Source organism: Hymenobacter polaris (assembly GCF_012927305.1).
Taxonomy (GTDB): Bacteria; Bacteroidota; Bacteroidia; order Cytophagales; family Hymenobacteraceae; genus Hymenobacter; species Hymenobacter polaris.
Genome location: NZ_JABBGH010000002.1, coordinates 1381803 through 1438098, shown reverse-complemented (window position 1 = coordinate 1438098; position 56296 = coordinate 1381803). Strand labels below are relative to the sequence as shown.

General features: G+C 61.4%; 52 protein-coding genes and 1 tRNA gene (1 of these 53 running past the window's edge). 16 read left to right on the top strand and 37 right to left on the bottom strand.

Features of this window, described 5'->3' with window-relative positions; genetic code table 11:
* Positions 1-240: 240 nt before the first annotated feature.
* From HHL22_RS16230 to HHL22_RS16195, 8 genes are all read right to left on the bottom strand, one after another.
* Positions 241-2793: an FdhF/YdeP family oxidoreductase gene (locus HHL22_RS16230; protein ID WP_169532379.1), complete on the bottom strand. Its 2553-nt coding sequence runs from the start codon at positions 2791-2793 to the stop codon at positions 241-243.
* Between the two features lie 319 nt (positions 2794-3112).
* The gene (locus HHL22_RS16225; protein WP_169532378.1) at positions 3113-5515 is read right to left on the bottom strand and encodes an FdhF/YdeP family oxidoreductase; all 2403 of its coding nucleotides are present in this window, start codon (positions 5513-5515) and stop codon (positions 3113-3115) included.
* Positions 5516-5644: 129 nt separating this feature from the next.
* On the bottom strand, positions 5645-5977 hold the full coding sequence (locus HHL22_RS16220; protein ID WP_169532377.1) for a DUF7009 family protein: 333 nt from the start codon (positions 5975-5977) through the stop codon (positions 5645-5647).
* Positions 5978-5985: 8 nt separating this feature from the next.
* Positions 5986-6858: a formate dehydrogenase accessory sulfurtransferase FdhD gene (gene fdhD / locus HHL22_RS16215; RefSeq protein ID WP_169532376.1), complete on the bottom strand. Its 873-nt coding sequence runs from the start codon at positions 6856-6858 to the stop codon at positions 5986-5988.
* Positions 6859-7060: 202 nt separating this feature from the next.
* Positions 7061-8188: a lipid-A-disaccharide synthase gene (gene lpxB / locus HHL22_RS16210; protein ID WP_169532375.1), complete on the bottom strand. Its 1128-nt coding sequence runs from the start codon at positions 8186-8188 to the stop codon at positions 7061-7063.
* 92 nt (positions 8189-8280) lie between these two features.
* Positions 8281-8697, bottom strand: coding sequence for a 6-pyruvoyl trahydropterin synthase family protein (locus tag HHL22_RS16205; protein WP_169532374.1), 417 nt, complete (start codon positions 8695-8697; stop codon positions 8281-8283).
* Between the two features lie 104 nt (positions 8698-8801).
* A complete protein-coding gene (locus tag HHL22_RS16200) occupies positions 8802-9803 on the bottom strand; it encodes a FecCD family ABC transporter permease (RefSeq protein WP_169532373.1) in 1002 nt (333 codons plus the stop codon).
* 12 nt (positions 9804-9815) lie between these two features.
* Complete coding sequence (locus HHL22_RS16195; RefSeq protein WP_169532372.1) at positions 9816-10703, bottom strand: ABC transporter substrate-binding protein; 888 nt, start codon at positions 10701-10703, stop codon at positions 9816-9818.
* Between the two features lie 146 nt (positions 10704-10849).
* Between HHL22_RS16195 and rfaD the strand changes: the two genes are divergently transcribed.
* Positions 10850-11818 (top strand): ADP-glyceromanno-heptose 6-epimerase, encoded by a 969-nt coding sequence (gene rfaD / locus HHL22_RS16190; RefSeq protein WP_169532371.1) that lies wholly within the window; start codon positions 10850-10852, stop codon positions 11816-11818.
* Positions 11819-11823: 5 nt separating this feature from the next.
* Here rfaD and HHL22_RS16185 read toward each other — a convergent pair whose 3' ends face one another.
* From HHL22_RS16185 to rpmH, 4 genes are all read right to left on the bottom strand, one after another.
* The gene (locus tag HHL22_RS16185) at positions 11824-12330 is read right to left on the bottom strand and encodes a hypothetical protein (protein WP_169532370.1); all 507 of its coding nucleotides are present in this window, start codon (positions 12328-12330) and stop codon (positions 11824-11826) included.
* Positions 12331-12393: 63 nt separating this feature from the next.
* Positions 12394-14091, bottom strand: coding sequence for a S41 family peptidase (locus HHL22_RS16180; RefSeq protein WP_169532369.1), 1698 nt, complete (start codon positions 14089-14091; stop codon positions 12394-12396).
* A gap of 117 nt (positions 14092-14208) precedes the next feature.
* Positions 14209-14646, bottom strand: coding sequence for a ribonuclease P protein component (gene rnpA / locus HHL22_RS16175; RefSeq protein WP_169532368.1), 438 nt, complete (start codon positions 14644-14646; stop codon positions 14209-14211).
* Between the two features lie 128 nt (positions 14647-14774).
* Positions 14775-14933, bottom strand: coding sequence for a 50S ribosomal protein L34 (gene rpmH, locus HHL22_RS16170; RefSeq protein WP_144852495.1), 159 nt, complete (start codon positions 14931-14933; stop codon positions 14775-14777).
* A 213-nt stretch (positions 14934-15146) separates the two neighbouring features.
* Here rpmH and HHL22_RS16165 point away from each other — a divergent pair, with 213 nt between their 5' ends.
* The gene (locus HHL22_RS16165; protein ID WP_169532367.1) at positions 15147-16883 is read left to right on the top strand and encodes a M61 family metallopeptidase; all 1737 of its coding nucleotides are present in this window, start codon (positions 15147-15149) and stop codon (positions 16881-16883) included.
* A gap of 64 nt (positions 16884-16947) precedes the next feature.
* On the opposite strand, the gene HHL22_RS16160 is transcribed toward HHL22_RS16165, so the two are convergent.
* Together HHL22_RS16160 and HHL22_RS16155 are read right to left on the bottom strand one after the other, a co-directional pair.
* Positions 16948-17202, bottom strand: a complete 255-nt coding sequence (locus HHL22_RS16160) for a hypothetical protein (RefSeq protein WP_169532366.1) — start codon at positions 17200-17202, stop codon at positions 16948-16950.
* A 129-nt stretch (positions 17203-17331) separates the two neighbouring features.
* Positions 17332-17937: a TlpA family protein disulfide reductase gene (locus tag HHL22_RS16155; RefSeq protein WP_169532365.1), complete on the bottom strand. Its 606-nt coding sequence runs from the start codon at positions 17935-17937 to the stop codon at positions 17332-17334.
* Between the two features lie 170 nt (positions 17938-18107).
* On the opposite strand from HHL22_RS16155, the gene HHL22_RS16150 reads away from it, so the two are divergent.
* A complete protein-coding gene (locus tag HHL22_RS16150) occupies positions 18108-18578 on the top strand; it encodes a hypothetical protein (protein ID WP_169532364.1) in 471 nt (156 codons plus the stop codon).
* A gap of 14 nt (positions 18579-18592) precedes the next feature.
* On the opposite strand, the gene HHL22_RS16145 is transcribed toward HHL22_RS16150, so the two are convergent.
* Both HHL22_RS16145 and HHL22_RS16140 read right to left on the bottom strand, forming a co-directional pair.
* A complete protein-coding gene (locus HHL22_RS16145; RefSeq protein ID WP_169532363.1) occupies positions 18593-19528 on the bottom strand; it encodes a PfkB family carbohydrate kinase in 936 nt (311 codons plus the stop codon).
* A 98-nt stretch (positions 19529-19626) separates the two neighbouring features.
* Positions 19627-19700, bottom strand: a tRNA-His gene (locus tag HHL22_RS16140).
* Between the two features lie 181 nt (positions 19701-19881).
* Between HHL22_RS16140 and HHL22_RS16135 the strand changes: the two genes are divergently transcribed.
* Entirely contained in the window at positions 19882-21294 is a 1413-nt protein-coding gene (locus HHL22_RS16135) for a DEAD/DEAH box helicase (RefSeq protein ID WP_169532362.1), read from the top strand.
* 140 nt (positions 21295-21434) lie between these two features.
* Here the strand turns inward: HHL22_RS16135 and HHL22_RS16130 are convergent, their stop codons facing one another.
* The 10 genes from HHL22_RS16130 to HHL22_RS16085 all read right to left on the bottom strand — a co-directional run bounded on the left by HHL22_RS16130 (position 21435) and on the right by HHL22_RS16085 (position 29861).
* Positions 21435-22214 carry a hypothetical protein gene (locus tag HHL22_RS16130; RefSeq protein ID WP_169532361.1) on the bottom strand — a complete coding sequence of 260 codons (780 nt, stop codon included), beginning with the start codon at positions 22212-22214 and terminating at the stop codon, positions 21435-21437.
* Between the two features lie 47 nt (positions 22215-22261).
* The gene (locus HHL22_RS16125; protein WP_169532360.1) at positions 22262-23386 is read right to left on the bottom strand and encodes an FAD-dependent monooxygenase; all 1125 of its coding nucleotides are present in this window, start codon (positions 23384-23386) and stop codon (positions 22262-22264) included.
* A 46-nt stretch (positions 23387-23432) separates the two neighbouring features.
* Positions 23433-24254: an AraC family transcriptional regulator gene (locus tag HHL22_RS16120; RefSeq protein WP_169532359.1), complete on the bottom strand. Its 822-nt coding sequence runs from the start codon at positions 24252-24254 to the stop codon at positions 23433-23435.
* A 6-nt stretch (positions 24255-24260) separates the two neighbouring features.
* Complete coding sequence (locus tag HHL22_RS16115) at positions 24261-24581, bottom strand: type II toxin-antitoxin system PemK/MazF family toxin (protein ID WP_169532358.1); 321 nt, start codon at positions 24579-24581, stop codon at positions 24261-24263.
* Positions 24574-24804 (bottom strand): hypothetical protein, encoded by a 231-nt coding sequence (locus tag HHL22_RS16110; RefSeq protein WP_169532357.1) that lies wholly within the window; start codon positions 24802-24804, stop codon positions 24574-24576. The genes HHL22_RS16115 and HHL22_RS16110 overlap by 8 nt, the downstream gene beginning before the upstream one ends.
* Positions 24805-24892: 88 nt before the next feature.
* Positions 24893-25456 (bottom strand): hypothetical protein, encoded by a 564-nt coding sequence (locus HHL22_RS16105; RefSeq protein ID WP_169532356.1) that lies wholly within the window; start codon positions 25454-25456, stop codon positions 24893-24895.
* A gap of 65 nt (positions 25457-25521) precedes the next feature.
* The gene (locus tag HHL22_RS16100; protein ID WP_169532355.1) at positions 25522-27399 is read right to left on the bottom strand and encodes a mechanosensitive ion channel family protein; all 1878 of its coding nucleotides are present in this window, start codon (positions 27397-27399) and stop codon (positions 25522-25524) included.
* A 123-nt stretch (positions 27400-27522) separates the two neighbouring features.
* Positions 27523-27954 carry a small multi-drug export protein gene (locus tag HHL22_RS16095; RefSeq protein WP_241738114.1) on the bottom strand — a complete coding sequence of 144 codons (432 nt, stop codon included), beginning with the start codon at positions 27952-27954 and terminating at the stop codon, positions 27523-27525.
* Positions 27955-28239: 285 nt separating this feature from the next.
* The gene (gene upp / locus HHL22_RS16090; protein WP_169532354.1) at positions 28240-28929 is read right to left on the bottom strand and encodes a uracil phosphoribosyltransferase; all 690 of its coding nucleotides are present in this window, start codon (positions 28927-28929) and stop codon (positions 28240-28242) included.
* Complete coding sequence (locus HHL22_RS16085; protein ID WP_169532353.1) at positions 28914-29861, bottom strand: GNAT family N-acetyltransferase; 948 nt, start codon at positions 29859-29861, stop codon at positions 28914-28916. The genes upp and HHL22_RS16085 overlap by 16 nt, the downstream gene beginning before the upstream one ends.
* Before the next feature lie 140 nt (positions 29862-30001).
* On the opposite strand from HHL22_RS16085, the gene HHL22_RS16080 reads away from it, so the two are divergent.
* From HHL22_RS16080 to HHL22_RS16040, 9 genes are all read left to right on the top strand, one after another.
* On the top strand, positions 30002-32023 hold the full coding sequence (locus tag HHL22_RS16080; RefSeq protein WP_206680729.1) for a capsule assembly Wzi family protein: 2022 nt from the start codon (positions 30002-30004) through the stop codon (positions 32021-32023).
* Between the two features lie 124 nt (positions 32024-32147).
* Positions 32148-32501 (top strand): hypothetical protein, encoded by a 354-nt coding sequence (locus tag HHL22_RS16075; protein ID WP_195809297.1) that lies wholly within the window; start codon positions 32148-32150, stop codon positions 32499-32501.
* Positions 32502-32596: 95 nt separating this feature from the next.
* Positions 32597-34441, top strand: a complete 1845-nt coding sequence (locus HHL22_RS16070; RefSeq protein WP_169532352.1) for an ABC transporter ATP-binding protein — start codon at positions 32597-32599, stop codon at positions 34439-34441.
* A 189-nt stretch (positions 34442-34630) separates the two neighbouring features.
* Positions 34631-35038, top strand: coding sequence for a hypothetical protein (locus HHL22_RS16065; protein WP_169532351.1), 408 nt, complete (start codon positions 34631-34633; stop codon positions 35036-35038).
* A 6-nt stretch (positions 35039-35044) separates the two neighbouring features.
* Positions 35045-35641 carry a D-sedoheptulose 7-phosphate isomerase gene (gene lpcA / locus HHL22_RS16060; protein WP_169532350.1) on the top strand — a complete coding sequence of 199 codons (597 nt, stop codon included), beginning with the start codon at positions 35045-35047 and terminating at the stop codon, positions 35639-35641.
* A 144-nt stretch (positions 35642-35785) separates the two neighbouring features.
* Positions 35786-37324 carry a YifB family Mg chelatase-like AAA ATPase gene (locus HHL22_RS16055; RefSeq protein ID WP_169532349.1) on the top strand — a complete coding sequence of 513 codons (1539 nt, stop codon included), beginning with the start codon at positions 35786-35788 and terminating at the stop codon, positions 37322-37324.
* 19 nt (positions 37325-37343) lie between these two features.
* Positions 37344-37667 (top strand): nucleotidyltransferase family protein, encoded by a 324-nt coding sequence (locus tag HHL22_RS16050; RefSeq protein ID WP_169532348.1) that lies wholly within the window; start codon positions 37344-37346, stop codon positions 37665-37667.
* Positions 37627-38022 carry a HepT-like ribonuclease domain-containing protein gene (locus tag HHL22_RS16045; RefSeq protein WP_169532347.1) on the top strand — a complete coding sequence of 132 codons (396 nt, stop codon included), beginning with the start codon at positions 37627-37629 and terminating at the stop codon, positions 38020-38022. The genes HHL22_RS16050 and HHL22_RS16045 overlap by 41 nt, the downstream gene beginning before the upstream one ends.
* Positions 38015-39061: a quinone-dependent dihydroorotate dehydrogenase gene (locus tag HHL22_RS16040; protein ID WP_169532487.1), complete on the top strand. Its 1047-nt coding sequence runs from the start codon at positions 38015-38017 to the stop codon at positions 39059-39061. Before HHL22_RS16045 ends, HHL22_RS16040 begins: the two co-directional genes overlap by 8 nt.
* A 29-nt stretch (positions 39062-39090) precedes the next feature.
* Here the strand turns inward: HHL22_RS16040 and HHL22_RS16035 are convergent, their stop codons facing one another.
* Together HHL22_RS16035 and HHL22_RS16030 are read right to left on the bottom strand one after the other, a co-directional pair.
* A complete protein-coding gene (locus HHL22_RS16035) occupies positions 39091-39801 on the bottom strand; it encodes a DUF2306 domain-containing protein (RefSeq protein WP_169532346.1) in 711 nt (236 codons plus the stop codon).
* A gap of 117 nt (positions 39802-39918) precedes the next feature.
* The gene (locus tag HHL22_RS16030) at positions 39919-40881 is read right to left on the bottom strand and encodes an acyloxyacyl hydrolase (RefSeq protein ID WP_169532345.1); all 963 of its coding nucleotides are present in this window, start codon (positions 40879-40881) and stop codon (positions 39919-39921) included.
* A gap of 391 nt (positions 40882-41272) precedes the next feature.
* Between HHL22_RS16030 and HHL22_RS16025 the strand changes: the two genes are divergently transcribed.
* The gene (locus HHL22_RS16025; RefSeq protein WP_169532344.1) at positions 41273-41968 is read left to right on the top strand and encodes a porin family protein; all 696 of its coding nucleotides are present in this window, start codon (positions 41273-41275) and stop codon (positions 41966-41968) included.
* A gap of 111 nt (positions 41969-42079) precedes the next feature.
* Positions 42080-42709: a porin family protein gene (locus HHL22_RS16020; RefSeq protein ID WP_169532343.1), complete on the top strand. Its 630-nt coding sequence runs from the start codon at positions 42080-42082 to the stop codon at positions 42707-42709.
* Between the two features lie 78 nt (positions 42710-42787).
* On the opposite strand, the gene HHL22_RS16015 is transcribed toward HHL22_RS16020, so the two are convergent.
* On the bottom strand, positions 42788-44149 hold the full coding sequence (locus HHL22_RS16015; RefSeq protein WP_169532342.1) for a dipeptidase: 1362 nt from the start codon (positions 44147-44149) through the stop codon (positions 42788-42790).
* Between the two features lie 250 nt (positions 44150-44399).
* On the opposite strand from HHL22_RS16015, the gene HHL22_RS16010 reads away from it, so the two are divergent.
* Complete coding sequence (locus HHL22_RS16010; RefSeq protein WP_169532341.1) at positions 44400-45095, top strand: carboxypeptidase regulatory-like domain-containing protein; 696 nt, start codon at positions 44400-44402, stop codon at positions 45093-45095.
* A 4-nt stretch (positions 45096-45099) separates the two neighbouring features.
* Here the strand turns inward: HHL22_RS16010 and plsY are convergent, their stop codons facing one another.
* The 8 genes from plsY to HHL22_RS24105 all read right to left on the bottom strand — a co-directional run.
* On the bottom strand, positions 45100-45738 hold the full coding sequence (plsY, locus tag HHL22_RS16005; RefSeq protein ID WP_169532340.1) for a glycerol-3-phosphate 1-O-acyltransferase PlsY: 639 nt from the start codon (positions 45736-45738) through the stop codon (positions 45100-45102).
* A gap of 47 nt (positions 45739-45785) precedes the next feature.
* A complete protein-coding gene (locus tag HHL22_RS16000) occupies positions 45786-51458 on the bottom strand; it encodes a hypothetical protein (RefSeq protein ID WP_169532339.1) in 5673 nt (1890 codons plus the stop codon).
* A 93-nt stretch (positions 51459-51551) separates the two neighbouring features.
* Entirely contained in the window at positions 51552-52382 is an 831-nt protein-coding gene (gene prmA, locus HHL22_RS15995; protein WP_169532338.1) for a 50S ribosomal protein L11 methyltransferase, read from the bottom strand.
* Between the two features lie 138 nt (positions 52383-52520).
* Complete coding sequence (locus HHL22_RS15990; protein ID WP_169532337.1) at positions 52521-52877, bottom strand: DUF6150 family protein; 357 nt, start codon at positions 52875-52877, stop codon at positions 52521-52523.
* A gap of 60 nt (positions 52878-52937) precedes the next feature.
* Positions 52938-53705, bottom strand: a complete 768-nt coding sequence (gene tpiA / locus HHL22_RS15985) for a triose-phosphate isomerase (protein WP_169532336.1) — start codon at positions 53703-53705, stop codon at positions 52938-52940.
* A gap of 50 nt (positions 53706-53755) precedes the next feature.
* The gene (locus HHL22_RS15980; protein WP_169532335.1) at positions 53756-54535 is read right to left on the bottom strand and encodes a tryptophan-rich sensory protein; all 780 of its coding nucleotides are present in this window, start codon (positions 54533-54535) and stop codon (positions 53756-53758) included.
* A 143-nt stretch (positions 54536-54678) separates the two neighbouring features.
* A complete protein-coding gene (cysK, locus tag HHL22_RS15975) occupies positions 54679-55605 on the bottom strand; it encodes a cysteine synthase A (RefSeq protein ID WP_169532334.1) in 927 nt (308 codons plus the stop codon).
* A 97-nt stretch (positions 55606-55702) separates the two neighbouring features.
* Positions 55703-56296, bottom strand: the 3' portion of a protein-coding gene (locus HHL22_RS24105) for a serine O-acetyltransferase (protein ID WP_317172675.1). It continues 249 nt past the right edge of the window; only the last 594 of its 843 coding nucleotides appear in the window; its start codon lies off the right edge, out of view; its stop codon occupies positions 55703-55705.

Genomic DNA, 56296 nt, shown 5'->3' with positions numbered 1-56296 from the left:
AAACTGCTATAGCCTTGCAAATTTACTGCTAACTTACTTCAGTATATCCCTTACTAATCAATGCGTTGCAAGCGTACTAGCTATAGTCGACAGCTATAGCTAGCGGCGCGGAGAGTTGCCGGACTTGGTGGCGCACCGGGCCGGCTGGTAAAGAAAGCACCCAATTGCGCGCAAAAAAAGCCCCCGGCCAGTAAAGGCCGGGGGCTTTTTGCTTGGGCAGCGCGGTACTAACCTAGGGGCCTAGGCGGGCACGGCCTCGGCCACCGGCCGCTGCGGGGCTTTAGCGGCGGATACTTTCGACTTGGCCACCGTCACTACCACGTACTTGGAAGTGGGTGTATTGCTCACCTTGGCCACGCTCGACAGCGGCACTAGCGGGTTGGCCTCGGGGAAGTAGGCGCAGACGTTACCCCTCGGAATGTCGTAGGGTACCACCAGGAACTGCTCGACCGTGCGCTGCTGCCCCTCGAAGTGGCTCGTGATGTCGATGCGGTCTTTGGCTTGCAGGCCGCGGGCTTTCACGTCCTCGGGATTCATAAACAGCACGCGGCGCTCGCCGTGGATGCCACGGTAGCGGTCGTTGTAGTCATACACTGTAGTGTTGAACTGGTCGTGGCTGCGCACGGTCATCAGCACCAGTTGGTCGGGCTCCAGGGGATACTTCTCCAGCTCGGTGGTGGTGAAGTTGGCCTTGCCGTTCTCGGTCGTGAACTTGCGCTCCCTAGGCCCGTTGGGCAGGTAGAAGCCGCCGGGGTGGCGCAGCTTCTCGTTAAAGTCCTCAAACCCCGGAATCACGCGGCTGATGTGATCGCGGATGACGTCGTAGTTCTGGGTCATGGCTACCCAGTCGCCCTTCAGCCGGTCGCCAAGCGTGGCAATGGCGACACCGCTCAAGATGGCCACTTCACTCAGCATCTGGCCGGGCAGGGGCTGCAAGATGCCTTTGTTCTGGCTTACCACGCCCATCGAGTTTTCGCAGGAGGTCATCTGGTGGCCACTCTTCTGCATGTCCACGTCCACGTGGGCGAAGGTGGGCAGTAGCAGGCTGGTGTCGCCGGTGGTCAGGTGCCCGCGGTTGAGCTTGGTAGCCACAAACACGGTCAGCTTCTGCTTGCGCATGCCGTCGGCAATGGCTTCGGTATCGGGGCCGGCGGCCAGCAGGTTGCCGCCCAGGCTAAAGAACACCTTGGTTTTACCCTGTATCATGGCCTTGATGCTGTCCACCACGTCGCGGCCGTGCTCGCGGGGCGGGTCAAAGCCAAATTCCTTCTGCAAGCCGTTGATAAATGACTCGGGCATCTTCTCCCAAATGCCCATCGTGCGGTCGCCCTGCACGTTGGAGTGGCCCCGCACCGGGCAGGTGCCCGCGCCCGGCTTGCCGATGGCGCCCTTCAGCAACTGCAGGTTCACAATCTCCTTGATGGTTTGCACGCCCTGGCGCTGCTGCGTCACGCCCATGGCCCAGCAGGTGATAATCTTCTGCTTGTGGGCAATAACGTTGGCGGCTTCCAGCAGCTGCGCCCGGCTGAGGCCGCTCAGCTGCTCAATATCATCCCAGCTGGTAGCGCGGATGTTCTGCTCAAACTCCGCAAAGCCAGTGGTAAACTCCTGCACGAAGGCGTGGTCCACCACTTGGCCGGGGTTCAGGTCCTCCGCCTCAAACAAATGCTTCATAATACCGCGCAGGGCGGCCATGTCGCCATCCACGCGCACTTGCAGAAATACGTCGGTTATCTGGGTGCCGTCGCCCAGCAGCGCCCCTAGGGCCCGCAGCGGGTTCATAAAGTCCTGCGGGTTGCGGAAGTGGTCGAGGCCGGCCTCGCGCAGCGGGTTGATACTGATGATTTTGGCCCCGTTGCGCTTGGCAATTTGCAGCGCCGACAGCATCCGGGGGTGGTTGGTGCCGGGGTTCTGGCCAATGATGAGGATGACTTCGGCCTCGTGAATGTCGTTGAGCGTAACTGAGCCTTTGCCCAGACCCAGGGTGGGGCTCAGGGCCGAGCCGCTGCTCTCGTGGCACATGTTGGAGCAGTCGGGCAGGTTGTTGGTGCCGAACTGCCGCGCAAAGAGCTGAAACAAAAACGCTGGCTCGTTCGGGATTTTTCCCGATGTGTAGAACGTCGCCTCATCGGGCGAGCCTAGGGCATTCAGCTCATCGGCAATGAGATAAAAGGCATCGCGCCACTCGATGGGCTCGTAGTGGGTGCCGCCGGGGCGCTTCACCATCGGGTGAGTCAGGCGGCCCAGATTGTTCTGGTCGCGGTCGGTGAGGCGCGACAAGTCGGCCAGGCTGTTTTTCGCGAATACCTCGGGGCCGCAAGCGCGCTCGTCGGCGTCGGAAGCGGTGGCTTTGGCGCCGTTTTCGCAAAACTCGGCTACCGAGCGGTGGTCGTCGGGGTCGGGCCAGGCGCACGACGAGCAGTCGTAGCCATCTTTCTGGTTCAGGCCCAGCAGCGCGCGGGTGCCGCGCCCCACGCCCGCCTCGCCCCAGTTAAACTCCATCGACTTGAGCACGGCCGTGACGCCGGCCGCAATGTGCTGCTGCGCGCTCAGCTTAAGGCCCGTAAACTCCTCGGTGGGCTGGGCCAGCACTGGGAAGCGGTGCTTGTTGCCCAGCGTATCGGGCGGGGGCAGCAGCTCAGCTTCGTGCTTATTGGTGTTTTCGGCCGAGTAGTGGTCGGGGGCCGGCGCGGCGCCCTGGTCGGTGCGCTCACCGCTCTTGGGCTTGTTGCTGGCGTCTTGCTGGCCAGACTTACCGGCCTGGCTGGGCTGGCTTTGCGGAGATTCTTCCATGAGGATATCGTAAAGAGGGTGGGAAACTAAAAGCAAAGTACTCAGCAACTCCTGCCTGCTGGCGGGTGCCTGCCTAGGGCCTTCACCGCCCGGCGGCCTTCCGCTGGTACAACTTCGCTTTTCTGCCTAATGTTTCTGTTTCTCGCTCCTGATTAACTCTCAACGGCAACAGCTATTACCCCAGAGTAAGTGACCCTAGGCCAGCTCCTACAGCCCCTAGGCCCCGCTCGCGCCTAACGACGGCGACCACCCCCCATTCAGCAAAAAAGCCCCTGGCACAAGGCCGGGGGCTTTTCGGTGGTATTGGTAAACTGGTGGGCTACACTAGCTCAGCGTGTTGCACCACCGCGGGCGCTTTGGCTACCGTCACCACAATGTGCTTGGAGGTGGGCGTATTGCTCACCGGCACCACGCTTGAGAGCGGCACCAGCACGTTCATCTCGGGGAAGTAGGCGCCCACGTTGCCCCTAGGGATGTCGTAGGGCACCACCAGAAACTGCTCGGCCGTGCGCTGCTGCCCCTCGTAGTGGCTGGTGATATTCACCCGGTCGCGGGCTTGCAGGCCGCGCTCGCGGGCGTCTTCGTGGTGCATAAACAGCACCCGGCGCTCGCCAAACACGCCGCGATAGCGGTCGTTGTTCTCGTAGATAGTGGTGTTGAATTGGTCGTGGGCGCGCAGACTGGTCAGTATCAATTGGCCAGGCTCCAGCTTGGTTGGCTCCAGCTTGGTTGCCGAGAAGTGCGCCTTTTCATCGGTCGTCTTGAACTTGCGGACGCGGGGACCATTGGGCAGGTAGTAGCCGCCCGGCTGCCGCAGCTTCTCATTAAAGTCCTCAAAGCCCGGCACCACCCGGCTGATGTGGTCGCGAATAAGGTCGTAGTTCTCGGTCATGGCCACCCAGTCGCCCTTCAGCCGGTCGCCGAGCGTGGCAATGGCCGTGGCGCTAATAATGGCCACCTCGCTCAGCATTTGGTCGGAGAGCGGGGCCAGCACGCCTTTGTTCTGGCCGATTACGCCTGTCGTGCTTTCGCAGGAAGTCATTTGGTGGCCGCTCTTCTGCATGTCAATGTCCACGTGCGCCAGGGTGGGCAGCAGCAGGCTAGTGTCGCCGGTGGTCAGGTGGCCGCGGTTGAGCTTGGTGGCCACGAAGATGCTGGTTTGCAGCTGACGCATGCCGTCGGCAATCAGCTCGGTATCGGGAGCGGCGGACAGCAGGTTGCCCCCTAGGCTGAAGAACAGCTTGACTTTGCCTTCCACCATGGCCCGCAGGCTCTTCACCACGTCGTAGCCGTGAGCGCGGGGCGGCTCAAAGCCAAACTCTTTCTTCAGCGCATCCAGAAACTCGTCCTTCATCTTCTCCCAGATGCCCATCGTGCGGTCGCCCTGCACATTGGAGTGGCCCCGCACCGGGCAGGTGCCCGCCCCCGGCTTGCCAATGGCCCCTTTCAGGAGCTGCAAATTCACGATTTCTTTGATAACCTCCGTGCCCTGCTTCTGCTGCGTCACGCCCATGGCCCAGCAGGTAATAATTTTCTGCTTGGGAGCAATGATATTGGCAGCTTCCAGCAGCTGAAAGCGGTTGAGGCCGCTGCTTTCCTCAATTTCCTCCCAGCTGGTGCTGCGGATGTTCTCCTCAAACTCCGCAAAGCCACTGGTAAACTCCTCGATGAACGGGCGGTCCACGACTGCGCCGGGGTTGTAGCTCTCGGCCTCAAAGAGGTGCTTCATGATGCCGCGCAGCACGGCAATGTCGCCGCCCAGCTTCACCTGCAGAAACACGTCGCTAATGGGCGTGCCGGCGCTCAGCAGCGTCGGAATGGCCTTGAGCGGATTTTTAAAGTCCTGCGGCTGGCGGAAATGGTCGAGGCCGGCTTCCGGCAGCGGGTTGATGCTGATAATCTTGGCGCCGTTCTGCTTAGCTTTTTGCAGCGCCGACAGCATTCGAGGCGCGTTGGTGCCGGGGTTCTGGCCGATGATAATAATGACTTCCGAGAGGTAGAAGTCGTTGAGCGTTATTGAGGCCTTGCCTAGGCCTAGGGTTTCGGCCAAAACCGAGCTGGTGCTCTCGTGGCACATGTTGGAGCAGTCGGGCAGGTTGTTGGTGCCGAACTGCCGCGCAAACAGCTGGAACAAAAACGCCGGCTCATTAGGCACCTTGCCTGAGGTGTAGAACACCGCCTCGTCGGGCGAGGCCAGGCCGTTGAGCTTATTGGCAATGAGCGTAAACGCTTCGCGCCACGCAATGGGCTCGTAGTGGGTGCCGCCGGGGCGCTTCACCATCGGGTGCGTCAGGCGGCCCAGGTTATTGAGGTCGCGGTCGGGCATCTGCGACAGCTCGGCTAGGCTGTACTTCGCAAACACCTCAGGGCCGCAGGCGCGTACGTCGGCGTCGGAGGCAGTGGCTTTGGCGCCGCTCTCGCAAAACTCGGCGATGGAGCGGTGCCCATCGGGGTCGGGCCAGGCGCACGACGAGCAGTCGTAGCCATCAAACTGGTTGAGCTTCAGCAGGCCGCGGGTGCCGCGGGCCACGCCCGCCTCGCCCCAGTTGAACTCAACGGATTGCAGCACGGCCGTGACGCCGGCGGCAATGTGCTCGCGCGCCGCTAGCTGGAGGTCGAGCAGGCGGTCGGGCGGCTGGGCCAGAATGGGGTGGCGGTGTTTGCTGGCCAGCGTGTCGGGCGCGGGCATGAGGGGCGCGTTTTCGGGGTGCTCTTCGGGCATACGTAAGCGTAAAAAAGCAGCTGCTGACGCAAAGCACTAGCCAGGTGGCACAGCGCTTTGCCACCGCCAGCGGCCGGCAACGTGACGAAATTCAGTGGGCACTAAAGCAGGAAACTTCCAACTGGCCTTTTAATGGCTTGGGCCCAAGTCTTGCTCTACTAAAATACGGAGTAGCTGCCCGTTCGTTCCCGCAGTTTCGCTTTTTAGGCTCACGGTGGTGCCCGCTACCAGCTGCCGGGCCAGGGCAGCCGGCACTTCTACGGTGAGCATCCCGGCCGCGAAGTGCGCGCGCGGGCCTAGGGCCGCCGGTGCATCGTCGGGTAGCTGGCGCAGGGCGTAGGTTAGGGCCGCGCCGGGGCCTAGGTGCAGCACCTGGGTTAGCTGGCCGGTGCGGCCAAACTCCGCTACTTCTTCGGCGGCTAGGCGCAGGCGCAGAGACTGGGGGGTGAGTTGCAGCTTCATAAGGCGGTTTAGGTGGTGGCAATGCGGGCAGCGTGGGTGTAGATATTGAAGCGCCCGTCGCGCACGAAGCCCAGCAGCGTCAGGCCAAACTCCTCGGCGGCCTCAACGGCCAGGCTGCTCGGCGCCCCCACGGCCGCCAAGATGGCCACGCCCGCTACGGCCGCTTTCTGCACCAGCTCGAAGCTGGCCCGCCCGCTCACCAGCACAATGTGCTGGCCTAGGGGCACCTGGCCGGCCAGCAGCGCCGCGCCCACCACTTTATCAAAGGCATTGTGGCGGCCCACGTCCTCGCGCACCAGCAGCAGCTCGCCGGCGGCGTCGAACAGCGCCGTGGCGTGCAAGCCGCCCGTTTGCGCAAATACGCGCTGGGCGGCGCGCTGCCGGTCGGGCAGCGCCTGGATGACGGCCGCGGGCACCAGGGGCAGGCCGGGCGCGGGCGGCACCGGGCAGCTAGCTGCCTGCACTGCCTCAATGCTAGTTTTGCCGCACACCCCGCAACTGGAGGAGGTGTAGAAGTGCCGCTCCAGCCGGCCCAGCGCCACCGCCACGCCGGGCGCCAGTTCGGCCTGCAGCACGTTGCCGCGCTCCTTAGGCCGACGCGGGTCGGCCTGGTGCGCCAGGCTGGTAATATCGGTTGCTTGGTGCACCAGGCCTTCGCTTAGCAAAAAGCCCGCGGCCAGCTCGGCGTCGTGGCCGGGCGTGCGCATGGTTACGGCCAGGGTGTGAGCCAGGCGCTGGTCGGCCGGGCCATAGCCTAGGCTGATTTCAAGCGGCGCCTCCACGGCCAGCAGGTCGGTGGCCGGGGTGGCGCCCTCCCCCACTACCCGCAGCACGGTCGTGCGCTCGGCGCTAGGGGGGGCGGGGGGCTGCAGGGTGGGCATATTATCAGTTAGCAATTAGCAATGAACAGGTAGCAATTAGTACGGGAACGTCATGCTGAGCCCCGCGAAGCATCTCTACTGCGTAAGTAATCTCAAACGTCAGGAGTTAGTTACGCGGTAGAGATGCTTCGCGGGGCTCAGCATGACGTTCCCGTACTAATTGCTACCTGTTCCTGTGCTAACTGATAACCAATAACTAGCCCTAGGCAGCCGCCGGCTGCGCTTCGCGCAGGTACTTCACCATAAGGGCGGCCGTGTGGCGGGCAGTACCGGGCTGGCCCATCTTTTGGCGCAGCTCGGCGTAGCCCGCTCGCTGGCGGGCCACGTAGGCTTTGTTGGTAAGCAGGCGCTTCAGCTCGTCGAGCAGGTTGCGGGCCGTAAACTTGCCCTGAATGAACTCAGGCACTACTTCGCGGCCCACTATCAGGTTCACCAGTGAGATGTAGGGCACCTTAATCAAGGCTTTGCCCACGGCGTAGGTGAGGCCGCTGGTGCGGTAGCACACCACCTGCGGCACGTCAAACAAGGCTGTTTCGAGAGTAGCCGTACCGCTGGTGACGAGCGCCGCGCTGGCCCGGCTCAGCAGATTGAAGGCTTGGTCTATCACCAGCTTGATGCCGTTGCGCTCGAAGTGCTGGTAGTAGGCCCGGTCGAGGTTGCTGACGCCGGCCACCACGAACTGGTACTCCTGAAACGCTGGCAGCACGGCCAGCATCTCGTGCAGCATCTCCTCAATCTCCTGCTTGCGCGAGCCCGGCAGCACCGCGATTATCTGGCGTTCAGGGTCGAGCCCGTTTTGGGTCAGGAAGTTGGGGTCGGGTACGAAGTCGGCCACCTCGTCGGCCGTGGGGTTGCCCACGTAGTCTACCCGGTAGTCGAAGCGCTGGTAAAACTCTTCCTCGAAGGGTAGAATCACGAACATCTTGTCCACCAAGGCTTTGATTTTCTCACCGCGGCTCTGGTTCCAGGCCCAGATTTTGGGCGAGATGTAGTAGAACACCCGAATGCCGTGCTCCTTGGCCCAGGCGGCCATGCGCAGGTTAAACCCGCCGTAGTCGACCAGCACCAGCACGTCGGGCTGGTAGGCCAGCACATCGCGCTGGCATTCTTTCAGGTAGCCCCGAAACTTGAGAATACTGGTAGCCGTTTCCCAAAACCCCATCACGGCCAGCTCGCGGTAGTGGCGCACCAGCTCGCCGCCCTCGGCCTGCATCTGGTCGCCGCCCCAGTAGCGGAAATCGGCGGCGGGGTCCTGCTGCTTCAGCTCGCGCAGCAAGCGGGCCGCGTGGGTGTCGCCCGAGCGCTCGCCGGCAATGAAGTAGTATTTCATGAGGAGTTATGAGTTAAAAGCTAGGAGTTATGAGTTGCACGATACGAGCTACAAGCAAACTCATAACTCCTAACTTTTAACTCATAACTTCCTCACCCGTAGTATTCTACCGCATTGCGCGGAGTTTCGTAAATCTTGATGCAGTGCAGCCGGGCGCTCTTGGTAATGGTGGGCAGCTCGCGCTCCAAGATTCGCCAAAATTCCAGCGCCAGCGTTTCGGTGCTCACCCGCTTACCCACCAGCCAGGGCACGTCGAGGTTCAGGTTTTTGTGGTCTACCTGGTTGGTGATGTGGTCGCGGATAAGGTCAGACAAAGCCTTAAGGTCCACTACGAAGCCGGTGTCGGGGTCCTGCTCGCCCTTCACCGTCACAATCATCTCGTAGTTGTGGCCGTGCCAATTCTCATTGGCGCAGGGCCCAAACACCTCCTGGTTGCGCTCCTTCGTCCAGGCCGGATTGTAGAGCTTGTGGGCAGCATTGAAATGCTCGAGGCGGCTGACGTATAGCATAATTAGGGGCTGTTGGCTACTAGCTGTTAGGGGCTGGCCGCTTGCTGAACGCGCTGCCCAACAAGCCCAAAAGACGCTAACAGCCAATGGCTAGCGGCTAACAGCTAAAATTTTTTCCGCAGCAAAGATACAAAGAAGGGTACCCCCAGCAGGGCCGTTACCAGCCCAATGGGCAGGCCGGCGGGCGGGTACAGCAGGCGGGCCAGCAGGTCGGCGGCCAGCAGAAAAGCGCCCCCTAGGGCAGCGCACGCCACTAAATTAAGGCGCCCGGCCGCGCCCAGCAGCCCGCGCGTGAGGTGCGGCACCACCAGCCCCACAAACCCGATGGGCCCGCACAGCGCCACCACCCCGCTGGTGAGGGCTACGGCTACCGCCAGCAGCACCCAGCGCAGCCGCACCACGGCCAGCCCTAGAGCCTGCGCCCGCTCCTCGCCTAGCAGCAGCAGGTTCAGGTCCTTCTGCAAGCAGAATAGTAGCCCTAGGCTGCCAACCAGCACGGCGGCCGGCCAGCCCAGCCCCGCCCAGCTAGCCCGCTCAAACGAGCCGAATGCCCAAAATACCACCGTGCGCAGGCTGTCCTGGTCGGCCTTGAGGAAAGTAATGAGCGAGCCCGCCGCCGCCGCCAGCGCCCCCACGGCCACGCCGCCCAGCAGCAGCACCGCCGGCCGCACCCGCCCCTGCCGCGTGCCAATGGCCACCACCAGCACCGTGGCCCCTAGGCCCCCCGCCAGCGCCGCCAGCGGCGGCAAGTACAGCCCCGCCACCACCAGGCCTGGCACCAGCAAGTAGGCCACAATGGCCCCCAGCGACGCCCCCGACGCCGTACCCAGCAGGTAGGGGTCGGCCAGCGGGTTGTTGACCAGCGTTTGCAGCAGGTAGCCGCTCAACGCCAGGCTGGCGCCGGCCAGCCACGCCAGCAGCAGGCGCGGCAGGCGCAGTTCTACCAAAGCCAGCTGGGCGGGGTCGGCGGGGTGGTAGTGGGCGAGGGTGTCGAAGATGAAAGCGTAGCTGACCTCGTAGGAGCCTACCCGCAGCCCCAGGCCCAGCAGCCCGAGCGTGAGCAGCCCAAAAGCCAGCAGCCAGCGCAACGGGTGGGGCGAAGACATGGGCCTAGGGGGTTAGCGCGCCAGCAAGGCCCGTAGCTCCTGCACGGCCTCTACCACGCGCGGGCTGGGGCGCTGCAGCAGGTTGGGCGTGGTGGCGTACACGCGCCGCTTTTGGTAGGCGCGCAGGCGCCGCAGCTCGGGGTTTTGCCTAAACAAGGTGCTGTCCAGCTTCCCGAACCGGCCCCCAATTATCACTTCCGGGTTCAGCTTCAGCACGTACTCGCGCGTCAGGGCCGGGTAGGGCTGCGGCAGGCTGTCGCGCAGGGCATTTTGGCCGCCCGCCAGCCATATCTCATCCGTAAACAGCGTGTTTTGCCCATAGGCGTACATGGGGTCGGCCGCGGCCAGGGCCAGCACCGTGGGCCGGGCGCCGGGCGCCGGGCAGGTGGCCAGCGCGTGCAGCTGCCGCTGCAGCGAATCGGTGAGGCGGCGGGCCTGCGCGTCGCGGCCCAGCAGGCGGCCTAGGGTGATTAGGCCGCGCAGCACGTCGCCTACCCGGCGGTATTTCTGGTAGTACACCGGAATGCCCAGCTGGCGCAGGCGCTCGGCCGCGTCGGGCGGCGTCAGGCCTTCCACCGTGAATACGGCGTCGGGATGCAGCGTCACCAGGCGCTCTATATCAAGCGGATACGAGTTTACTACCGGCTTGCGCAGCACGGCGGCGGGGTAGTCGTCGGCCTGGGTGCGGGCGATGATGGTGCTGGTATCGGCCACGGCATAAAGCATTTCGGTCATGCTAGGGGCTAGGGACACCAGGCGGCGCGGATAGGCGGGCAGCGTCACGGAGCGGCCCAGGTCGTCGCGCACCTGCACGGTGGCTGGGGCGGCGGCCGGCTGGTCGTGGGCCTGGCAGGCCCCTAGGAGCACGCAGCCAATCAGTAAAAAGGGCGAAAGACGCATGGCCGCAAAGGTAGCCCAACCTACCAGGCCGGCTGGCAGTACCTTTGAGGGACTGCACCGCGGGCGCTGCGCGTCCGCGCGTGCCATCCCCCGGACTGTTACTCCCGCGCGGACTCGCAGCGTCCACGCTACTTGCTTACTACCCTATGATAGTCGTCACCGGCGCCGCCGGCTTCATCGCCAGCTGCCTTGTCACCCGCCTCAACGCCGCCAATTTCAACGATATCGTGGTGGTTGATAATTTTGCCGTCGAGAAAAAGCTACCCAACATCCGGGGCAAAAAGCTGCGCGAGTACGTGGACCGCGAGGAGTTCTTTACCTGGCTCGACCAGCACCACGAGCAGGTTGAGTTCATCTTCCACCTAGGGGCCCGCACCGACACCACCGAGCAGGACCCGGCCGTGTTCGACCTGCTTAACCTCAACTACAGCAAGCAGATGTGGCAGGCCTGCGTGCGCTACCAGCTGCCGCTGGTGTACGCCAGCAGCGGCGCCACTTACGGCGACGGCCGCCTAGGCTACTCCGACCAGGACGATACCCTGGTGCCCCTACTGCACCCGCTCAACCCCTACGGCGACTCGAAAAACGACTTCGATAAGTGGGCTTTGGCGCAGGAAGAACAGCCTTACTTCTGGGCGGGCCTCAAGTTTTTCAACGTGTACGGCCCCAACGAGTACCACAAGGGTCGCATGGCTTCCGTTATCCTGCACGCCTTCCGCCAGATTCAGGAGAATGGCAGCATGCAGCTCTTCCGCTCGCACAACCCCGACTACGTGGACGGCGGCCAGATGCGCGACTTCGTGTACGTGAAGGATGTGGTGGAAGTGTGCTACTTCTTCCTGCACCACCGCACCCACAGCGGCCTCTACAACCTGGGCACCGGCCAGGCCCGCACCTTCATGGACCTGGCCTTGAACACCTTCGAGGCCCTAGGCCGCCCCGTCGACATCCGGTTCCGCGACACGCCCGAGGATATCCGCGACAACTACCAGTACTTCACCGAGGCCGACATACGCAAGCTCCGCGCCGCTGGCTACGACCTGCACTTCGCCACGCTCGAAGAAGGCATTCGGGATTACGTGCAGGGGTATTTAGTGGAGGGGAAGTATTACTAAAAATACTATTCGCTGGGCTCCTGCGCTTGCTGGCTAAGCTTATTAAGCCGTGGCTGCACAAACCATATGCCGATAGGCCAAAAGAATAATTGTATAGCAGTACCTGCATACTGGCTAAACGTTGCTTCTTTCTGGTTTTCGATTGATACAAGTGCTGCTGCCGGAAACCAGAATAAATGAGCGATTGCGAAGAATATATAAAATGCAGGCAATGCTACTAAACCATTGCTTTCAAAATCCCCATCAAATATGAATACAAAAGCCGCGTAGGATACGACGACAATAAAAGCGTCTACTGTAAACCAAGTCATGCTGTACGTAGCGTTCCTAGGCAAGTAGCGGTATAAAGTATTACCTACTAATACGTACCAGCCTACATAGCTAATCAATAATACTGCAAATACCCACTCTGCAAACTCAGGCTGTTTTAATAGCAGTTTGCCTACGTTAGAGCCGATAATATAAATTAGAAATATTTGCCAATTCTTGATTCTCAATAACCAGCTATTCATAGCTAAAAAAAATAGTAGACTTGTTGCCAAATCTACTGTTCCCGAGGCAAATCTGCCTTTGTTTTACTTCGGCACTCCTGCGCCTTTTTTAGCACTCGCTGCCTGGCCGCCGGGCTTAAGCAGCGCGGCGTAGCGGTTAGGGTCGTTGAGAACGGCGATAGCCGCTTGCACGTTGAGGTCGTCGTCGAAGCTGGCTTCGGTGCGGCCCTTCTCATAGTAGTAGCGTGAGGCTATTTCGGTTTCTAGCAGGTCGCGAATTTCGGGCTTGAAGCGCTGGAGGTCGTTGGTTTTATTGACGGCCACTTTGCGCTGAATGGTGGCCAGCTCCAGCTTCACGTCGTCGTAGTGCTTGTCCTCCTTCACCTTTTTGGTGAGGTCGGTGAGGGCGCGCTCGGCATCAGTGTTATAACTGATGTTTTTTCCTTGCAGGAAAGCCACAAACTTCTGGTAATCAGCTTCCGTGAGGTGAAACTCACGGGCCGGCGCAATAGTAGCGTGCTCGGAGCGGTAGCGCGTAGCGAAGTCGAAGAGGTAGCTTTTCTGAATGAGCACCCGCGTGATGTCGGCAATGCCGCGGTCCTGAATGTCGATATCGGGGGCCACGCCGCCGCCGTCGTACACAATGCGGCCGGCCTGGGTTTTGAAGGCCGTGCGTAGCGAGTCGGGAAACTTCGTGAGGCTACCATCTTCGCCGCGGTGCGAGTAGTCGATTTCCTGAATGCAGCGGCCACTGGGGATGTAGTACTTGGCCGTGGTTACTTTCAGCTGCGAGTTGTAACTGAGCGGGCGCGTGGCTTGCACCAAGCCCTTGCCGAAGGTGCGCTCGCCTACCAGCACGGCCCGGTCGTAGTCCTGCAGCACGCCCGACACAATTTCCGAGGCCGACGCCGAGCGGTTGCTGGTGATGATGGCAATCGGAATCTGCGTATCCAACGGCACGTCCAGCGCCTTGTACGTCTTGTTCCACTCCGTCACTTTGCCTTTGGTGCTCACCACATCCAGACCCTTGTCCACAAAGAGGTTAGCTATATTCACCGCCTCGTTGAGCAAGCCGCCGGGGTTGTCGCGAATGTCAAACACCAGCTTTTTAGCGCCTTTTTCCTTGAGCCGCACCACGGCGTTGCGCACTTCGCGGCCGGCATCCATGGTAAAGCCCGATAGCTGGAAGTAGCCAATGTCGTTGGTCAGCATGCCGTAGTAAGGCACGTTCTCCACCTGGATGCGGTCGCGGGTGATGTTCACCTCCACCGGCTTGTCCTGGCCGTAGCGCGTCACGATGAGCTTGGCTACCGAGTTAGCCTGGCCCTTGAGCAGCTTGCTGATATCGGCGTTGGTCTTTTTATCAACGTTTACGTTGTTGATAGTCAAGATTTCATCGCCGGGCAGCAGGCCCGCCTTTTGGGCCGGGTAGCCCTCGTAGGCGCTCTGCACCACGGTTTTACCGTTGCGCTTGATGACTACCGCCCCAATGCCGCCGTACTGCCCGGTGGTGAGGGTGCGAAAATCCTCAATATCATCTTCGGGGATGTAGTTGGTGTAGGGGTCGAGCGACTTGAGCATCCCATCGATGCCGGTTTTCACCAGCTTGCCGGGCGTAATCTCATCCACGTAGTACGTGTTCACCTCCTTGAAAAGCGTAGCGAAAATATCGAGGTTTTTGGCAATCTCGAAGTAGCGCTCGCTGTCAGACGCTACGCGGAAGCTGGCTAGGCCCAGGGTGCTCAGGGCCAAAACGGCGAGTACTTTCTTACGGCTAATCATCGGGCGAAAAGATACTGACTAAAGAACAAGGAGGTAACAGCTTGCCTTGCTTACCCGGCCGCCTCGCAGTGCGGGCCGGCCTAGGCCGCTGCCTATTGCTACTTGAAGATAAGCACGCTACGGCACTGGTTGCACCGCCGGCTCGGCCAGCAAACGAGTAAACCCGGAAATTAATTTTTTTTCGATGAGCGGCAGCCCGCTTTTTTCTTTGCCCGTGTACAAGATACCGAGCGCGGCTACGGGGTGGCCGCCCGCCGCTTCCAGCAGGCGGTACTTATGAAGGCGGTAGGCCTCGCGAATGAGGCGCTTGAGGCGGTTGCGGTCGACGGCCCGCTTAAAGGTGCGCTTACTGACGCTGATGAGCACCTGGGGCGGCGCGCTGCTGCGCTCTGGGGCCGGCAGCCAGGTAAGGCGCAGGGGGTAAACGCCAAAAGAGGAACCCTGCTTGCTGAAAAGCTGCTCAATCAGCTTTTTGCGGCACAGGTGTTCCTCTTTCGGAAAGGTATACTTGCGGGGCGCTTTTGGCGGCTGGCTAGCGGTGGGTAGCTCGTCCATTGTTAGTTAACATAGCGAAGCCGCATTGCAATGGCCAGCATTTTCGACAAAAGTCGGAAATACGCTGCCTTCGCAATGCGGCATCTGCTAGCTGGTAGCTACTAGCGCTAAGCTAACAGCCTAATAGACTAGCGCTTGTGGCGGCCTTCGTCGGATACGGTAAGGCGCTTGCGGCCTTTGGCGCGGCGGCGGGCCAGCACGTTGCGGCCGTTGGCCGAAGCCATGCGCTCGCGGAAGCCGTGCTTGTTGCGACGCTTACGCTGCGAGGGTTGGTAGGTACGTTTCATGTCCGGTCAAATTGCGGGTTTGGGCCGGCAAAGGTACGCGCTTTCCGGGAAAATAGCAAGCTAGCCATTGTGATTTGTAAGACCATGACTGCCTGCCGGGTACCAAAGCGCATCTTTGCCCTGCGCTGCCACCTTGGCGCCCCTAGGCCCCCTGGGTCACAACAACGGGGCCCGGTGCTGCGTCTGTACCGCTGCCCGCCTTTACCGCCGCTCATGACCTACTACCACGTTTCGTTCGAGAATCCGCTGACTTCCTACCTCCAAATTCAGCTGCTGGTGGACGTGCCGGCCGAGGCTACCGGCCCGCTAGCGCTGCAGCTGCCCGCCTGGCGGCCCGGCCGCTACGAGTTGCAAAACTTCGCGCAAAAGATTCAGCGCATGGAGTTTAGCGATGCCGAAACCGACGAGCCCCTCCCCTACCGCAAAATTACCAAGGACTGCTGGGAGGTGCCAGGCGCGGCGGGCCGCAGCGTGCGGGCGCGCTACAACTTCTACGCCCACCAGATGGACGCCGGCGGCTCGTGGCTCGACGAAAGCCAGCTGTACCTGAACCCGGTGCAGGCGCTGCTGTATGCCGTGGGCCAGGAGAGCCAGCCGTGCCAGCTGACGCTGGCGCTGCCGCCCGACTGGCGCCTAGCCTGCGGCCTGCTCCAAACGGCTCCCAACGTGCTGCAAGCCAGCAATTTTGACCAGCTGGCCGATGCGCCGCTCATTGCCAGCCCCAGCATTCAGCACGAGCAGTATACGGCGGGCGGCGTGCCCTTCCACGTGTGGGTGCAGGGCGAGGAAGCGGCCGTGGACTGGCCGCGCCTGCTGGCTGACTTCCAGGCCTTTTCGGCAGAGCAGCTGCAGCTATTCGGGGGCTTTCCGGTGGCCGAGTACCACTTCTTGAATCAGTTTTTGCCCTACAAGCACTACCACGGCGTGGAGCACCACAACTCGACGGTGATTGTGCTGGGCCCCGCCGAGGCACTGATGCAGGAAGCCTACTACAAGGAGCTGCTGGGCGTGAGCTGCCACGAGCTGTTTCACACCTGGAACATCAAGGCCATCCGGCCGGCCGAGATGCAGCCCTACGACTACGCCCGCGAAAACTACTTCCGCACCTGCTACGTGGCCGAGGGCGTCACGACCTACTACGGCGAGTATCTGCTGGCCCGCAGCCGCGTGCGCACGCCCGCGCAGTATTTTGAGGAGCTGAATCTGGTGCTGCGCAAGCACTACGACGACGCGGGTGGCCGCAATCTGAGCCTGGCCGACGCCAGCATGGACCTCTGGCTGGATGGCTACCGCCCCGGCGTACCCGACCGCAAGGTGAGCGTGTACCACAAAGGCGCCTTGGCGGCGCTGCTGCTCGACCTCACCCTGCGGCAGCTGCACGGCCACCAGCGCAGCCTCGATGATGTGATGCGCCGCCTCTACGAAGAGTTTGGCAAGACCGGCCTAGGGTACACCGACGAGGACTACGCCCGCGTGGTAACTGAGGTGGCCGGCCGCCGGATGCAGGTGTATTTCGACAAGTTTATCAACGGCACGGCGCCGCTGCAGGAGCCTCTCGACCGTGCCTTGCACACGGTGGGCTGCCAGCTAGTGGCCTACGAAAACCCGGTTATCTCCGAAGGTACGTTCGGCTTTCGCACGGCCCTCAAAAACGACCGCGTGGAAGTGACCTACCTCTGGCCCGACTCGCCGGCCGCCGCCGTGCTGGCGGTAGAGGATGAGTTGGTGGCCATCAACGGCCGCCGCGCCGGGGCCAACTTGCAAACTTTGCTAGCCCCCGGCGAGCCGGTGTACCAACTGGCCGTGTTCCGCCAAAACCGCTTGCTGCTAGTAGAGCTGGCACCGCAGCCGGGCCCCAGCTACGGCACCCGCTACACCGTAGAAAAGCTGACCGAAGCCGATGAAAATCAGCGGGCCGGCTTTGAGAAGTGGCTGGGCTGGGAGTTTTAAAACAACTAAAACAGCAACGCCCGCTGACGCGAGCGTTGCTGTTTTAGTTGTTTAAGTCTAAGGTTTAGTGTTTGGCGTCGCCGCCCGCACCTACTTTGCCTTTGTTAACCGACATCGGATTGTTGCCCTGCGGATTGCTGCGGATGTTGTTTACACCCTCGCCCGCATCGGCCCCATCCGTCGTGTTGCCTTTGTGCGACACTTGGTTATCGCTGGGGTTTTGCACCTGCGTGCTTTTTTTGTTGGTGTTCTCGAAGGGGTTGACGGAGTTTTGAACGTCTTCGTTCTCGTTCTCGGGATTTAAATGCGCTAGTGACATGGCGGGAAAAGGTTAAGTGAGCGTACTTCTCTTTCTACCTCTTCGCGGCCGGCGGGGTTGCCTCTCACCCCAAATAAGTAAGTCTGCCCGGTGTTTGCCGGCACTAGCCGCGTAGGAAGGCCCTAGGGCTTACTTCGCCAGCTGCTCCAGGGCCTGCCGAAACGCGGGCGTATCGTAGTCGGCCATGCCGGCGTGGCTGGCCGCTACTCGGCCGTCGGGCGCGAGAATGACGGTATAGGGGATGGATGACGAGGCAAACGGCGCAGGCAACGGCGCGGCCGGGAAAAACACCGGCAGCGTGTAGCCCTTGTGCTTGAGCAGAGCCCGCGCCCGGTTAGGATTGGCGTCGAGCGAGATGCACACAAAGGCAATTTTAGCGGTATCTACCTGCTGGTAAAGCGCCTGCAGGCCGGGCATCTCGGCCAGGCAGGGCGGGCACCAGCTGGCCCACATATTTACCAGCACCACCTTGCCCGCAAACTGCCGCAGGTTGGCCGGCTGGCCCCCTAGGGTATAGAGCGCCACGCTGGGCAGCCCAGCCGTACGCTCACTTACCAGTTGCGCAGCTGGGCCTAGGGCTGGCCGCGTGGGCAGAGCCGGCTGCCAAAAGCCCGTAGCCAACAGCCCGCGCTGCAAGGTGCTGACCACGGGCAGGCGCAAATCAGTGCCAAACACCACGGCCAACCCCGCCAGAAAAGTAACGTCGCGCCAGTTGCTGCGCAGCCAATTAAGCATGAATACCGTTACCTAAGCAGTTAGTCAAGTGCTTCTTAAATACCTTTGCCTTCGCCAGTAGGCTAGCTCGCCCGACCGCTTGCTTGCGCAAACACCCAGCAGCTAGCGGCTATACGCGCGAACAACTGGGCTAGTAGGGCTTACCGTGCATACCGTCCTATCCTCACGCTATGATTCTAAATTTTTACGCTATTCAGGCGCAGTATGCCCCAGAAGTTTCGCTGCTGCGCTTTCAATACTATCGGTCATCGGCCGAACTGACTACCAACCGAAAAAGTCTCAATGCCATTGCGCAGCTCATTGAGCAAAATACCATTACTGAGGGCCTGATTGACTTGCGCGGCCGGCCCCGCATCACCCCCGAGCAGCAGTTGTGGGTGGCTACTAATTGGCTGCCGCGCGTATCGGTGCCGGCTATTCAGCACGTGGCCTTTGTTATGTCCAGTACTAGCCTCTACAACCAGATGGCTATCGAGGCCATGCACTTTGCGGCGCGCCACTTCATTCACTACGAGGTGCAGTTTTTCAGCGAACCGGCTAGCGCGCTCGATTGGCTGCTGAGCTTTCAAGACCCCACTGCCCAGGCGCACCTAGAGCAAGAATGGGCTGAGCACCCCCTAGCCGCCAATAGCGAGGGCTAGGGGGCTTTAGTTTTTTACAGAGAAGCCACCACGGTGGCGGGCTGCACGCGCACCAACTCTTCAAATTGCGCCTCGCGGGCCTCAATATCCTCCTGGGTCAGGTTGAGCAAACGCTCGGTGCCAAACTTCTCGACGCAGAACGAGGCCATGGCCGAGCCGTGGATAACGGCCCGCTTCACGTTCTCGAACGAGCAGTCGTCGGTGGCGGCGATGTGGCCGATGAAGCCGCCCGCGAAGGTGTCGCCGGCGCCGGTGGGGTCAAATACTTCCTCCAGCGGCAGGGCCGGGGCGTAGAATACCTTGTTTTTGTGGAAGAGTAGCGCGCCGTGCTCGCCCTTCTTGATAATCAAGAACTTGGGGCCGAACATCAGGATTTTGCGGGCCGCCTTCACCAGCGAATACTCGCCCGAGAGCTGGCGGGCTTCCTCGTCATTGATGCTGAGCACGTCCACCATCTCGATGGTAGCCAGCAGCTCGTCGGGGGCCGAGTCCATCCAGAAGTTCATGGTATCGAGCACAATAAGCTTGGGCCGGTTGACGAGGCGCTGAATGACCAGGCGCTGCACCTGCGGGGCTAGGTTGCCCAGCATCAGGTACTTGCAGTCCTGGTACGCGTCGGGGATAATAGGGTCAAACGAGCCGAGCACGTTCAGCTCGGTGGTAATGGTTTCGCGCGAGTTGAGGTCCTTGTTATACTTGCCCGACCAGAAAAACGACTTTTCGTCGGCTTTGATTTGCAGGCCTTCGGTGTTTACGCCGTGCTCTTCCAGGGTCAGGATGTCGCTCTGCGGAAAGTCGCCGCCCACTACGGCCACTAGGTTCACGGGCTTCACCGAATAGGAGGCTGCGAGGCTGATGTACGTGGCCGCGCCGCCAATAATTTTATCGGTCTTGCCGAAAGGGGTTTCCAGGGCATCGAACGCCACGGAGCCGATAACGAGAAGGCTCATGCTAGGGGAATTGGGGGAGAAAGAAGGTGAATGGTTGCGCTAGCAACTACACAAATAACAAAAAAGTCCCCGGATTTGCATCCGGGGACTTGCAGGCGGGTAAATAATGGGGCTCGAACCCACGACCTTCGGAATCACAATCCGACGCTCTAACCAGCTGAGCTATATCTACCGTGTGGTGGTTTGGGAGTGCAAAGATACTAGGCGGAGGCTTTTCTGCAAGAAAGCAGTGGAAAAAATGTGCCGCAAGGCGTAGGGGCGGGGCTTGCCCCCGCCCGTCGTTGAACGATGACGTAACGACGACGGACGAGGACAAGCCCCGCCCCTACACCTTTATGCCCGACCTTTGCCGGATGGATACCCTCCCAATCACCTTCGCCGACTTCAAGCTCAACAAGCAGCTGCTCACGGCCGTGGCCGAAGCCGGCTTCACGGAGCCCACCCCGGTGCAGGAGCAAACGATACCGCTGCTGCTAGCCGGCCACGACGTGCTGGGCATCGCCCAGACTGGCACCGGCAAAACTGCCGCCTTCGGCCTGCCGCTGCTGATGAAGGTGAAGTACGCCCAGGGCCAGCACCCTAGGGCCCTGGTGCTGGCCCCCACTCGCGAGCTGGCCATCCAGCTCGAAAAGCACCTCAAGGCGCTGGCGACGCATACAGATTTGCGCATCTACGCCATCTACGGGGGCCTAGGGCCGAAAACGCAGATTGATACGATTCAGCAGGGGCTGGACATCCTAGTGGCCACGCCCGGCCGGCTGATGGAGATTTACGGCAAGGGCGAGCTGGTGCTGAAGGAGTTGAAGACGCTGGTGCTCGACGAGGCCGACAAGATGATGGACATGGGCTTCATGCCCCAGATTCGGCGCATCCTAGAAATCATTCCGCGCAAGCGCCAGAACGTGCTGTTCTCAGCCACCATGCCCCCCAGGGTGGAGGAGCTGAGCGCCGAGTTTCTGGAGTTTCCGACGCGGGTGGAGGTGACGCCCCCCGCCCAGCCGGCCCAGACCGTGACCCAGCGCCTCTACGAGGTGCCCAACCTGAGCACCAAGCTCAACCTGCTGAATTACCTGCTGCAAACCGAGGCCGCGGCCATGACGCGGGTGCTGTTCTTCGCCCGCACCAAGGAGAATGCCGACCAGGTGGCCCGCTTCCTGGAGCGCCACGCCCCCCTAGGGGAGGTGCGCGTGATACACGGCAACAAAGGCCAGAACGCCCGCCTCAACAGCATGGATGCCTTCAAGGCCGGCGGGGTGCGCTACCTGGTGGCCACCGACGTGGCCGCCCGCGGCATCGACGTGCCCCAGGTCAGCCACGTTATTAATGTGGACGTACCGCTCATCTACGACGACTACGTGCACCGCATCGGGCGCACGGGCCGCGCCCGCCACACCGGCGAGGCCATCACCTTCGCCAACCCCGCCGAGCGCCAGCACATCGAGCGCATCCAGGAGCTGATTAAGCAAGAGATTCCGCTGCTGCCCCTCCCCCCCGAGGTGCAGGTAACGGAAACGCCCTTTGAAGAAAGCCAGGAGCACGCCCGCACCCTGGACGAGCAAAAAAAGAAGGCCAACCCCGATTACCAGGGCGCCTTCCACGAGCGCAAGGAATGGATAAAGCCCGGCGAAACCATCGACAAGCGCACCGGCAAGGTCTTCGAGAAAGGCGCCAAGAAAAGCCAGAAAGGCGCCAAGAAGAACCCCGGTAAGAAGGGAGCCTCCGCGCCGGGCGCCAAGGCGCTGCGGCGGCGCGGGCAGGGGCGGTAGGCTAGAAGTAGCTATCAGCAGCAAAAAGAACGTCATGCTGAGCTTGCCGAAGCATCTCTACCGAACAATGATGCGTGGTAGAGATGCTTCGGCAGGCTCAGCATGACTGCTTTTTTTCTTTTTGCGACTGTATACACCTCCTACTCGCCACCCTTGCGCCCGCCCTCCCACGCCGCCATGCGCCGCGCTACCGTCGCCTCCCCTAGCGTGTCGGCCAGCAGCTGCCGGTAGGTTTGGTGTTGCACGTCAAGGCAATAAGTGACCAGGGCAGCGTAGTGGGCGTAGTCTTTGGGCTGCATGGTGCCATCGGGCAGCAGTACCTCCCAGGCGGTGGGTTGCTCAAATTCAGCTTGATGCAGGCGGGCTAGGCTGGCAGCCAGCTGGGCGGGCGTGCCGTGGGGGCGGGCCAGGTACTCGGCGTAGCCTTCGCGCTTCCAGGTGGGGTATCCGGTGAGGGAGTTGCTGCGGTACCAGCCCAGGGCCTGCGCTTGCAGGCAGTGAGTCAGCTCGTGCGTGAGCAGGGCGGTGCTGTTCCAGCGGTAGCCATGCAGCTCCACGTAGTCGGCCGCGAAATTGGCCTGGCCTTGCAGCACCACTTTATCGGCAAAGCCCCAAGCGAAGGCGGGCGGCAGCAGCTGGCCCAGCAGCTTTGGATAGCTGCTGCCCTGGTCGTTCAGGCAGATGTCAGCGTGGAAATCGGGAGTGTATAGCTCGCTGCCACGCAATTGCGCAGCTGCCGCGGCCAAGTGGGCCGGCAGCGCAACGGCCAGTGGCTGCTGGTGATACACTGTGAAGCGGCCGAAGCTGCTTTGCTGAGCGTAGCTGAGCGCCGGCGCGAACACGATAAGCACCAGCAGCGCTAGCAGAAACGCGCCGGTAACTGAGAACCGGAGCAGCCATTTATTCAAGCGAGCGGGCATCGGCAGGCGGTATTGAGTGGGCACGCAAGGTATGCTGCGAGGAGATACTAAAACGGGATGCCCCCCGCGTTTCGCTTCTGAATCCCGGCTTCGGTGCGCGGTACCAGGTACTCGCTTAGCATGACGAGTGCCATGTCTTGCACCTCCTCCACGTAGGGGCGCAGGGCATGGTCGTAGGCGGGCAGGGCGGCCTCGATGTTGCCGTTGTGCTGGCGTAGCGCGTCGGCCAGGGCAGTGGCCCCGGCCAGGGCCAGCGCGCCGCCCTGGCCGGCGGCGGCGGTGGCGCAGTAGGCGGCATCGCCCACCAGGGCCACCCGGCCCTTGGTCCAGGCCGGCATCCGTATCTGGGCGAACTTGTCGAAGTAGGCGGTTTGCTGCTGCGCTACCTCGGCCAGCAGCTCGGTGGTGCGCCAGCCTTCGCCCGCAAACTGCGCGGCCACGATGGCGGCCTGCTGCGCCGTATCGCGGTAGTCGTAGGCGATTTCGTGCTCGGAGTAGAAGCAGAAGGCCACGTCGGTTTTGCCGCCCTGGTCCATCACCATTACCACCTTGCCCGGCACGTTGTAGAGCTGGGCAGTGGCGGGTGGCATCAGCGGCTTGTCGAGGCTGGTGAGGGAGAAGTAGTAGTGCAGAAAATGCGCGTATTCGGTCTCGTGGCCGAACCAGAGCTTGCGCACCCCCGAGTGCACGCCGTCGCAGCCCACCACCAGGTCGAAGGTTCGCTGCGTGCCATCGGCCAGGGTCGCCTGTACGCCGGCCGCCGCTTCGCGCAGCGCCGTGATGCGGTTGTCGAACAGGTACTCTACCTCGCCCCGAATGGCCCCTAGCAGATTGGGAATCAAGATGTAGCGCTCAATTTCGAGGTCTTCGGCGGGCGGGCCGTCCGGGCCGTCGCCCAGCGTCATGGTGCCCGCCGTGGTGTCGTCGGCGTTCTTGAACTCCCATTTATCGAGATGCAGGGCGTGGGGCTTGAGCTGCTCGTAGAGACCCATGCGCCGGATGCTGTCGAGCGCCGGGCCGCCCACGTTGACGGCCCCGCCGCCGGTGCGCGGCGCGGCGGCCAGCTCCACCACCGTGACGCGGTAGCCCAGTTCGCTGAGCCAGTAAGCCGTAGCCAGCCCGGCGATGCTAGCCCCCGATACGAGGGCGGTTTTGGCGTGTTGCGAGTCCATTTGCTACGAGAATTGGTACGCCGCAAAGTTCCCGCCCGCCCTAGGCTCAGGTTAGGACAAACGCGACAAAATCACGACCGGCCCTCTGTCTCGCCTGCTTTACCTGGCGGGCGAAGGCGGCGGGCGTGGTGCCGCTGTAGCGCCGAAACTCGCGGCCCAGGTGCGACTGGTCAGCGTAGCCGAGCGCGTGCGCCAGGATGGCTAGGCTGGCGTTGGGGTTGTCCCACAGCTGGTCGCGCACCTGCTCGAAGCGTATCAGCGCCGACACGTCCTTCACCGTGTGGCCAGCCGCCTGCTTGAAGCGGCGCTCCAGGGTGCGCACCGTGGCGTGGGTGGCGGCGGCTACCTCGCGCACCGGCAGCGTGCCGTTGGCCTCGCGCATGGCCGCGCCCGCCTGGTAGGGCAGCGGGTCGGCAGTGGCCGCGCCCGGCCGGATGGCCAGAAAGTACCGCGCCGCCTCGGCCAGGGCCTCGTCTATGCGGCCGGCCTGCACCAACGCTTGCAAAGGAGCTTGCAGCTGCGCCAGCGAGTGTAGCACCACCTGCACCCCACCCCGCCCGGCCGGCAGCCCCAGCAGCTCCGTCACCGCCCACGGAAAGCATTTGATACCCAACACCTCAAACCGCCCGCTGCCCACAAACTGCACCGGCCCATCGAGCAGCCCCACCACAAACGGCGACGGCAGCAGCTGGCGGCCGACCTTGGTAGCCAAGCCACTAGCGCCGCCGAAGTAGAAAATAATTTCCGCGTAGCCATCGGGCAGCACCTCAAAGTCGGCCGGCCCCGCGCCCAGGTCCAGGCCGAAGTGCCAGAAGCACTTGATGGTGTTTCGCAGCTCGGCGGGCGGCGCTAACTCGTAGGGGGGCATGGGGGGCTAGGGCAGTTGCAGCAGCGTTTTCAACCCGTGGTCGAGGCCGGCCATTTCCGCCTGGCTTAGCCGGCCCAGCAGCCCTTTGGCTAGCTTGCGGTCGAGCGTGGCAAGCTTGCTGACGCGGATGAGCGATGGCTTACGGATGCCGTTGGTGGAGCTAGGCATCAGTACTACGTCAGTCGCTTCCTGCCACTGTAGCTGCGTAGTGACGAAGCAAGCCGTCAGGTCGAGGCTGGTTTCGGCCAACACCACGGCCGGGCGCAACTTACTGCCGCTCAAATTGGTGAACAGGAACGTAATCAGCACAATGTCACCCTTAGCCATCGTACACTTCTTTTAGGTCGGCTTCAGTGTACAATTCCGCCTCGTCGTGTAAGAAAGCAAACGCCTGGCTTTCAGCGGTTAGCTTTTGAATACCCTGCGTGAGCTTATGCTCCTCATACCGCTTCAGAATGAACTCCACGAAATCCGAAATCTCAGCGGCCTGAGCATCGGGCAGTTGGTTGATTACTTCGGCCGTGCGAGTGATGATGGCTTGCTTGGTCATTTGTGCTCTCGATAAATATAAATTTATTTCTTCTTTACTTTTAAAGTAACACTTTTAATCTTCTTTTTAACCAAGGAATTAATTGAATTTAAATCCCGGCTATTTTGACGTATATATCATCCAATAAATCTACAAGCTTTTCCTTATTCTTCTTATCAAGATTAGACAACTCAATTTCTTCATTTATTGCTTCCCTAATGTGCTTACGCATCTGTCTTCTTTCACGCTTTTCTAAATAATCCTCCCTTTTAGTTCCAATTTCATAGAATTTAGTTAAACCATCAACTAGCATACCACCAGTCCTGTATATAGTTTTAATAGCAAAATAAATTATTATTAAATTCTCAGTACCTACTTTATGGATTTCATTTTCAATTTCAATAATTATTGAACCTGTTGTTATTCTATTTATATGAATCTGATTTTCTTTTGTTTTAGAATAACTATTAAAACCTTTTTGACTAAAGAGGCCATCTATTTTGTAGATAAAATAAAGAAAGGAGCTTAAGTCTTTGATATTAATATTAAAATCTTCTATTACTATACTTAACAACGACACTTCATCACCAGAAACATTATCAAACATCTGACCTAGTATCATACTAGATACTCTTGACAGTTGTAAACCCCTGTATCTTTCAATATTACTCATCAGAAAATACTAAGCATAAGTTCATCAAGCAGCTTTTCAAAAGTATCACTTTCTCAAGTATTATCCTACTCCCCCGCCCCCTTTTCCGGCATGGCCGGCGCGTTCCCGTCCCGCACGGCGCGGTAGTGGGGCGACATGATTTCTACGCCAGCCTGGTTGAACTGGTCCTGGATATGCTGGTGGAGCAGTGAATACAGGACGGCCTGGCGGCTGGCCTCGCGGGTGTAGGCGTTGAGCTGGTAGCTCACGTAGTAGTCATCGAGGCTGGTTTGGAGCACGAAGGGAGTGGGGTCGGGCAGCAGGTCGGGCACCTGGGCGGCGGCGGCTAGCAGCATCTTATGCACTTGCTGCCAAGCTACATCGTAGCCGATGGTGACAGTGGTATGCAGGATGAGGCCGCGGGTGGGCGCGGCGGCGCTGTAGTTGGTGGTGTAGCTGCTCATGATGGTGGAATTGGGAATGGTGATTTCCTCGTTCTTGATGGTGCGAACGCGGGTCACGAGCAGATTTTTTTCGATGATGTCGCCGGTCACGTCCCCGATTTTCACCCGGTCGCCGAGCTTGTAGGCGCGCATGTAGGTGAGCACCAGCCCGGCCACGATGTTAGAGAGCGAGCCGGCCGAGCCGAATGTGAACAGAAACCCCAGAAACACCGACACCCCCTTGAAGATGGGCGAGTCGGAGCCGGGCAGGTAGGGGAAGATGACGACCAGCAGAAAGGCGAACACCAGCACCCGAATAATCTGGTAGGTGGGGTTGGCCCAGTCGGGGTAGAAGCCCTCGATGGTGAGCCGCCCGGCCTGAATTTCATTTTTCAGGAAGTTGATACCGCGCAGGAAGTAGCGGAATACCGTGACAATGACCAGGATAGTTACCAAATCGGGCAGGTAGTGCCACACGGCCAGTCCCATGCGGCGCAGCGGCGTGAGCACGTAGCCCAGTAGCGTATCGGCCATGTGCTGCGTGCCTGGAAAGAGGCTGAAGAGCAGCGGCAGCACCAGGTAGATGATGAGCAGAATCACCGTCCAGCGCAGCAGGTTAATGAGCAGCAGCGCGGCGTCCAGCTCGCGGCGGGGCGTAAACAATTCGTAGTTGCCCAGCTTCACGCCGTGAAACCAGGTTTCCTCGCGCTCGGTAAGGCGTAGCTCGACCCAGCGGAAGCCCCCATTAACCAAGCGCACCACGAAGTAGAACACCACCAGTACCAACGCCGCTAGGCCGACATCTTTCAGTAAGTTACTGACGCTGTGCGTATCGCGGTAGTGCTGCACAGCCCCTAGAATGCGGGCGCGGTAAAAGCGGGCCAGCGAGTCGCGGGGCACGTTCATCCACAGCGCATCGTTGTCGGAGATACTTTGGATAACCTGCTCGCCATAAGTTAAATCCGTGGTTTGCTCGGCCGGGGTCAGGCGCAGCGAGTCGGGGTGAAACTCGCCGATGTCGGTTTGTAGGCGCTGCACCTTCTGGGCAATGAGGGCGGCGCGCTCGCGGGGGCGGAAGGGCCCGAGCTTGGTGTACACGTCGAACAGCGTATCCTGGCGCACCACCACGGGGTAGCCCCGCGCGTGCAGCTTCAGCGAGTCGATGTAGCGACGGGCGTGGGCGTGGCGCAGCGAGTCGGCGGCGCGCAAGCCGGCTACTTCCTGGCGCAGCTGGCGCAGGCGGGCCACATCCTGGCTGGTGGCCTGGGTAGCTTGCACCCGCGCCAGCTCCTGCTGCAGCTGGCCGAGGTGGGCGCTGGTAGTGCGGCGTAGCGAGTCGAGCTGGCGCAGGGTGCGCGTATCAGCGGTGAGGGCTTGGGTGCGGGTGGTGTCGTGCGGCGGCGCGGCGGGCACCTGCGCGGCAGACGGGGCAGCAGGCACGCTAGCCACCTGGGCGGCCGTGCGCAAGCTGGCCGCCAGCAGTGCGCACCCTAGCAGGCATTGAAAAAAGAAGCTTTTCATCAAAAAAAGCCTGCCAGCAATTAGCCAGCAGGCGCTAGCGGCGAAAATACTGCCGCCTCGATGACTCCTCCACAACTGCGGGGCCGACCGGGCTGTGCGCTACATACCGGCCCACGGATGCTACTAGTGATGCAGCAGGTGCCCTAGGCGGGCGCTGGCCAGCGTGAGGATGCCGCCCCAGAGCACCGCGCTCCACAGCATGTGCAGCATGATGCGGCGGCGCGGCACCCCGAGCAGCGTGGCAATAACGGTGCCCCCGATGGGCGAAAGCAGCACCGGCGTAAGGAAGGCGATGCCGCCCATCCCAAATTTTTTAAAGACCTTAATAATGTTGCGCGAGCGCTTCGAGAACATGGGCACCCGGCGCAGGCGGCGTTGCTGCTGGCGGTGGCGCACCCAGCGACGGCCCACGCCCGAAATAAGAAACACGCTCGTCATCATGCCCGCTACCGTAAGCAGCAGGGTGGGCCAGAAGCCAATACCCATGCTGCTGCCCGCCAGCGGCCCACCCAAGAACTTGACCGTACTTAATAAGAATACCGAAGCGAGCTTCATAGCAAATTGCAACACGAATACAGGAAAAACAACAAAAGAATAAGTGCTACTGTATAGCCTAGTGGGTGCAGCAGCAAAAATAGACAATTTCCTGTAGTGGTTTACTCGCTAGGCTGTGAATCTTAGATTATTACTTTCTATTACTACTTCCGTGCCGAACTGGTGGCGCCGGCACTCCAGGCTCGTCTTTTGCTGCGCTTGCCTAGCGGTAGTCCCGCGCCGGCAACCGGCGAAATGGCCCGATGAAGATACAACGAGCCACGGCTAGGAACGCACACCTGCGTCCTAAATTTTACTGCCAAAAGCCAAATCGCCGGCGTCACCCAGGCCGGGGATGATGTAGGCCTGCTCGTTGAGGTGGCTATCAACGGCCGCTACCCAAAGCGTGGCCTCGGGAATCTCGCTCATCACGTGGGCCACGCCCTCGGGCGAGGCGATAACGGCCGCGATGTGTACCTGCCTAGGGGTGCCGAAGCGCAGCATAGCCCGGTAGGTTTGCACCAGGCTGCGGCCGCTAGCTAGCATGGGGTCGGCCAGGATAAGCACGCGCTCGTCGAGGCGCGGGGCTGTGAGGTAGTCGAGTTGCACGCGCACCTGGGCCGTACCCTCGATGCGGTAGGCGGCGGCAAAGGCGCTGGGCGACTGGTCGAAATAATTGAGGAAGCCCTGGTGGAAGGGCAGGCCGGCCCGCAGCACGGTGGCCAGCACCGGAAAATCGCGCAGCAGCTGGCTGGGGGCTTCGCCTAGGGGTGTTTGCACGGTCTGGGGCGTATAGCTCAAAAATTCGCTGATGCGCACGGCCATTATTTCGCCCAGGCGCTGCAGGTTGCGGCGGAAGCGTAGGCTATCGGTTTGCACCTGCACATCGCGCAGCTCGGCCAGGAAATGATTGGCAATGCTGGGCTCGGCGCACACAACATGCAAGCGCTCAGGCTGGGGCGAGGCGGGGGCGGGAGTAGCTAGGGGCGCTTCCATGCGAAAAACCAGGGGGAACGGGAATACGATACGGCCGGATATAGTACGGGCCGCGCCCCGAAATTGGCGAAAAACCGGCCAATCTCAGGCTGGCTGCCCCCTTCAAAATCGAATACCTGCCCCGACTGACCGGCGTGGCGGCGCAGGGCCTCGTCGAGCAGCAGCAGCGGGGCGCCCGCCGCCCGCCCCGCTGCCGAGGCTGCCGCAAACAGGTATACCACCCCGCCCGCGTGCTTTATAAACAGAGCGCCGGCCAGTAGCTCATCGGTGGCCGGGTGGCGCACCTGGCGCAGCTCGGCCAGCCCGCGCGCGCGCGCCGCTGCCCACAGCCGCCGCAGCGGCGCGTAGTGGCGCGGGCGCAGGCCGGTAGCAGCAGCGTTTTTATACGTTAGAAACAGTTGAATAACTTCTTCTACGTTAACGCTTTCTGTTACTTGCAGCGGCGCAGCGGCTTCGGCCTGGCGGCGCAGGCGGCGGCGGTAGTCGGGAGCGTAGCCGGCCTGCAGCTGGGCGGGCCCTAGGCCCAGGTCGAGGCAGTAGGTGCGGCGCTCGGTGGCGCGGAAGCCGGGTGGCAGGGGCGGCAATGGCTGGGCACCGGGCGCGAGCTGCTGGTAAAACTCGCCGCAGAACTTGGCGGCCAGCGCCAGGTACTCAGCTAGGTTAAGGTGCTGGCTGGCGGGCGTGAGCACCAATCCCAGCTGCTGGGTAAACAAGGGCTGGTAGCCCACGCGGCCCCTAGGGCGCCACTTGTAGGGCAAGGGCAGCAGCGAGCGGTACTCGCCCGCGGGGCCAACCTCAACCACGGCGGCCCAGCGGCCGGCCGTGGCGGCCAGCCACCACGCCTGGGCGTAGGGCGGGGCGGCCGGGCTGGCGGCCAGGCAGGCCGCCCAGCGGGCTAGGTCGAGGGCAGAAAAAGGCAGGAGGCGCAGCACGGCGAGCGGGAGCAGCAGGCAAGGTGGCCTCAGGCGCGGCAAAGCGGCGGGCCAGCCAGCAAAGGTGGCATTAAAACCGGGGCGGCGGCCTAGGGCGTAATTTTGCGCACCCTACCGCGTTCGGGTACTTTATATACTTAATGAAACAGTACTTATTCTTCGTATCGCTATTTGCCTTGGCTGGCCGGCTAGCGGCGCAAACTACCCCCGCGCCCACCCCGCCCGCCTCCAATACCACTAACTGGTACATCTTCGACCAGCCCCTACCCGAAGACCCTAAAACGAAAACCGACCGCGGCAATCGCCCCGTGAAGGTTGACGCGCCGGCCCCAGCTCCCGCGCCTACCGCGCCGGCTTCTACCCCGGCTCCCGCGCCAGCCCCGGCCGCCGTGGCACCCACTGCTACTCCTGCCCCCGCTGTGCCCACCGCGCCGGCCCCTAGGAGCGTGCGCCGCGTGCGCGAGTATCAGGGCGCGCTCTACGTGCCGCTCGACGTGAACACCTACCGGCTGCTCGACCGCTACGCCATCAAGTATGGGCCCGATAGCCTGCAGGACCCCCATACCAGCGTGCGGCCCTACACCCGCGCCGCCGCTGCGGGCCTGGGCGAGCGCGTGCTGGAAGGCAGCGAAATGCTTTCGGCCGCTGACCGCTTCAACGCCGAGTATTTGCTGAAGGACAACTGGATGTACTCGCCGCTGGGCGACAGCTTGAATGCAAGCAAGCAGCCCTTCCTCAAGTACTTCTACCGCGACCAGACCGACCTCTACCACGTGCAGACGCGCGACTTCACGTTCCGGCTGAACCCGGTGCTGCTGCTGCAAGGTGGCGCCGACAGCGGCGAAGGCAGCCTCGGCGGCCTGCGCTACGTGAACACGCGCGGCGCGGCCTTCGAAGGGCTTATTGACCGGCGCCTCGGGTTCTACGGCTTCTTCACAGACAACCAGGAGGCCGTGCCGGGCTGGGTGCAGCAGCGCATTCAGCGCGACATTATTCCGGGGGCGCCGGTGGCCCCGCACGAGGGCTACACCAAGTATTTTAAGAACGAGGGCGGCAGCGCCTACGACTTCTTCACGGCGCGGGGCGGCATCACCTACGCCGCCACCCGGCACATCAACGTGCAGCTGGCCCACGACCGCAACTTCATCGGCAACGGCTACCGCTCGCTGATACTCAGCGACTACAGCGCGCCGTACTTTTTCCTGAAGCTCAACACCCGCGTGTGGCGCTTCAACTACCAGAACCTGTTTGCCGAGCTAACGGCCCAGCGCCTCAACCAGGACCAGGTGTATCCCAAGAAGTACCTGGCGCTGCACCACCTCAGCTTCGACGTCACGAATAACTTTAACATCGGCGTGTTTGAGTCGGAAGTGGCGGGCGGTCCGGGACGCGGGCTAGAGCTGCAATACCTGAATCCGGTCATCTTTTACCGCGCCATCGAACAGCAGGTGGGCTCGGCCGACAACGCGCTCCTAGGGCTCGATTTTAAGTGGAACATTGCCCACCGCGGGCAGCTGTACGGGCAGTTGGTGCTCGACGAGTTTAAGTTGAAAGAGGTGCTGGCTGGCAACGGCTGGTGGGCCAACAAGCAAGCTATCCAGTTGGGCGGCAAGCTCATCGACGTGGCCGGCCTGCGCAACCTCGACTTGCAGGTTGAGTTCAACTACATCCGCCCCTACACCTACCAGCACGAAACCTCCTACACCAACTACCAGCACTACCAGCAGCCCCTGGCCCACCCCATGGGCGCCAACCTTACCGAGGTACTAGCCGTGCTCAGCTACCAGCCCATCGCACGCCTGAGCCTGGTGGGCAAGGCTTTTTACACGGTACAAGGGCTCGATGCACTGGCTACCTCCTCGGCTACCTTCAACAACTACGGGGGCAACGTGCTACTCTCATACAATACCCGCGCAACTGTGCCGGGAGGAATTGATTCTGACCACGGCTATCGTACTGGCGAGGGGGATAAAAACCGCCTGCTGCACCTCGATTTCACGGCCAGCTACCAGCCCAAGCTCAATTTGTTCGTGGATGCGACCCTCATCGTGCGCAACCAAAGCCTGCCCCAATCCACCTACTACGGCACCGTGGCTGGCACCGAGGTATACCCGTCGCTAGCCCTGCGCTGGAACATCGCCCAGCGCCTGCACGAATTTTAGACCGCAGATTTAACGGATTTAACGGATTTCGCAGATACGGCCGCTACGCGGCCTGACTATGCTTGCGCTGGCAACGGGGCCTAGGGCCGGTAGCTACCCGAAGTCTACTTTATTGTTTATTGTGATGTTGGAAACCACCTCTCTATACCGGCCGGTTAGTCAGGCAGAGCTGGATTTAATTGCGGCCAGCGGGTGGCGGGCCTTTCCGCCGCGGCTGTCCGAGCAGCCCATTTTTTACCCGGTACTGAACGAAGAGTACGCCAACCAGATAAGCCGCGATTGGAACGTGCCGTACTACGGCGTGGGCTACGTAGTGCGCTTCGCCGTAGAAACGGCGTACCTAGGGCAGTTTGCGACGCAAAACGTGGGCGACCCGCACCACAACGAGCTGTGGGTACCCGCCGAGCAGCTAGCCGAATTTAACGCGCATATTATCGGCCCCATTGAAGTAACGGCCACGTTCAGGCGTCAAGCCTAGGCTCGCACCCAGCGGGTTCCAAGATTCCGTCCCGCGTAGTCAGCCGCTTTAGCGGCGTATCCGCGAAATCCGTTAAATCCGTTAAATCTGCGGTCTTGAAAACCTACCTACGCCTGCTAAGCTTTGCCAAGCCGTACAACTTCGTGCCGTTGTACGCCCTGTACGCTACGCTGGGCATCTTTTTCGGCATTGCCAACTTCACGCTGCTCATCCCGCTGCTTAACGTGCTGTTTGGCACCACGGCCAACCAAACGGCCAGCGCGCCGGCCAGCTTGCCGCACTTCACGTTCTCAATTGAGTACATTAAGCTGGTTTTCAACTACTACTTCACGCAGATACTAGCCACCTACGGCAAGCAGGGCACGCTCGCCTTCGTGTGCGGCATCATCATCGTGTCCGTGTTTTTGAGCAACCTGTTTCGCTACCTGGGCGGGCGGCTGCTGGCGGGCGTGCGGGCGCGGGTGGTGCGCAACGTGCGCGGCACGCTGTTCGAGCGCATCACCGAGCTGGAGCTGGGCTACTTCTCGGGCGAGCGCAAGGGCGACTTGATTTCGCGCCTCACCAACGACGTGCAGGAGGTGGAAATATCGGTGGTGAACACGCTCACGGCCGTATTTAAGGAGCCGCTCAACATCGTGGGCATTTTCGTGCTGCTGTTTTCCATGTCGGCGCGGCTCACCATTTTCACCCTGGTGCTGCTGCCCATTTCGGGCGGCGTCATCGCCAGCGTATCCAAGCGGCTACGGCGCCAGGCCGAGGTCAGCCAGCAAACCTTGGGCACTATGCTGTCGGTGTTCGATGAGGTCCTAGGGGGCATCCGGGTCATAAAAGGCTTCAATGCGCGCGCCTACATCCTGGGCAAGTTTCGGGCGCAGAACGAGTTGTACTCGCGCACTACGCAGGCCATCGACAATACCCGCGACCTGGCCTCGCCGTTTTCCGAGTTTGCGGGCGTAGCGGTGGTGGCGGGCCTGCTCTACTACGGCGGCACGCTGGTGCTAAGTGGGCAGGCGGGCGGGCTATCGGCCTCAGCCTTTATCACTTATATCATCCTGTTCTCGCAGATTCTGACGCCCGCCAAGTCCTTGTCGGGCGCGTTCAGCAACATCCAGCGCGGGCTGGTGGCCGGCGAGCGCGTGCTACGCGTTATTGACACCGAGCCCACCATCCGCGACCGGCCGGGCGCCGCGGTGCTGCCCGCCTTCGAGCACCAGATTGAGCTGCGCCACGTGAGCTTCCACTACGGCGACGTGCCGGTGCTCTTCGACCTGAACCTGACCGTAAAAAAGGGCCACACCGTGGCGCTGGTGGGCCCCAGCGGCGGCGGCAAAAGCACCCTGGCCGACCTGCTGCCTCGCTTCTACGACCCTAGCAGCGGGCAAGTGCTCATCGACGGCCACGATGTGCGCGCCTGCACCCTGCACTCGGTGCGCGCCCAGATGGGCATCGTCACGCAGGAGAGCATCCTGTTCAACGACACGATTTTCAACAATATCAAATTCAATACCGAAGCCACCGAGGCAGAGGTAATTGAAGCGGCTAAAACGGCTAACGCCCACGAGTTTATCATGGCCAGCCCCGAGGGCTACCAAACCCTGATTGGCGACCGAGGTGGGCGCCTCTCGGGCGGGCAGCGTCAGCGCCTGAGCATTGCCCGCGCGGTGCTGCGCAACCCACCCATCCTCATTCTGGATGAAGCTACCTCGGCCCTCGATACCGAGAGCGAGAAGCTGGTGCAGGAAGCCCTCACGCGCCTCATGTCGGCGCGCACGTCGCTCGTTATTGCCCACCGGCTCAGCACCATACGGCATGCCGACGAGATAATCGTGCTCCAGCACGGCCGTATTGTGGAGCGCGGCACCCACGACAACCTGGTAGCCCGCGAGGGAGGCCTCTACCAGCGCCTGAGCCAGATGCAAACCAGCGCAGTATTGCTGTAATCTTTAACCGTGAGCCACTGGCTACCAACAGTTAACAACCTCCAAAAACGGCAGCCAACAGCTAACCGCCGGTAGCCAACAGCTGAGATAAGCTACTTTCGCCCACCAAACCACCCTAGGCCCACCCGCGTAGCCAGCTGCAAAGCAGCGTATCCGCGTAATCCGTTAAATCCGTTAAATCTGCGATTTATGCTTGCTCTTAAACGCTTCGTCACCATCGTGGTCATGGTGTATTTGCTGTTGGCCGTGCTGTTTTTTCTGTTTCCGGCAGTGCGTACGTCGGTGGCCGAACTGGGCTCGGGCTACTCGCCCACCGAAAACGAACGCAATTTTTACCAGCTGCTGGCGCTTATTGGCGCGGTCATTATGGCCGTGCAGTTGGTCGTGGAAAACATCGACAGCAGCGTGCTGCGCCGCACCTTGAGCAAGCAAGACAGCAAAGTGAACGAACTGAAAGCCAAGCTCTACGACCACCAAACCACTGCCAAGACCCCGCCCCCGGCCGTGGGCTACCCCACCGCCGCCGAGGCCGCAGCCCAGCGCCCGCGCACCAGCCCCGATGCGCCCGCGCCCGGCTCCCTTCCGCCTGTTAACTAAGTGTTTGTGTCTGCTTCTCCCCTTGCTACCCGCGTGCGCGCCGAGCTTACCGAAGCCCGCGCCTTACTGGATACCTTCCTGGCCGATGAGGCCAACCTCACCCGCATCAGCCAGGCCGCCGAGCTGGTAGCCGCCAGCCTGCGCGCCGGCGGCAAGGTGCTCACCTGCGGCAACGGCGGCAGCCTCTGCGATGCCCAGCACTTTGCCGAGGAGTTGAGCGGCCGCTACCGCGCCGACCGCCCCGCCCTGGCCGCCATAGCCCTTACCGAAGCCTCACACATGACCTGCGTAGCCAACGACTACGGCTTCGAGTTCGTGTTTTCGCGCTTCGTGCAGGCCCTAGGGCGCCCCGGCGACGTGCTGCTGGCCATCAGCACCAGCGGCAACTCGCCTAATGTGCTCAACGCCGCCGAGGCTGCCAAGGCCCTAGGGATGAAGGTGGTAAGCCTGACCGGCAAGGACGGCGGCCGGCTGGCCGCCCTCAGCGATGTGGAAATCCGGGTGCCGCATTTCGGCTTCGCCGACCGCATCCAGGAGGTGCACATCAAGGCCATTCACATCATGATTTTGCTGATTGAGGAACTGATGTTTGCGCCGGTTTAGTAAAAGGATAGTAAGTCGAACGCCAGGCTGAGCCTGCCGAAGCATCTCGACAGCTTCGTTGAATGTCACCCTAGACGGCGTAGTAGAGATGCTGCGCGGGGCTCAGCATGACGTTCTTTGTAGAAAGAACTATACCTATCCAAAATGCTAACTAAGGTCTACGGCTCGGCCGTGCAGGGTGTTAACGCGTATACTATTACTATTGAAGTAGTTGTCACGGCCGGGACGAATTTCTACGTGGTGGGTTTGCCCGACTCGGCCATCAAGGAGAGCCAGCAGCGGGTAGAGTCGGCGCTGAAGCTGCGCGGCTACCGCATGCCGCGCACCAAGGTGGTGGTGAACATGGCGCCGGCCGACATCCGCAAGGAAGGCGCGGCCTATGACCTGCCCATTGCCCTAGGCATCCTGCACGCCTCGAAGCAGCTAACTACCGAGCAACTAAGCGACTACGTAGTGATGGGCGAGTTGGCCCTCGATGGGGCGGTGCGGCCCATTAAGGGCGTGCTGCCCATCGCCATTCAGGCCCGCAAGGAGAAGTTTAAGGGCATTATTCTGCCGGTGGAAAACGCGCAGGAAGCCGCCATCGTGAATAACCTGGACGTGATTCCGGTGGCGACCATGCAGCAGGCCATCGACTTTTTGGAAGGCCGCGAAGTGATTGAGCCCGTGCGCATTGATACGCGCGACATCTTCCAGTATGAGGCCAACCAGTACGCCGCCGACTTTGCCGACGTGCAGGGCCAGGAAAACATCAAGCGGGCCCTAGAAATAGCGGCCGCCGGCGGCCATAACGTCATCATGATTGGGCCACCCGGCGCCGGCAAAACGATGCTGGCCAAGCGCCTGCCCACCATTTTGCCGCCCCTCACCATGCAGGAAGCACTGGAAACCACCAAGATATACTCGGTAGCCGGCAAGCTGGGCGCCAACGCGGGACTGCTGAGCCAGCGGCCGTTTCGGGCGCCGCACCACACTATTTCCGACGTGGCGCTGGTGGGCGGGGGCAGCAACCCGCAGCCGGGTGAAATCTCGCTGGCCCACCACGGCGTGCTGTTTCTGGATGAGCTGCCCGAGTTTAAGCGCACGGTGCTGGAGGTGATGCGCCAGCCGCTGGAGGAGCGCCGCGTCACCATCTCGCGGGCCAAGCTCAGCATCGATTTTCCAGCCAGCTTCATGCTGATTGCCAGCATGAACCCCTGCCCCTGCGGCTACTACAACCACCCCGACAAGGACTGCGTGTGCGGCCCCGGCGTGGTGCAAAAGTACCTTAACAAGGTATCGGGCCCGCTGCTCGACCGCATCGACCTGCACGTGGAAGTGACACCCGTGACCTTCGACCAAATGGCGGAAACGCGCAAGGCCGAGAGCAGCCAGGCCATTCAGCAGCGCGTCGAAACGGCCCGCCAGCGCCAGGCCGCGCGGTTTACCGATTTTCCCGAAATTCACTCCAACGCACTCATGCCCAGCCAGATGGTGAAAGACATCTGCCAGATAAGCCAGGCGGGCCGCACGCTGCTCAAAACCGCGATGGAGCGCCTAGGCCTCTCAGCCCGCGCCTACGACCGCATCCTGAAAGTGGCCCGCACCATTGCCGATTTGGCGGGCAAGGACGAGATTGAGATTCAGCACCTGGCCGAAGCCATTCAGTACCGCAGCCTCGACCGGGAAGGCTGGGCGGGCTAAACCTGCGTATTTTAGTGGTATGCCGCAGCCTCCCCATTCTTTAGACTATATCCGCCAAGTGTTAGCCGATTACTTTGCCGACAAGCCCGTGCGGCGCGTGCAGGTATTTGGCTCGTATGCGCGGGGCGAAGCTACGGCCGAGTCGGATTTAGATTTACTGATTGAATTAACTCAATTAGTCGGCTGGGAATATTTTAGGTATGCCGACGACCTAGGCGACCGTTTGGGAATAAAAGTTGACATTGGTACTGGCGTGTCAGATTATATCATGCGTTATATCAAAAAAGACTTACGGACATTGTATGAGCCTGAATATGAGCCCGAGAAAAAACAGACCGCGTGACCCGGACCGGGCTCGACATATGGTAGAAGCAGCTAAACTGATAATTGCTTTTACTAATGGCCGCACATTCCAAGATTTTTTAAACGATAACTTACTCCGTTCGGCTGTTGAGCGGCAGTTTGAAATTTTGGGGGAAGCCGGCTCACATATATCGGCTTCTACTCAAGTCTTATGGCCATCAATAGATTGGATTAGCATCAAGAATTTTCGCAACTTATTGGCACACGAATACTTCCGTACCGATTACCCGCAAGTCTGGCACATTGCCACCGCCTTACTACCAGGACTATTACCTACGCTAGAAGCCTTATTTGCTGACCTCGACCAACAGTTCGGCCCCGATGCTAGTGTATAAATCCGTCGTTAAGCCGCTGTTATTCAAGCTCGATGCTGAGCGGGCGCACCACTTGGTATTTGATAATCTGAAGCGGGCCGGGCGGGTGCCGGGTGGACTGGCGGCTTTGCGTGGCCTCTACGATTACCAGCACCCTAGCCTGGCGCGCACGGTATTTGGGCTGCGCTTTGCCAATCCGGTGGGCTTGGCGGCGGGGCTGGATAAGAACGCGGTGCTCACCGACGAGCTGGCGGCCCTAGGGTTCGGGTTCGTGGAAATTGGCACTGTGACGCCCCAGCCTCAGCCCGGCAACCCGGCGCCGCGCCTGTTTCGGCTGCCACAGGATGGCGCGCTGGTCAACCGCATGGGCTTTAACAACGACGGGGCGGCGGCGGTGGCGGCGCGGCTGGCGCGGCGGCGCAACCGGCAGGTTCTCATTGGCGGCAACCTGGGCAAGAACAAGGATACGCCCAACGAACAGGCGGCGGCCGACTACGTGGCGGGCTTCGAGGCGCTGGCCGAAGTAGTTGACTACTTCGTGGTGAACGTCAGCTCGCCCAATACGCCGGGCCTGCGCGAGCTGCAGGATAAAAAGCCGCTCATCAACATTTTGCAGCAGGTGCAGGCCCGCAACCTGGCCCGCCCCGCCCCTAGGCCCCTGCTGCTCAAGATAGCTCCCGACCTGAGCGATGCGCAGCTCGATGACATTCTGGAAATAGCGCGCGAAACTCAGCTGAGCGGGCTGGTGGCGACCAATACCACCATTGCCCGGCCCGCCAGCTTGCGCACGCCCGCAGCCGCCGTGCAGGCCCTGGGGGCGGGCGGCCTGAGCGGGCAGCCACTGCGGGCACGCGCCACCGAAGTAATCCGCTACCTACATCAGCGCAGCGCGGGCGCGCTGCCCATCATCGGGGCGGGCGGCATCCACTCGGCCCACGACGCGCTGGAAAAGCTGGCGGCCGGCGCTAGCCTGGTGCAGCTCTACACCGGGTTTGTATACGAGGGGCCGACACTGGTGCGGCAGATTAACGAGGCGCTGGTGCGGCAGGTGCCGGGCTAGCGCCGACCGGCTGCAAGATGCCAGCTGCCCTAGGCCATGCCCACCTCGGGCAGCACCACGCGCGCCGGCTGCGGACCCTGCGTGCCCACGTAGCGGCGCTGTGCCCATAGCATGTAAGGTACCCCTAGGAGCGTGGGCCACAAGAAGTTCCAGGGCCAGGGGATGAAGTGCAGGCTGGTGGCTGAGAATGCCGAAACGGCTGCGACATAGGCCCCTACAAACCCCGAAATGTGGTTGCGCAGCCATTGCCCCGGCCGGGGTGGGGCGCTGCGCAGGTAGCTCCATAGCTGCGTGCCGGTGCGCACTACCCCAGCCCCGCCAAACACCACGGCCGGCACAATGCCCTGGCGCAGCCCATAGTAGATGAAGAAGCCGAATACCGGCAGTCCCACACCCGCCATCAGCCAGTCAACCAAGGCGGGGCGCTGGCCGTAGCCCAGCTTTTTGAGCGCTAGCGCCCGGTAGCCGAAGGCCGCCAGATACAAGCTGAACAGCCCGGTGATAAGTAAGAACATCAGCGCCACTGCGCGGCCGGCCGGCAGCGCCACCCATAGCAGCTGCCCGCCCGCCAGTAGCAGCGAGGTAGTGCCGGCCACCAGCATGGCCCAGAAAAACACCAGCCCCCAGCGCCGATGGGCCACGCCACCCTTGCGCACGGCCAGCGCCACCGGCGCCACAAAAAACCCCAAAAAGCCCGCCGCTATGTGCAGGTAGCGCGTGTAAACCAACCAAGTAGCCATATAGCAACGCGCGGCCGCAAGTTCCCGGCTCACGCGCAACCCAAAGGTGCAAGCCTGGCGCACGGTGGGCAAACCCTAGGCTCCCAACCGTCGAAAAGGCCGCCCCAAGCCGCGCAGCTAGCGCCCCAGGCGGGCGCCTACCTTCAGCTCCAGCGCGTCGGCCGCGAAGCGGTGCACCTTCAGGTCGAGGGCTCCGAACAGCCAGGGCGTCAGGTGGTACTTCAGCCCCACCCGCTCGTAGTAAAAGGGGTTTGACTTGTAAGGATTGTAGAAATACACGCCCAAGTGCGTAACCAGCGCCAGCCGGCCCAGCAGCAGCTCGTGGCCCAAGAAAGCGCCGGCCTTGCGGGTGTCGGGCAGGTGGCGGGTGTCGCGGGCGGTGTCGAGCTGCGCAGCCCGCAGCGAGCGGTCGTAAAAGCCCTCCAGGCCCACCAGCAGGTTGCTTTTGCGGTTGAGGCGGCGGCCGGCGGCCAGGGTGATTGAATTTACTACGTATGTAGTGGGGTCAAATGCGCTGCGCTTCTTAAAGGCAACGCTAGTGCTGACGTTTAAAAAGTTATGGCCTACGTCGGGCGGTGCGGGGGCGTAGCCAGGGCGCACCGGGGCCGGGCGCTGCTGGTGGTAGTTGACACCCACGGCCACGGTGGGCAGGTTGATGCCGAAGTTAGGCTTATCGGTAGCGCCGTTGGAGTAGTGGTGCAGGCCTAGGGCCAGCAGTAGCCCTAGGTGCTCGCTCAGGGCCACGTCATACTCGAAGCGCAGCTGAATGGTAGCGTTGAGCGGCGAGCTGATGAAGGTATTCTTGCGGTTGCTGTACAGGTCGTAGTGCAGCGGGAAGTACCCTAGGCCCGTGCCCAGCCGAAAGCTGAAATCGTGGCGGGCCGTGCGCGAAATCGATTTGCTGAGGTACACCGTGGCGGCGTAGCTCTGTCCCAGCAGCGGGTTGCGGTAGTCGAAGTACACCAAAGCCAGGCCCACTTTGGGATATTTATACCAGGCGTGCCAGGGCGCGGCCCCGGTGGTTTGGCGCTGCACGTTCAGCTCGGCGCCCAGGGGGTGCGAGCTAACCAGGTGGGCCACGGGCTGGGTATGGCTAATAATGATGCTGCCCTGCGCGTACGCGCCCCAAATAAAAGGAGCCCGCAGCGCGGCGCCCGAATCGGCCGCTGGCGGGTACTGCTGAGCTCGCCCTCCCACGATACAGGCCAAAACCAGCACGCCAGCAACTAGTTGAATGTTAAGAAGCTGGAGGAAACTGGTCGAAAAACGCATAGTACTTAGCTGGGCAACCTAGTTCAAAACTACGGGCCGCTCAGGCGGACCTGACCGGAGCAGCTAAAATATTTTTTTCAAAAAAAACGCAACCCCCCTCTGTTTTTAGTCGGTATAAGCCCCGTTTTCGGCCAGGTAAGCCTTCCGACTATCATTTTTTTTGAGGCACTGGCCATTTTATCTTATTCATTTTTCAATCATGAAGAAAATCATTCTCTCCCTAGCTCTTCTCGCTGGTGCGGCCAGCGCTGCTCATGCTCAAACTGGTGTTAAGTATGGCATCAAAGGCGGTTTCAACCTGAGTTCGTACACCGGCGGTGGCGACATCGGCAGCAGCACGGGCTTCAAGCCGGGCTTCGCTGCGGGTGTGCTGGTAAACTTTGGCTTCACCGACCTGCTGTCGCTGCAACTCGAAGGCCTGTACTCGCAGAAAGGCGTGTTCATCGACCAAGCTAACTACACGGGTACGCCCCTCAACCAGTACAACGGCCAGCAATACCGCTCGACGCTGGGCTACATCGACGTGCCGGTGCTGCTGAAATTCACGACCGGCCAGGATGGCAAAGGGCTGTTTTTTAACTTCGGCCCGCAGGCTAGCTTCGCCCTCAGCGACCGCGAGTTTTTCCGCCCGCAGGGTGAGAAGGCCGGTAGCCCCAAGGAAGTTACCGTGTATAATACCCGTGACCGCCTCGTGCCCGTGGGCATTGGCTACGTAGGTGGCATTGGCTACCAGATTACCAGCGGCCTGGGCCTGGAAGCCCGCTACACCGGCGACTTCACGAACGTCTACAAAGATGGCTTCGGCTCGGGCAGCTCGCCCCTGCGCGGCGACAACAACTTCCACAACGGCGTGTTCCAATTCCAGGTGCACTACCTGTTCGGCGGCAAAAGCTAGGCTCTTTGCTTAGGCATAAAAAGGCCGGTTTCCAGCACGGAAGCCGGCCTTTTTGCGTAGTGGCCGGCGCAGCTGAGCGTAGCTTTGCGGTGTTCACCTGTTTTCTACTTAATGAAAAAGCTATTTCTCGTGGCTAGCGCGGGGCTGCTGCTAGGGGCCAGCCACTCAGCCCAGGCCCAGTACCGCGGGCGCGGCGGCAACGTGTCGCTGGGCCTCAAGGCGGGCGCCACGTTCACCAGTTTCGTGGGGGCCGACACCAAAAATGCCGCTGGCACCAGCGGCTACGACTACCGCTTTGGCTTTTTGGCGGGTGGGTTCGCCAATATCGGGTTTGCTCGGCTGTTTGCCTTTCAACCCGAAATTATCTACTCACAGAAAGGCGCTAACTACAAGAACGTCACCGACATGAGCGTCCGGCTACACTACGTAGACGTGCCGCTGGCCTTCCACGTCAACACCGACGGCTTCTTCTTTGAGGCGGGGCCGCAGGTGGGCTTTCTGGTGGCCGCCCGCTACCAGAACGGCAGCACTTCGACCGACGTTACTAACGGTTACAAGTCGGTGGACTTTGGGTACCTGGCGGGCCTAGGGTATCAGCTTAAGCACGGGCCCGGCGTGGGCCTGCGCTACAACGGCGCCTTCACCAATTTCCCTAATTCCACTACTTCGGGCAGCACTACCGTGCAGCCGCGGGCGCGCAACAGCGCGTTTCAGCTCTACGTCACGTACTCGTTCAACTAGCCCTTAGGGCCTTCCCTCAGCAAAAAGGCGCCAACTATCAAGTGGCGCCTTTTTGCATGTACTGGCATTCGCTACCCCCTAGGAAGCCGCGTATTCCTTGTAGAACTCAGGGATGGTTTCGATGCCCTTCAGAAAGTTGAAGACGCCGAAATGCTCGTTGGGCGAGTGGATGGCGTCGGAGTCGAGACCGAAGCCGAGCAGCACCGTGTCGAGGCCCAGCTCGCTCTTGAACATGGCCACGATGGGGATGGAGCCGCCGCCGCGGGTGGGCACCGGCTTCTTGCCAAAGGTGGTTTCGAGGGCGCGGGCGGCGGCGCGGTACGCCACCGAGTCGGTGGGCGTGAGCACGGGCTCGCCACCGTGGTGGGGCCGCACCTGCACCGTGACGCCCGCCGGCGCAATGCTGGTGAAGTGCTGTTGAAACAGGGCCGTGATTTGCTCGCTGGTTTGGTTGGGCACCAGGCGCATCGAGATTTTGGCAAACGCCTTGCTCGGAATCACCGTTTTGGCGCCCTCGCCGATGTAGCCGCCCCAAATGCCGTTCACGTCGAGCGTGGGCCGAATGCTGGTGCGCTCGGGGGTGGTGTAGCCGGCTTCGCCCACGGCGGCGGGCAGGCCAATGCTCTGCTCGAAGCCGCTTTCGGAAAAGGGCGCCTGGGCCAGCTCGGCGCGCTCGGCCTCGCCTAGGGTGGCTACCTGGTCGTAGAAGCCGGGAATGGTAATGTGGTAGTTCTCATCGTGCAGGCTGGCAATCATGCGGCACAGCGCGTTGATGGGGTTGAGCACGGCCCCGCCGTAGAGGCCCGAGTGCAGGTCGCGGTTGGGGCCCGTCACTTCCACCTCGTGGTAGCTGAGGCCGCGCAGCCCCACCTCGATGCTGGGCACGTCGTTGGCCAGAATGCCGGTGTCGGAGATAAGAATGACGTCGGCTTTGAGCTTCTCCTTGTTTTCCTTCACGAAAATAGCGAGGTTGTTGGAGCCAATTTCCTCCTCGCCCTCAACCATGAACTTGAGGTTGCAGGGTACCTCGCCCTGGGCGCGCATCACCTCTAGGGCCTTCACGTGCATATACACTTGGCCTTTGTCGTCGCAGGCGCCGCGGGCGTAAATCTGCTCATCCTTAATCACCGGCTCGAAGGGCGGCGAGGTCCACAGCTCGTACGGGTCGGCGGGCTGCACGTCGTAGTGCCCGTACACAAGCACGGTGGGCTTATCCTCGCCCACGAAATACTCGCCGTACACGATGGGGTTACCGGCCGTGGCGCACAGCTCCACATTAGCAGCCCCGGCGGCTTCGAGCTTCTCCTTGAGAAAATCGGCCGCCCGCAGCACGTCGCCGTGGAAAGCGGCATCGGCCGATACGCTTGGGATGCGGAGCCAATCCATCAGCTCTTCTAGAAAGCGGTTTTGGTGCTGGGTAAGGTAAGCGGGTGCGGACATAGCGGGGAAAAGGTTAGTTAGTGGCGCAAAAGTAGCCTTTTTAACGGTCCCCTCCCCTAGGGCTGGTAGTCGCGGCAAAGCGCCGAGCTTGCGGCAGGCCGAGGTACTGCTCGCCGTGCTTGGCGTGCTGGGCAGTTAGCCTTCGAGCGTTATTTCGGCGGCACATCGGGCGCGGCAAAGAGCCGGAGCAGTAGGCGCGGCGCGGGCAACAAGAAGCGCAATGGCAGCAAATTAGCTGTACTTTACAGCCATGAAACTGGTTTTCTCGCTAATCATAATTCTGCTGGCAGTTGCTACCGGACAGGCGCAGCAATTACAAGGTTATTTTATCAGCACCACGAAAGCATGGGTTACCGACTTGTTATTTTTTGAAGGGAATCACTTTACTTACAACCAGTCAACCTGCACTGGCTTGGTTAAAGGCAGCGGCACATTCATTGTCCAGAATAGTACGCTAATACTACACTTTGATAATACTAGCGACTTATCGGCTATAGCAGCTACAACCTGTAACGGCCAGTATAAAGGTGGCTTCTACGTTAAAGTTGTAGATGGTGCAACCAATGCGCCGCTGCCTGGAGTTACTATTAGCATCTCGAATAGTCGTAGAAATTCCATTGGCACTTCCACCACTAATTCTGGCGAAGCCTGGCTTGATTATATACCTACTGCGCAAGACTCCTTGTTAGTAGCTTATGTGGGGTACGCTACGCAACGTCTTTCTTTCCGCAGCTTTTCAGGAACTTGCTGGAAAGTTTCGTTAGGTAATACCGAGTATGTAGCAGCAGGCACAACGTATTCCTACCCACTAGAAGCAATACACCATGGCTCCTTTACTGCCCAACTTTCGGTCGACCAAAAGTCAAGCTATGCTCATTTTCACTATAAGCGCATTTCAGCTACGAGGGCAGTAGCTGTGTTAAAAAGCAGAGAACAAAGACAATAATTATCTACCGCTTCCCCCACAGCGGCACGCGGCTTTCGGTACCGGCACGCAGGCGGCCGATGTTGGTGCGGTGAGTGTAGATGAGCATAGCCGCCAGCGCGAAGCCAAACCAGATTTGCCATGAGTTGGCGGGCCGAAACCAGGGCGTAAGTTGGAGTAGTGCGAAGACGACGCCGGCCGTCATGCTGCCGAGTGATACGTAGCGCGTGGTGCCCAGCACCGCCAGAAACACCAGGATGGCCACGCCCACCGTGGCCGGCGCAATGGCCAGCATCATGCCCAGGATGGTGGCTACGCCCTTGCCGCCCCGAAACTGCGCGAATATTGGGTACACGTGCCCCACCACCGCCAGCACCCCGCAAGCCAGCCGGTAATAAAACAGGTTTTCGGACGTAATGGCCCCTAGGCCCAGCAGCCAGTTGGGCAGAAACCAAGCCGCCGCAAAACCTTTGAGCGCATCAATGAGCAGCACCGCCGAGCCGGGGCGCTTGCCCAGCACCCGGAAGGTATTGGTGGCGCCCGCGTTGCCCGAGCCGTGCTCCCGAATGTCGCGCAGGTTGAAAAACCAGCGCCCTACCCACAAGGCCGTCGGGATGGAGCCTAGCAAATAGGCCGCCAGCAGGGCCAGAACGATATACAGCATGGGGCAAAAATAAACCGCCCCGCCGGGGTTGGGCGGGGCGGCTAGGGCTAGGAGTCGCCGAAGGGGTCTTCGGGGTCGGCCTTCTTCTTTTTCTTCTTGCTTTTTTTCGAGTCGTCGGTAGTGGGCTCGGCGTTCGGGTCGGGCGTGGGCTCGGCGGCCTTAGCCTTTTCCTTCTTCGCTTTTTTCGAATCGTCTACCGCGGGCTCGGCGTTCGGGTCGGTGGCAGCTTCCTCTTTCTTGGCCTTCTTCGATTTCTTCTCGGAGTCGGCCGCCGGCTCGGCACTGGTGTCTTCTTTCAGTTCGGCAGCCTTAGCCTTTTGGGGCTCAGCTTTAGGCGCCGGGGCAGCGGCGGGCTCGATGGTGCCGTCGCCGAAGGGGTCGTCGGCCTTCGCCTTTTTCTTCTTTTTGCTGGGTTCAGGCGCGGGCTCGGCGTTGGGGTCGGCGGCGGGCTCAGCGGGTTTCGCCTTGCCTTTCTTGGCCTTCTTATCCGCATCGACGCCGGGCTCACTGGCGGCGGGCTCGATGGTGCCATCGCCGAAGGGGTCGTCGGCCTTGGCTTTCTTCTTTTTCTTACCCTTGCCAGCGTCCACTTCGGTATCGGGGCGAGTAGCGGCGGCCGCGCGGGTGGCCAGCTTGCCCGACTTGCCCAGGTAGTCCTTCTCGAAGTGAGCCCGGAAGCGGTCTACGTCCTCCAGCTCCCCTAGGAAAACGCCGTAATCGGGCGTGGTTTCGATGCTGCCCTTCTGCTTGGCAGCTACTTCGGCGTCGTAGCCCTGCTCGTCGCTCGACTTAGTAAGCAGCGTATTGTTGGCGTAGCGCAGGTAGTACCAGGTTTGGGGCTCGGCTTCCAGGTACACCTCCACCACATCCTGGGCATCCTGGCGCTTAATCTCGACGTAGCCGTTCACCAGGGCGTTGAGGCTTTGCTTGCCCACGCCCCCTAGGCCCAGCTTGCCCACCGAGTACCAAGCGCGCTGCTTAGCGTTCCAGCGCAGGTCCACCTTGCTCAGCAGCAGCGTGTGCACCAGCTTGGGCGAGATGCTGCTGAGCGCGGGTGGCGCCGCGCCCGGCCGGCGGTTGGCAAAGGATTCGGCCCCCTTGTCGCCAGCTAGCTGCGCAATATTCGACAGCTCTTCGTTGGAGCCATCCAGGGCTTCGGGCGCGTTTTTCAGCACCTTGGCCAGGGTGCCGGCCATGCTTTCCACGGCCTTGCTGGGCATGCTGGCATCAATGCCTAGCAGGCTGCGCACCTGGTAGCGGGCGCTGTCGGGGTTAGCAATGCCCACGCCGCTGCCCACCATGGCGTAGTTTTTATTATTAGCGATAAAACTCAGCGGCCCTTTAAAGTCGAAGCGGTTGGTGGCCTCGTGGTACACCAGCGTGGTGCCGGCGTACTTGTTGGGGTCACTCAGGTCGTGGTCGGCCACGCTGTACTCGCCGCGCGCCAGGTCGTAGTGCAGGGTACCATCGGCCTTAAATAGCGGAATGTCGCTTTCGTTGACTTTCGGCCCGGCGTAGAGCGGATACAGCGTGTTGTCCTCCCCGTTCACAAAGAAGCCCATGGCCAGCGCCGTGCCGTCCTCGCTTTTCAGGTTGTGCAAGCTCAGCACAATGTTCTTAGGGTCGATGGAGTCCTTCACCGCAAACCAGTCGGCGGTAGCGGGCCCGCGCTTCTGCCCAAACTGCAGCTGCACCTGGCCGTCGAAGTTGAGGCCCCGCTTCTGCGAGTTCAGGGTGATGGGGCCGCGGTAGCCGATGCGCGGCGCCAGCTGAAATTTCTGGTTGGCTTCCACGTTGGCCGTGGCCACGGTGCCCACGTGCGGCGGCTCCTGGCCCTGGTCTTCGGAGGCAGGCTTGCGGCGCAGCACGAAGCGCTTGCGGCCCGTGCCAGCGCCCGCCAGTAACCCCACCGAGTCGGGTTGGAAATCGCTAAACTTCAGCGCTATCGAATCCCCTAAGGCAGTTTTCGACATGTACTGCGCGTCGCCCTTAAACTGGTCGCGCGAGAGCACCGTGATGTTGCCGTTTTCCAGCTTATGAAACTTGCCTAAGGAGTCGAGCAGCACCTTGGCGCGGTGCAGCTGCCGCAGCTGGCCGCCCCCGTTCACTACCACGCGGCCCGAATCTGGAATCACCCAGGCGTCGCCGGTGGCGATGTAGGGCACGCCCTTGGTTTGCAGCTGGTACTTGGTGAGGTCGTAGCTGGCCGCGGCGGCCTTAAACTTGAGGCCGTGCTGCTCGGGCTTGGTGGAGGTGAAATAGGCCCGGGCTGAGTCGGCCCCGGCGGCCCGCAGCGTCACGCGCTTCTTCTTGAAGTCCCAGCGCCCGCCGCTCAGCGAGGTGCGGAAGGCCGAGTACGGCAAATCAATGTCTGACTTACCCGTTTGCTCACCCTTAAACTCGGCGTAGCCTTGCTTCAGGTCGTAGGTAAAGCTTACGTTGTTGGCCGTGAGGGCGGGCTTGCCGGCCGTGGCCGATTTCAAGCTCAGCACCCCCTGGCGGCCCGAGTACGAGTCGTTCTTAAACGTCATGTTGTCGGAGCGCGCGTAGCTCTGCGGGCCGTCGAGGCGGCCCTGCCCCCCTAGCTTCTTGGGCGTTAGCAGCAGCGAGCCCTTAAAGGTGTGGTCGGCGTACATCTTTACCGGCGCGCCGGCCGGCGGCGTTTGCAAGTACAGCGAGTCGCTCTTGGCGGCCCAGCTGATGAGGTAGCCCGGCGGCATCACCACCTTGGGCGTGTTCACGCCCGCCGCAATGCTGCCCGCCTTGCCTTCGCCCGTTAGCGAGTCGGCGTACATCACGAAGCGGTCGCTTTGCAGCGTGGCCCCTAGGTAGTTCACGGTGCCGTTCGACTGCAAACCCTGGCTGTTGAGCCGGACCGTGGCGCCGCCCGAAAGCTTGCCCTTGCCGCCATACAGCGGGTAGCCGCCCGCCGGCGTCGTGTGCACGAAGCCCAGCGAGCCATCATCCTGCGTGGTAAGGGCCGTTTTGATGGGTGGCAAGGCTTTGCTGTGAAACACGCCCACGAAGCCCGCCCGCGACTTGCCCGTGCTCATCGAGTCAAACTGGAAGGGCGGCACGTCGAAGTACGTGGTGGAGTCGTAGGCTCCACCTAGCACGTCGGGCTTGCCGAAGTACACGTAGGCGCCCGACGACGAATTGAACGACGGGTACTTCACCATTTTCTTGCGGCCCGAGCGGTTCTTAGGGTCGTTGAGATAGAGGCGGCCACTTTGGGTCTTGCCTTTGTTCGAGAGCACGAAGTCGCTGGGGCGGTGCTCCAGGTCGGGCTTGCCAGCCACGCGCTTGGTTTTGCTGCGAATCGTGAGCGAGTCAATCCGCGGCATGTCAATGTAGTAGCCGTCGTAGTCGAAGCTAAAGTCACGCCCTTTAAAGCCGTAAATCGACGTTTTAATGCGCCCGCCAAAGTGCATGTTGCGGTTCTTTTGCAGGTGCACCACCCCGCTATCGGGCCGCACCACCACGGGCACGGCCGCCGAGTCGTCGGTGAAGCGGAACGACTCGACCCCGCGCACCAGCAGCTCGTTAGAGGCTAGGTTGAGCGTGGCGCTGCGGCCCGAGCCACTCAGCGAGTGCAGGCTGATGTTGTCGTAGTCCTTCTTTTCGCGGGCGGCGCCCACATAGGCCCGGCCTTTAGGCAGCAGAATGACCTGGCCGGTTTGGGGCTCAATATCCACGTAGCCATCGCGGGCCAGGCCCGTCACGGCCGAGCGCAGGTTGGCCTCCGAAGTGTGCGTAGCCTCGGCTACCTCGCGCACGCTCAGCACGTTCTGAAAATCGTGCTCGCGGCTGTAGCCTACCAGCAGTTGCAGCGGGTGCAGGTGGTTGATGCTCTTGAGCTGCTGGTAGCGGGTATTGGAGAAGAAGCCCCGGCTTTCAAAATCGGCCGAAACCTGCTTAGGGGTGGTTATCACCACAAAGTCTATCTTGGGGTCATTCAGGTTCCAGGTTACCATCTGCGCCCGGATGTATACCTGGTGGTACGAGTCGGTGTAGGGCGTGGTGCGGTAGATGCCCTGCTCGTACAGTAGCTTCAGCTGCTCCTTGGCTTTCAGATACTTCAGCTCTACGCCGGGGTGAGTAATGGAGTCGCCGCTGGTTTGGTAAAGCGCCACGGCGGCGCGGCCGGCCGTCAGCAGCGAGTCGCCGAGCAGGAAGTTGCGCGAGGCGGCCCGAAAGCGCGGCTTACCCTGCTGGCTCACGGTGAGGTGCGACAGCGAGCCATCGAGCGCCGCCGAGCGCACCAGGCTGCCCGCCAGGCTAAGCCCGCCGCGGTACGTAATGCCCGGCCCCACGTTCTTCACTTGCACGTCGTTGCTGAGCGAGATGAAGCGCGGGTAGCCGGTATCGGCAGCGCCCGGCTTGCGGCGCCCGGCCTTGTAGCTGAGGGCGCCCTTCACCGGGGCTTCCAGCAGAAAGGGATACGTCAGCGTCACGGGCTGAGCCGTGAACTCCGGCTTGCTCAAATCGAAGTCAAACGCTTCGAGCACCGCTGATACGGGGTTGCCCTTGATGGTCCAATTCAGCTCGGCACCGGTGGCCAGCACGCGGCTGCTGCCGGGCGCCACCGTGCCGCTTACCTTATGCAGCACCACCGAGTCGCCGGCCGAGGCCAGCACCAAGTCGGCGTCTTTCAGCTCCAGCACCGGGCCGCTCACGGCCGGCGGGTAGTAGGCCGAAAGTGCCGCTAGCGGCGACGGCACAAACGGCTGAGGGGTGTCGAAGTCGGCCGCGGTGGCGGTGGGGGCGGCTGCCGGAGTAGCGGCAGGCTTGGCCACGGACTTAGCGGCGCCGGCTTTAGCCACGGGCTTAGCTGACGCTGATTTTTGGTTGGCAGGGGCTTTCTTCTTTACCGGCGTGCCCCAGCCATCGTCGGCCACTGGGCTGCCCCAGCCATCATCGGCAGCTTTTTTCTTGGGCGCGCTGCTAATGGGGGCGCCCCAGCCATCGTTGCTGCTGGCCTTGCTGCCGCCCGACGACCACAAGTCGCCGGTGTCCCAACCGTCGCTGGCGCGTTTTTTCTTCGCGGCCGGCTTGGGTTTTGGTTTGGCGGCTACGGGCTTCGCAGCCGCCGCTTTGGCCGCTACTGGTACCGGCGGCGCTACCGGGGCCGCCGGCGTATCGAATGAGGCGTTGGGGTCGGGCGCGGCGGGCGCTTTGTAGCTGAATGCCCACTGCCCGCCCGCCACGCGCAGCGTGTTGAAGCTGGTGCGGTAGAGGTAGCCGCCGTTGAGGGCGCGCGCCGTGGCTGCCAGGTACTTCTCTACCTCGGGCGCCGGGCTTTTGGCCACCGCCTGCCCTAGGGCATCCAGGTACTGGTCTAGCTGCTGGTCGCTGAGCTTGGCCTTGGTCTTGCCGCCCACCACGGCGCTGTAAAAAGCCGTGAGGTGCGGAATGGGCCGAAACTTCTTGTCTATCAGCTGCTGCGAGAGCGCGGCAATGGTGCGCTGCTGGCTGCTGGTAAGCTGGTTGCTGCCCCAGAGCTGGCGCAGCTGGTCGCCCAGCGCTCGGGCGCCGGCGTTGTTGCTGGCCGTCATCATGGCGCCCACGTCCACAATAAACTGGGCGGGCTCGGGCGAGAGGTGCCCAGCAAAGCGCTGCACCGTTACCTGGGCGGGGCGCACGGCCCCGGCCACGCGCCCGTCGGAGGCAGGAGCAGTAGGCGGGGCCGTTGTCTGCGCTCGGCCGGTTAATCCGGCCAAGAGAAGGCTGCTAAATAGCGCTATTGAATACTTCATAGAATAGGACAATAACCAGATATTCTAACACGGTTGCCCTAGTCTAACGTAGAGCGGCTACAATTTCGTAAATATTGCCGATATCCAGCTACGAAGCGTCAAATGACGCTCGTAGCGCAACCCCTGGCGGGTGGCTTCAGCGGCTATTTTGGGCAAATCCTCCTCATAAAACCCGCTAAATAAAATTGGGTTCCCGCTGGGCAGCAGCCGGGCGTACGCGTGCATATCTTCCAATAGCACATTGCGGTTAATGTTGGCCAAAATCAGGTCGAACGGTGCCTCGCCTTCCAGCACCTCCGCGCCCCCTAGGCGGCACTCGATGGTGTGGCAATTATTTTCGGCGGCGTTGTCGCGAGCGTTTTCCACCGTCCAGGGTTCCACGTCCACGGCCAGTACCTGGCGGGCGCCCAGCTTCTCGGCCACAATGGCCAGGATGCCCGTGCCGCAGCCCATATCCAGCACCCGCTTGCCCTGGTGGTCGAGGCTTAGCTGGTTTTCAATCATGAGGGCGGTGGTTTCGTGGTGGCCGGTGCCAAACGACATGCGCGGCATAATTACCGCCTCGTACTCTATGCCGGCCGGCTGGGGGTGAAACGGGGCCCGCACCGACACGCGGCCGGCGATGATGAGGGGCTGAAAATTCTTTTCCCACTCGGCATTCCAGTTCTGCCGGGTTATCACGCGGTTTGAGTAGCTCAGCTCCCCTAGGCCCTCGTAGCGGCTCATTATCTCGGCCACGGCGTCGCGGTCAAACGCCTCCTCGGTGGTGTAGGCGCAGAAGCCCGCGTCGTTATCCTCAAACGTGTCGAAGCCCACTTCCCCTAGCTCGGCCACCAGTATTTCGGCCAGCTCGGTGGGGGCTTGCACCGTTAGTTCTACGTAATCCATTGTCTTTCAGAGATAAATTTATTTAAGGACGGTCATGCTGAGCCTGCCGAAGCATCTCTACCGAACGACGCGGTAGAGATACTTCGGCAGGCTCAGCATGACCGTCCTGATTGCGCTAGTACTTACGCCAAGCAAACCTCAGTTAGTACTGCGGCAGCCCGCAAAAGAGCGCACCTTGATATAATGAATGGCAAAGTCGGCCCGGCTGCGGTCGGTGGTTACGTACAGGGTGTAGTCGGCAAACTCGCGGTTGTCGGCCGGGTACCATAGCCCGGTTTTGTCGGCAAACAGGCGGTTGCTCTCCACAAATACGCGCAGGTCGGCGAAGGTCTCCTCGGGTTCCACGTACACCGTGCCGAAGCAGCTGTTGCGCCGGCTGGGGTCGTATTCGAGGTAGACCGAGCCAAAAATCTTGCACGGGTCAAGCGAGCCCCTAGGGGCCGCCTTGGCGGGCGGGGCCAGCAACAGCAGCCAGGAAAGCAAAAACGAAAGCATACGCACGAAGAATAAAGCCAGCTACTTACCCCGCCACGCAAGAACCAATCCAGCCGCTGCCTAAAATGACTGGATGATGGCCACGAAGTCGGCCGCTTTCAGCGAGGCACCCCCAATGAGGCCGCCGTCCACGTCGGGTTGGCTGAAGAGTTCGCGGGCGTTCTGGGCGTTGCACGAGCCGCCGTACAAAATGGTGGTGTCGTCGGCCGTGGCCTGGTCGTAGGCGCTGGCTACCTGCTGCCGGATGAAGGCGTGCACCTCCTGGGCCTGGGCGCTGCTGGCCGTTTTGCCGGTGCCGATGGCCCATATAGGCTCGTAGGCGATAACTACCTGGCTAAAATCCTCTTTGCCAAGGTGAAAAACGCCGTTGGCCAGCTGCTGGCCAATAAAGTCGAAGGTTTCGTCGGCCTCGCGGGTGGCCAGGCTCTCACCCACGCAAAAAATGGGCTTCAGGCCCGCTTTCAGGGCCGCATCGAGCTTTTGGGCCAGCAAGGCATCATCTTCGCGGAAGTGCTCGCGGCGCTCGGAATGGCCCAGAATAACGTACTCGACGCCCACCGACTGCAGCTGCTTGGCCGATACTTCACCGGTGTAGGCGCCGCTCTCTTTCTGGTGAAAATTTTGCGCCCCCAGGGCCGGGTTGTGCGCCTCGCCCAGCAGCTGGTGCACCCCCAGCAGCAGCGGAAACGGCGGGCAGATAACCACCTGCGGCGTAGCCTGGCCGGCCGGCGTGTGCCCTAGGGCCTGCACAAGTTCCGTAGTCAGGGCCTGCGCTTCGGGCAGGGTGAGGTTCATTTTCCAGTTGCCGGCAACAAAATTCTGGCGCATCGGGTCAAAATGTAAAGTGATGTGAGGCGAGCAAAAGTACGGGCGGCAACCTACCCTAGGGCCACTCGCCGCCCGAAAGCACCCGCTCCCCCCGCGCCCGCCAGCAGCACCGCGGCGGCCACTAGCGCCGCCAGGGCCACCCCTGGGGCCGTCTGGCGCTGCGCCACCCAGGTGCCCACCAGCCCCCAGGCCAGGGGCAGGGGCAGCCAGGCATCGCGCCCGCGCCAGGCCAGCGCCACCCCTAGGGCCGCCGCCACCGCCAAAAGCCCGTAGGCGCCCGCTTCGCTGGCCTCGGCTGGCCACTGCCACCCTAAGGCATCGCGCAGCCCAAACACGATGTTGAGCACCGTGGCCAGCAGTATCCAACCCAGGTACAGGCTCAGAAACCAAGTGGGCCAGGCGGGCGCGGCGCCAGCCAGCACCAGCGGCCGGGCGCGGGCGTAGCTCCAAGCTAGTAGCCCCAGCAGCGTCAGCATGACTAGTAGACTGGCGCCAATGAGTTCGTAGCTGAACACCAGCGTCCAGGCGGTGGTGGCCAGCACGGCCAGCGTGAGCGGCGGGGTGAGGCGGGCCGGCAGCGTCGCCGGGCGCTGCCGCGGCAGCAGCTGCCATACGGTATAGAGAATCAGTCCCGAAAAAATGACGCCCCAGATGCTGAACGCGTATCCCGCTGGCGTGAGCAGCGTGGGGTGCCGGGCCGACATCTGCCCGTTGCTCAGGGCGCCCGACGGCGGGCGGGCATTATAGATATAATTGACGTAGAGGCAGCCAGCTACCGCCAGTGGCAGTAGCCAGCGCCAGAAGGGCCTAGGGGCGGTGGGAGTTTGCACAGGGTTGAGGGTTTATAGAGTAAACGCAAAGAAAGACGGTCATGCTGAGTTTGCCGAAGCATCTCTACCGCGTCGTTTGGTAGAGATGCTTCGGCAAACTCAGCATGACCGTCTTTCTTTGCGTTTACCAGCCTGCTAGCTAGTTACACGAACAAGCCTTCTACCGAGAGGTAGCGCTCGCCGGTGTCGTAGCAGAAGGTGAGCACCTTGCCGCCCTGGGGCACTTCGGCCAGCTTCTTGCCCACGGCGGCCAGCGAGGCGCCCGACGAGATACCGCATAGAATCCCTTCCTCTTTGGCGGCCCGGCGCGTCATCTCAAACGCTTCGTCGCGGCTCACCTGCACCACCCCGTCAAGGATATCGGTGTGCAGGTTTTCGGGAATGAAGCCCGCGCCGATGCCCTGAATGGGGTGCGGCCCCGGTGCGCCGCCGCTGATGACGGGCGACAGCTCGGGCTCTACGGCGTAGGTTTTCATGTGGGGGAAGTGCGGCTTCAGCACCTCCGTCACGCCCGTGATGTGGCCGCCGGTGCCCACGCCCGTAATGTGCATGTCGAAGCCGCCCTCTGGCGCGTCGGCCAAAATTTCCTGGGCCGTGGTGCGCTTGTGCACCTCAATGTTGGCGGGGTTCGAGAACTGCATGGGCATCCAGGCGCCGGGGGTGTTGTTCACCATTTCCTGGGCTTTGGCAATGGCGCCCTTCATGCCGCCCTCGCGCGGGGTCAGCTCCAGGTTGGCGCCGTAGGCCTGCATCAGGCGGCGGCGCTCGATGCTCATGCTCTCGGGCATCACCAGCGTGATTTTGTAGCCCTTCACGGCCGCTACCAAGGCCAGGCCCACGCCCGTATTGCCTGAGGTGGGCTCGATAATTACGCTGTCTTTGGTCAGGATACCATCTTCTTCGGCTTGCTCAATCATGCTCAGCGCAATGCGGTCCTTAATGGAGCCGCCGGGGTTTTGGCGCTCCAGCTTCACCCACACCTCCACATCGGGGCGCTCGGCGGCAAAAAGCTTGTTGAGTTTCAGGAGCGGCGTGTGGCCGATTACGTCGAGAATGCTATTGGCTTTCATTTTATTGGCTGTTAGCTACTAGCTTTTGGCTACTAGCTGCTTAGTTTGTTAGAGGGAAAAGAAAATATTATTGGCTAATAGTCACTAGCTCAACAACTTAAATAACGAACATCAGCTCGCCTTCGGGGTCGTCTTGGCGGGCCATGCGCAGCTGGGCCCGGTGGTACACCCGCGAGTGCGAGGGTACGCTCTCGGTCAGCCACACGTTGCCGCCGATGACGCTGCGGGTGCCAATCACCGTATTGCCACCCAAGATGGTAGCGTTGGCATAGATAACCACGTAGTCCTCGATGGTGGGGTGGCGCTTGAGGCCCTGCATATGCTTGGCCACGCTGAGCGCCCCTAGGGTCACGCCCTGGTAAAACTGGACGTGGGCACCAATCTGCGCCGTTTCGCCAATCACGATGCCCGTGCCGTGGTCGATGCAAAAGGATGGCCCGATGCGGGCACCGGGGTGAATATCAATGCCCGTTTGGCGGTGGGCATGCTCGCTTAGCATGCGGGGCAAGCGGGGCACGCCACGCTGGTGCAGGGCGTGGGCCAGGCGGTGCATAGCCGTAGCATAAAAACCGGGGTATGAGTTAATTATCTCTGGCATTCCCTGGGCAGCCGGGTCGGCAGCTAGGGTGGCAGCGGCATCTTGCAGTAGTGCCGCCCGCAACAAGGGCAGCCCCTCAAACAAGCTGGCGGC

Coding starts and splice junctions, on each gene's coding strand:
- HHL22_RS16230 (WP_169532379.1), bottom strand. CDS start 2,793: ATGGAAGAATCTCCGCAAAGCCAGCCCAGCCAGGCCGGTAAGTCTGGC.
- HHL22_RS16225 (WP_169532378.1), bottom strand. CDS start 5,515: ATGCCCGAAGAGCACCCCGAAAACGCGCCCCTCATGCCCGCGCCCGAC.
- HHL22_RS16220 (WP_169532377.1), bottom strand. CDS start 5,977: ATGAAGCTGCAACTCACCCCCCAGTCTCTGCGCCTGCGCCTAGCCGCC.
- fdhD (WP_169532376.1), bottom strand. CDS start 6,858: ATGCCCACCCTGCAGCCCCCCGCCCCCCCTAGCGCCGAGCGCACGACC.
- lpxB (WP_169532375.1), bottom strand. CDS start 8,188: ATGAAATACTACTTCATTGCCGGCGAGCGCTCGGGCGACACCCACGCG.
- HHL22_RS16205 (WP_169532374.1), bottom strand. CDS start 8,697: ATGCTATACGTCAGCCGCCTCGAGCATTTCAATGCTGCCCACAAGCTC.
- HHL22_RS16200 (WP_169532373.1), bottom strand. CDS start 9,803: ATGTCTTCGCCCCACCCGTTGCGCTGGCTGCTGGCTTTTGGGCTGCTC.
- HHL22_RS16195 (WP_169532372.1), bottom strand. CDS start 10,703: ATGCGTCTTTCGCCCTTTTTACTGATTGGCTGCGTGCTCCTAGGGGCC.
- rfaD (WP_169532371.1), top strand. CDS start 10,850: ATGATAGTCGTCACCGGCGCCGCCGGCTTCATCGCCAGCTGCCTTGTC.
- HHL22_RS16185 (WP_169532370.1), bottom strand. CDS start 12,330: ATGAATAGCTGGTTATTGAGAATCAAGAATTGGCAAATATTTCTAATT.
- HHL22_RS16180 (WP_169532369.1), bottom strand. CDS start 14,091: ATGATTAGCCGTAAGAAAGTACTCGCCGTTTTGGCCCTGAGCACCCTG.
- rnpA (WP_169532368.1), bottom strand. CDS start 14,646: ATGGACGAGCTACCCACCGCTAGCCAGCCGCCAAAAGCGCCCCGCAAG.
- rpmH (WP_144852495.1), bottom strand. CDS start 14,933: ATGAAACGTACCTACCAACCCTCGCAGCGTAAGCGTCGCAACAAGCAC.
- HHL22_RS16165 (WP_169532367.1), top strand. CDS start 15,147: ATGACCTACTACCACGTTTCGTTCGAGAATCCGCTGACTTCCTACCTC.
- HHL22_RS16160 (WP_169532366.1), bottom strand. CDS start 17,202: ATGTCACTAGCGCATTTAAATCCCGAGAACGAGAACGAAGACGTTCAA.
- HHL22_RS16155 (WP_169532365.1), bottom strand. CDS start 17,937: ATGCTTAATTGGCTGCGCAGCAACTGGCGCGACGTTACTTTTCTGGCG.
- HHL22_RS16150 (WP_169532364.1), top strand. CDS start 18,108: ATGATTCTAAATTTTTACGCTATTCAGGCGCAGTATGCCCCAGAAGTT.
- HHL22_RS16145 (WP_169532363.1), bottom strand. CDS start 19,528: ATGAGCCTTCTCGTTATCGGCTCCGTGGCGTTCGATGCCCTGGAAACC.
- HHL22_RS16135 (WP_169532362.1), top strand. CDS start 19,882: ATGGATACCCTCCCAATCACCTTCGCCGACTTCAAGCTCAACAAGCAG.
- HHL22_RS16130 (WP_169532361.1), bottom strand. CDS start 22,214: ATGCCCGCTCGCTTGAATAAATGGCTGCTCCGGTTCTCAGTTACCGGC.
- HHL22_RS16125 (WP_169532360.1), bottom strand. CDS start 23,386: ATGGACTCGCAACACGCCAAAACCGCCCTCGTATCGGGGGCTAGCATC.
- HHL22_RS16120 (WP_169532359.1), bottom strand. CDS start 24,254: ATGCCCCCCTACGAGTTAGCGCCGCCCGCCGAGCTGCGAAACACCATC.
- HHL22_RS16115 (WP_169532358.1), bottom strand. CDS start 24,581: ATGGCTAAGGGTGACATTGTGCTGATTACGTTCCTGTTCACCAATTTG.
- HHL22_RS16110 (WP_169532357.1), bottom strand. CDS start 24,804: ATGACCAAGCAAGCCATCATCACTCGCACGGCCGAAGTAATCAACCAA.
- HHL22_RS16105 (WP_169532356.1), bottom strand. CDS start 25,456: ATGAGTAATATTGAAAGATACAGGGGTTTACAACTGTCAAGAGTATCT.
- HHL22_RS16100 (WP_169532355.1), bottom strand. CDS start 27,399: ATGAAAAGCTTCTTTTTTCAATGCCTGCTAGGGTGCGCACTGCTGGCG.
- HHL22_RS16095 (WP_241738114.1), bottom strand. CDS start 27,954: ATGAAGCTCGCTTCGGTATTCTTATTAAGTACGGTCAAGTTCTTGGGT.
- upp (WP_169532354.1), bottom strand. CDS start 28,929: ATGGAAGCGCCCCTAGCTACTCCCGCCCCCGCCTCGCCCCAGCCTGAG.
- HHL22_RS16080 (WP_206680729.1), top strand. CDS start 30,002: ATGAAACAGTACTTATTCTTCGTATCGCTATTTGCCTTGGCTGGCCGG.
- HHL22_RS16075 (WP_195809297.1), top strand. CDS start 32,148: ATGTTGGAAACCACCTCTCTATACCGGCCGGTTAGTCAGGCAGAGCTG.
- HHL22_RS16065 (WP_169532351.1), top strand. CDS start 34,631: ATGCTTGCTCTTAAACGCTTCGTCACCATCGTGGTCATGGTGTATTTG.
- HHL22_RS16055 (WP_169532349.1), top strand. CDS start 35,786: ATGCTAACTAAGGTCTACGGCTCGGCCGTGCAGGGTGTTAACGCGTAT.
- HHL22_RS16050 (WP_169532348.1), top strand. CDS start 37,344: ATGCCGCAGCCTCCCCATTCTTTAGACTATATCCGCCAAGTGTTAGCC.
- HHL22_RS16045 (WP_169532347.1), top strand. CDS start 37,627: ATGAGCCTGAATATGAGCCCGAGAAAAAACAGACCGCGTGACCCGGAC.
- HHL22_RS16035 (WP_169532346.1), bottom strand. CDS start 39,801: ATGGCTACTTGGTTGGTTTACACGCGCTACCTGCACATAGCGGCGGGC.
- HHL22_RS16025 (WP_169532344.1), top strand. CDS start 41,273: ATGAAGAAAATCATTCTCTCCCTAGCTCTTCTCGCTGGTGCGGCCAGC.
- HHL22_RS16020 (WP_169532343.1), top strand. CDS start 42,080: ATGAAAAAGCTATTTCTCGTGGCTAGCGCGGGGCTGCTGCTAGGGGCC.
- HHL22_RS16015 (WP_169532342.1), bottom strand. CDS start 44,149: ATGTCCGCACCCGCTTACCTTACCCAGCACCAAAACCGCTTTCTAGAA.
- HHL22_RS16010 (WP_169532341.1), top strand. CDS start 44,400: ATGAAACTGGTTTTCTCGCTAATCATAATTCTGCTGGCAGTTGCTACC.
- plsY (WP_169532340.1), bottom strand. CDS start 45,738: ATGCTGTATATCGTTCTGGCCCTGCTGGCGGCCTATTTGCTAGGCTCC.
- prmA (WP_169532338.1), bottom strand. CDS start 52,382: ATGGATTACGTAGAACTAACGGTGCAAGCCCCCACCGAGCTGGCCGAA.
- HHL22_RS15990 (WP_169532337.1), bottom strand. CDS start 52,877: ATGCTTTCGTTTTTGCTTTCCTGGCTGCTGTTGCTGGCCCCGCCCGCC.
- tpiA (WP_169532336.1), bottom strand. CDS start 53,705: ATGCGCCAGAATTTTGTTGCCGGCAACTGGAAAATGAACCTCACCCTG.
- cysK (WP_169532334.1), bottom strand. CDS start 55,605: ATGAAAGCCAATAGCATTCTCGACGTAATCGGCCACACGCCGCTCCTG.